The 54103-nt window shown below is 68.9% G+C and carries 59 protein-coding genes, 1 other RNA gene and 1 riboswitch (2 of these 61 cut by a window edge); of the genes, 37 read left to right on the top strand and 23 right to left on the bottom strand.

The genetic code is table 11. The features are described from left to right. From HPF_RS09980 to HPF_RS10005, 6 genes are all read left to right on the top strand, one after another. A protein-coding gene (locus HPF_RS09980) for a molybdopterin molybdotransferase MoeA (protein WP_133156506.1) crosses the window boundary here: on the top strand, window positions 1-354 show its end. 936 nt of this gene lie to the left of the window's left edge; the window shows 354 of its 1290 coding nt (coding positions 937-1290); its start codon lies off the left edge, out of view; it ends in the stop codon at window positions 352-354. Next, complete coding sequence (gene moaD / locus HPF_RS09985) at window positions 351-602, top strand: molybdopterin converting factor subunit 1 (RefSeq protein WP_133156507.1); 252 nt, start codon at window positions 351-353, stop codon at window positions 600-602. The genes HPF_RS09980 and moaD overlap by 4 nt, the downstream gene beginning before the upstream one ends. A 2-nt stretch (window positions 603-604) precedes the next feature. Beyond that, complete coding sequence (moaE, locus tag HPF_RS09990; RefSeq protein ID WP_133156508.1) at window positions 605-1078, top strand: molybdopterin synthase catalytic subunit MoaE; 474 nt, start codon at window positions 605-607, stop codon at window positions 1076-1078. A gap of 13 nt (window positions 1079-1091) precedes the next feature. After that, on the top strand, window positions 1092-1847 hold the full coding sequence (locus tag HPF_RS09995; protein WP_133156509.1) for a GNAT family N-acetyltransferase: 756 nt from the start codon (window positions 1092-1094) through the stop codon (window positions 1845-1847). 142 nt (window positions 1848-1989) lie between these two features. Next, window positions 1990-4596, top strand: coding sequence for an ATP-dependent chaperone ClpB (gene clpB, locus HPF_RS10000; RefSeq protein ID WP_133156510.1), 2607 nt, complete (start codon window positions 1990-1992; stop codon window positions 4594-4596). Window positions 4597-4679: 83 nt separating this feature from the next. Next, on the top strand, window positions 4680-6092 hold the full coding sequence (locus tag HPF_RS10005) for an aldehyde dehydrogenase family protein (protein WP_133158075.1): 1413 nt from the start codon (window positions 4680-4682) through the stop codon (window positions 6090-6092). Between the two features lie 10 nt (window positions 6093-6102). Here HPF_RS10005 and HPF_RS10010 read toward each other — a convergent pair whose 3' ends face one another. After that, complete coding sequence (locus HPF_RS10010; protein ID WP_066154527.1) at window positions 6103-6339, bottom strand: hypothetical protein; 237 nt, start codon at window positions 6337-6339, stop codon at window positions 6103-6105. Between the two features lie 131 nt (window positions 6340-6470). Here HPF_RS10010 and arsC point away from each other — a divergent pair, with 131 nt between their 5' ends. Beyond that, a complete protein-coding gene (gene arsC, locus HPF_RS10015; RefSeq protein WP_066154524.1) occupies window positions 6471-6827 on the top strand; it encodes an arsenate reductase (glutaredoxin) in 357 nt (118 codons plus the stop codon). On the opposite strand, the gene HPF_RS10020 is transcribed toward arsC, so the two are convergent. Beyond that, on the bottom strand, window positions 6828-7676 hold the full coding sequence (locus tag HPF_RS10020; protein ID WP_066154521.1) for an AraC family transcriptional regulator: 849 nt from the start codon (window positions 7674-7676) through the stop codon (window positions 6828-6830). It lies immediately after the preceding gene. Window positions 7677-7762: 86 nt separating this feature from the next. Here HPF_RS10020 and HPF_RS10025 point away from each other — a divergent pair, with 86 nt between their 5' ends. The 4 genes from HPF_RS10025 (at window position 7763) to HPF_RS10040 (ending at window position 12199) form a co-directional block, all read left to right on the top strand. Then, a complete protein-coding gene (locus HPF_RS10025; protein ID WP_243721720.1) occupies window positions 7763-8989 on the top strand; it encodes an MFS transporter in 1227 nt (408 codons plus the stop codon). A gap of 19 nt (window positions 8990-9008) precedes the next feature. Beyond that, window positions 9009-10703, top strand: coding sequence for a thiamine pyrophosphate-binding protein (locus HPF_RS10030; protein ID WP_133156512.1), 1695 nt, complete (start codon window positions 9009-9011; stop codon window positions 10701-10703). 131 nt (window positions 10704-10834) lie between these two features. Next, window positions 10835-11548: a helix-turn-helix transcriptional regulator gene (locus HPF_RS10035; protein ID WP_165961676.1), complete on the top strand. Its 714-nt coding sequence runs from the start codon at window positions 10835-10837 to the stop codon at window positions 11546-11548. Window positions 11549-11554: 6 nt separating this feature from the next. Then, window positions 11555-12199 carry a Crp/Fnr family transcriptional regulator gene (locus HPF_RS10040; RefSeq protein WP_066154510.1) on the top strand — a complete coding sequence of 215 codons (645 nt, stop codon included), beginning with the start codon at window positions 11555-11557 and terminating at the stop codon, window positions 12197-12199. Between the two features lie 9 nt (window positions 12200-12208). On the opposite strand, the gene HPF_RS10045 is transcribed toward HPF_RS10040, so the two are convergent. The 4 genes from HPF_RS10045 to HPF_RS10060 form a co-directional block, all read right to left on the bottom strand. Continuing rightward, complete coding sequence (locus HPF_RS10045; protein WP_133156514.1) at window positions 12209-14206, bottom strand: S8/S53 family peptidase; 1998 nt, start codon at window positions 14204-14206, stop codon at window positions 12209-12211. Beyond that, window positions 14203-15183: a phosphatase PAP2 family protein gene (locus tag HPF_RS10050; protein WP_165961677.1), complete on the bottom strand. Its 981-nt coding sequence runs from the start codon at window positions 15181-15183 to the stop codon at window positions 14203-14205. Before HPF_RS10050 ends, HPF_RS10045 begins: the two co-directional genes overlap by 4 nt. A gap of 97 nt (window positions 15184-15280) precedes the next feature. Next, window positions 15281-17086, bottom strand: coding sequence for an adenylate/guanylate cyclase domain-containing protein (locus HPF_RS10055; protein WP_165961678.1), 1806 nt, complete (start codon window positions 17084-17086; stop codon window positions 15281-15283). A gap of 161 nt (window positions 17087-17247) precedes the next feature. Next, complete coding sequence (locus HPF_RS10060) at window positions 17248-17685, bottom strand: SWIB/MDM2 domain-containing protein (protein WP_066154489.1); 438 nt, start codon at window positions 17683-17685, stop codon at window positions 17248-17250. Window positions 17686-17940: 255 nt separating this feature from the next. Here HPF_RS10060 and rraA point away from each other — a divergent pair, with 255 nt between their 5' ends. Further along, window positions 17941-18453, top strand: coding sequence for a ribonuclease E activity regulator RraA (gene rraA, locus HPF_RS10065; protein WP_066154486.1), 513 nt, complete (start codon window positions 17941-17943; stop codon window positions 18451-18453). A gap of 6 nt (window positions 18454-18459) precedes the next feature. Here rraA and HPF_RS10070 read toward each other — a convergent pair whose 3' ends face one another. The 4 genes from HPF_RS10070 to HPF_RS10080 all read right to left on the bottom strand — a co-directional run bounded on the left by HPF_RS10070 (window position 18460) and on the right by HPF_RS10080 (window position 20200). Further along, complete coding sequence (locus tag HPF_RS10070) at window positions 18460-19275, bottom strand: sulfite exporter TauE/SafE family protein (protein ID WP_079366108.1); 816 nt, start codon at window positions 19273-19275, stop codon at window positions 18460-18462. A gap of 70 nt (window positions 19276-19345) precedes the next feature. Beyond that, a non-coding RNA gene (ssrS, locus tag HPF_RS24200) (6S RNA) lies at window positions 19346-19526 on the bottom strand. A 69-nt stretch (window positions 19527-19595) separates the two neighbouring features. Beyond that, window positions 19596-19973: a cell division protein ZapA gene (locus tag HPF_RS10075; protein ID WP_066154480.1), complete on the bottom strand. Its 378-nt coding sequence runs from the start codon at window positions 19971-19973 to the stop codon at window positions 19596-19598. Further along, window positions 19970-20200, bottom strand: coding sequence for a hypothetical protein (locus HPF_RS10080; protein ID WP_066154477.1), 231 nt, complete (start codon window positions 20198-20200; stop codon window positions 19970-19972). The genes HPF_RS10075 and HPF_RS10080 overlap by 4 nt, the downstream gene beginning before the upstream one ends. A gap of 50 nt (window positions 20201-20250) precedes the next feature. Further along, a riboswitch (cobalamin riboswitch) is annotated at window positions 20251-20502 on the top strand. A gap of 79 nt (window positions 20503-20581) precedes the next feature. Here HPF_RS10080 and HPF_RS10085 point away from each other — a divergent pair. The 16 genes from HPF_RS10085 to HPF_RS10160 are packed head-to-tail and all read left to right on the top strand — an operon-like array spanning window position 20582 to window position 36756. Next, entirely contained in the window at window positions 20582-22408 is a 1827-nt protein-coding gene (locus tag HPF_RS10085; protein WP_133156517.1) for a TonB-dependent receptor domain-containing protein, read from the top strand. A gap of 8 nt (window positions 22409-22416) precedes the next feature. Beyond that, complete coding sequence (locus HPF_RS10090) at window positions 22417-23769, top strand: cobyrinic acid a,c-diamide synthase CobB (protein WP_133156518.1); 1353 nt, start codon at window positions 22417-22419, stop codon at window positions 23767-23769. Continuing rightward, complete coding sequence (locus tag HPF_RS10095) at window positions 23766-24587, top strand: cobalamin-binding protein (RefSeq protein WP_133156519.1); 822 nt, start codon at window positions 23766-23768, stop codon at window positions 24585-24587. Before HPF_RS10090 ends, HPF_RS10095 begins: the two co-directional genes overlap by 4 nt. Next, complete coding sequence (cobU, locus tag HPF_RS10100) at window positions 24580-25155, top strand: bifunctional adenosylcobinamide kinase/adenosylcobinamide-phosphate guanylyltransferase (protein WP_066154468.1); 576 nt, start codon at window positions 24580-24582, stop codon at window positions 25153-25155. Before HPF_RS10095 ends, cobU begins: the two co-directional genes overlap by 8 nt. Next, entirely contained in the window at window positions 25152-26048 is an 897-nt protein-coding gene (locus tag HPF_RS10105; RefSeq protein WP_243721721.1) for an ABC transporter substrate-binding protein, read from the top strand. The genes cobU and HPF_RS10105 overlap by 4 nt, the downstream gene beginning before the upstream one ends. Then, window positions 26045-27124 (top strand): FecCD family ABC transporter permease, encoded by a 1080-nt coding sequence (locus HPF_RS10110; protein WP_133156520.1) that lies wholly within the window; start codon window positions 26045-26047, stop codon window positions 27122-27124. Before HPF_RS10105 ends, HPF_RS10110 begins: the two co-directional genes overlap by 4 nt. Continuing rightward, window positions 27121-27915 carry an ABC transporter ATP-binding protein gene (locus HPF_RS10115; RefSeq protein ID WP_133156521.1) on the top strand — a complete coding sequence of 265 codons (795 nt, stop codon included), beginning with the start codon at window positions 27121-27123 and terminating at the stop codon, window positions 27913-27915. The genes HPF_RS10110 and HPF_RS10115 overlap by 4 nt, the downstream gene beginning before the upstream one ends. Continuing rightward, window positions 27905-28474 carry a cob(I)yrinic acid a,c-diamide adenosyltransferase gene (gene cobO, locus HPF_RS10120; RefSeq protein ID WP_066260253.1) on the top strand — a complete coding sequence of 190 codons (570 nt, stop codon included), beginning with the start codon at window positions 27905-27907 and terminating at the stop codon, window positions 28472-28474. Before HPF_RS10115 ends, cobO begins: the two co-directional genes overlap by 11 nt. Before the next feature lie 24 nt (window positions 28475-28498). Beyond that, window positions 28499-29497: a biotin synthase BioB gene (bioB, locus tag HPF_RS10125; protein ID WP_424955197.1), complete on the top strand. Its 999-nt coding sequence runs from the start codon at window positions 28499-28501 to the stop codon at window positions 29495-29497. A 7-nt stretch (window positions 29498-29504) separates the two neighbouring features. Beyond that, entirely contained in the window at window positions 29505-30479 is a 975-nt protein-coding gene (gene cbiB, locus HPF_RS10130; RefSeq protein WP_133156523.1) for an adenosylcobinamide-phosphate synthase CbiB, read from the top strand. Then, window positions 30476-31474, top strand: coding sequence for an aminotransferase class I/II-fold pyridoxal phosphate-dependent enzyme (locus HPF_RS10135; RefSeq protein WP_133156524.1), 999 nt, complete (start codon window positions 30476-30478; stop codon window positions 31472-31474). The genes cbiB and HPF_RS10135 overlap by 4 nt, the downstream gene beginning before the upstream one ends. Further along, entirely contained in the window at window positions 31471-33018 is a 1548-nt protein-coding gene (locus HPF_RS10140) for a cobyric acid synthase (RefSeq protein WP_133156525.1), read from the top strand. Before HPF_RS10135 ends, HPF_RS10140 begins: the two co-directional genes overlap by 4 nt. Window positions 33019-33021: 3 nt before the next feature. Continuing rightward, window positions 33022-34080 (top strand): nicotinate-nucleotide--dimethylbenzimidazole phosphoribosyltransferase, encoded by a 1059-nt coding sequence (cobT, locus tag HPF_RS10145; RefSeq protein WP_133156526.1) that lies wholly within the window; start codon window positions 33022-33024, stop codon window positions 34078-34080. Between the two features lie 4 nt (window positions 34081-34084). Continuing rightward, a complete protein-coding gene (cobS, locus tag HPF_RS10150; RefSeq protein ID WP_133156527.1) occupies window positions 34085-34900 on the top strand; it encodes an adenosylcobinamide-GDP ribazoletransferase in 816 nt (271 codons plus the stop codon). After that, a complete protein-coding gene (locus HPF_RS10155; RefSeq protein ID WP_133156528.1) occupies window positions 34897-35457 on the top strand; it encodes a histidine phosphatase family protein in 561 nt (186 codons plus the stop codon). Before cobS ends, HPF_RS10155 begins: the two co-directional genes overlap by 4 nt. 36 nt (window positions 35458-35493) lie before the next feature. Further along, a complete protein-coding gene (locus HPF_RS10160; RefSeq protein WP_133156529.1) occupies window positions 35494-36756 on the top strand; it encodes a DUF445 domain-containing protein in 1263 nt (420 codons plus the stop codon). 25 nt (window positions 36757-36781) lie between these two features. Here HPF_RS10160 and nth read toward each other — a convergent pair whose 3' ends face one another. Further along, a complete protein-coding gene (nth, locus tag HPF_RS10165) occupies window positions 36782-37417 on the bottom strand; it encodes an endonuclease III (protein ID WP_133156530.1) in 636 nt (211 codons plus the stop codon). An 83-nt stretch (window positions 37418-37500) separates the two neighbouring features. Here nth and HPF_RS10170 point away from each other — a divergent pair, with 83 nt between their 5' ends. Continuing rightward, entirely contained in the window at window positions 37501-38691 is a 1191-nt protein-coding gene (locus HPF_RS10170) for an aminotransferase-like domain-containing protein (RefSeq protein ID WP_133158077.1), read from the top strand. A gap of 45 nt (window positions 38692-38736) precedes the next feature. Here the strand turns inward: HPF_RS10170 and HPF_RS10175 are convergent, their stop codons facing one another. Next, window positions 38737-39111 carry a hypothetical protein gene (locus tag HPF_RS10175; protein ID WP_133156531.1) on the bottom strand — a complete coding sequence of 125 codons (375 nt, stop codon included), beginning with the start codon at window positions 39109-39111 and terminating at the stop codon, window positions 38737-38739. An 80-nt stretch (window positions 39112-39191) separates the two neighbouring features. Then, window positions 39192-39782, bottom strand: a complete 591-nt coding sequence (locus tag HPF_RS10180) for a lysophospholipid acyltransferase family protein (RefSeq protein ID WP_133156532.1) — start codon at window positions 39780-39782, stop codon at window positions 39192-39194. A 92-nt stretch (window positions 39783-39874) separates the two neighbouring features. On the opposite strand from HPF_RS10180, the gene HPF_RS10185 reads away from it, so the two are divergent. Then, entirely contained in the window at window positions 39875-40699 is an 825-nt protein-coding gene (locus HPF_RS10185; RefSeq protein ID WP_133156533.1) for an alpha/beta fold hydrolase, read from the top strand. Then, on the top strand, window positions 40696-40932 hold the full coding sequence (locus tag HPF_RS10190; RefSeq protein WP_066154429.1) for a DUF3820 family protein: 237 nt from the start codon (window positions 40696-40698) through the stop codon (window positions 40930-40932). Before HPF_RS10185 ends, HPF_RS10190 begins: the two co-directional genes overlap by 4 nt. On the opposite strand, the gene HPF_RS10195 is transcribed toward HPF_RS10190, so the two are convergent. Further along, window positions 40913-41515, bottom strand: a complete 603-nt coding sequence (locus HPF_RS10195; protein ID WP_066154427.1) for a 3'-5' exonuclease — start codon at window positions 41513-41515, stop codon at window positions 40913-40915. The two genes, HPF_RS10190 and HPF_RS10195, sit on opposite strands and share 20 nt — an antisense overlap. Window positions 41516-41570: 55 nt before the next feature. Between HPF_RS10195 and HPF_RS10200 the strand changes: the two genes are divergently transcribed. Beyond that, window positions 41571-41879, top strand: a complete 309-nt coding sequence (locus tag HPF_RS10200) for a hypothetical protein (RefSeq protein ID WP_066154424.1) — start codon at window positions 41571-41573, stop codon at window positions 41877-41879. A gap of 54 nt (window positions 41880-41933) precedes the next feature. Continuing rightward, window positions 41934-42269, top strand: a complete 336-nt coding sequence (locus HPF_RS10205; RefSeq protein ID WP_066154419.1) for a DUF6172 family protein — start codon at window positions 41934-41936, stop codon at window positions 42267-42269. An 81-nt stretch (window positions 42270-42350) separates the two neighbouring features. Here the strand turns inward: HPF_RS10205 and HPF_RS10210 are convergent, their stop codons facing one another. Next, a complete protein-coding gene (locus HPF_RS10210; RefSeq protein WP_133156534.1) occupies window positions 42351-43589 on the bottom strand; it encodes a DEAD/DEAH box helicase in 1239 nt (412 codons plus the stop codon). Between the two features lie 36 nt (window positions 43590-43625). Between HPF_RS10210 and HPF_RS10215 the strand changes: the two genes are divergently transcribed. Beyond that, a complete protein-coding gene (locus HPF_RS10215; protein WP_066154413.1) occupies window positions 43626-43985 on the top strand; it encodes a translation initiation factor Sui1 in 360 nt (119 codons plus the stop codon). Between the two features lie 7 nt (window positions 43986-43992). On the opposite strand, the gene HPF_RS10220 is transcribed toward HPF_RS10215, so the two are convergent. Genes HPF_RS10220 through HPF_RS10230 form a run of 3 tightly spaced genes read right to left on the bottom strand, consistent with a single transcriptional unit; the run spans window position 43993 to window position 45325 of the window. Then, window positions 43993-44334: a hypothetical protein gene (locus tag HPF_RS10220; RefSeq protein WP_133156535.1), complete on the bottom strand. Its 342-nt coding sequence runs from the start codon at window positions 44332-44334 to the stop codon at window positions 43993-43995. Continuing rightward, on the bottom strand, window positions 44331-44879 hold the full coding sequence (locus tag HPF_RS10225; RefSeq protein ID WP_133156536.1) for an RNA polymerase sigma factor: 549 nt from the start codon (window positions 44877-44879) through the stop codon (window positions 44331-44333). Before HPF_RS10225 ends, HPF_RS10220 begins: the two co-directional genes overlap by 4 nt. After that, window positions 44876-45325, bottom strand: coding sequence for a DUF3106 domain-containing protein (locus HPF_RS10230; RefSeq protein WP_133156537.1), 450 nt, complete (start codon window positions 45323-45325; stop codon window positions 44876-44878). Before HPF_RS10230 ends, HPF_RS10225 begins: the two co-directional genes overlap by 4 nt. Window positions 45326-45500: 175 nt before the next feature. Here HPF_RS10230 and HPF_RS10235 point away from each other — a divergent pair, with 175 nt between their 5' ends. Beyond that, the gene (locus tag HPF_RS10235; protein ID WP_133156538.1) at window positions 45501-45833 is read left to right on the top strand and encodes a hypothetical protein; all 333 of its coding nucleotides are present in this window, start codon (window positions 45501-45503) and stop codon (window positions 45831-45833) included. A gap of 18 nt (window positions 45834-45851) precedes the next feature. On the opposite strand, the gene HPF_RS10240 is transcribed toward HPF_RS10235, so the two are convergent. Beyond that, the gene (locus tag HPF_RS10240) at window positions 45852-46886 is read right to left on the bottom strand and encodes an AraC family transcriptional regulator (protein WP_165961679.1); all 1035 of its coding nucleotides are present in this window, start codon (window positions 46884-46886) and stop codon (window positions 45852-45854) included. 140 nt (window positions 46887-47026) lie between these two features. On the opposite strand from HPF_RS10240, the gene HPF_RS10245 reads away from it, so the two are divergent. Beyond that, on the top strand, window positions 47027-48397 hold the full coding sequence (locus HPF_RS10245; protein WP_207959356.1) for a TrpB-like pyridoxal phosphate-dependent enzyme: 1371 nt from the start codon (window positions 47027-47029) through the stop codon (window positions 48395-48397). 24 nt (window positions 48398-48421) lie between these two features. On the opposite strand, the gene HPF_RS10250 is transcribed toward HPF_RS10245, so the two are convergent. The 4 genes from HPF_RS10250 to mfd form a co-directional block, all read right to left on the bottom strand. Next, entirely contained in the window at window positions 48422-48994 is a 573-nt protein-coding gene (locus tag HPF_RS10250) for a thioredoxin domain-containing protein (protein WP_133156540.1), read from the bottom strand. Then, window positions 48991-49707, bottom strand: coding sequence for a phosphoserine phosphatase SerB (serB, locus tag HPF_RS10255; protein ID WP_066154405.1), 717 nt, complete (start codon window positions 49705-49707; stop codon window positions 48991-48993). Before serB ends, HPF_RS10250 begins: the two co-directional genes overlap by 4 nt. A 36-nt stretch (window positions 49708-49743) precedes the next feature. Continuing rightward, window positions 49744-50250, bottom strand: coding sequence for a DUF4405 domain-containing protein (locus HPF_RS10260; protein ID WP_133156541.1), 507 nt, complete (start codon window positions 50248-50250; stop codon window positions 49744-49746). Window positions 50251-50367: 117 nt separating this feature from the next. Further along, window positions 50368-53859 (bottom strand): transcription-repair coupling factor, encoded by a 3492-nt coding sequence (gene mfd, locus HPF_RS10265; RefSeq protein WP_133156542.1) that lies wholly within the window; start codon window positions 53857-53859, stop codon window positions 50368-50370. A gap of 83 nt (window positions 53860-53942) precedes the next feature. Between mfd and ispD the strand changes: the two genes are divergently transcribed. Beyond that, window positions 53943-54103: the beginning of a 2-C-methyl-D-erythritol 4-phosphate cytidylyltransferase gene (gene ispD / locus HPF_RS10270; protein WP_066154396.1), read on the top strand. It continues 553 nt past the right edge of the window; 161 of the gene's 714 nt are visible here — the first part of the coding sequence; its start codon is at window positions 53943-53945; its stop codon lies beyond the right edge, outside the window.

A 54103-nucleotide genomic window follows, 5' to 3' on the forward strand; every position in this document is an offset into this window, starting at 1 on the left:
CACTGCCACTTCATCGGCCTGCCCGGCAACCCGGTGTCGAGTTACGTCACCTTCCTGCTGCTGGTGCGGCCCTTCCTGCTCAAGTTGCAGGGGGCCGCAGAATCCGAATACCAGCCTCCCTTCAAGACCATGCAGCTGCGCGCCGATTTCGACCTGCCGCGCGCCGACAAGCGCCGCGAGTTCCTGCGCGTGCGCCGCAATGCCCACGGCGGCCTGGACCTGTTCCCCAACCAGAGCTCGGGCGTGCTGACCTCCACAGTGTGGGGCGACGGCCTGGTGGACAACCCGGCCGGCAGCACCATCGCGCGCGGCGACCTCGTGAACTACATCTCTCTTTCGGACCTGCTCGCATGAAGATCCAGCTGCGTTATTTCGCCTCCATCCGCGAGGCCATTGGCTCCGGCAGCGAATCTGTCGAGACCGCTGCGACCACGCTGTCCGCGCTGCGCGACGAACTGATCGCACGTGGTGGCGCCCACGCCGAGGCGCTGGCGCGCGGCCGCGCGGTGCGCGTGTCGGTCAACCAGACCATGGCCGACGAGTCGATCGCCTTGACCGACGGCGCCGAGGTGGCCTTCTTCCCACCCGTCACCGGAGGGTGAGCATGAACACCCGCGTCAGCATCCAGACCGAAGACTTCGACCTGTCCGCCGAGGTCGCCCGGCTTCGGGCCGACCAGAAGGGCGTCGGTGCGGTCTGCACGTTTGTGGGCACCGTCAGGGACCGCAACGACGGCCAGAGCGTCAGCACCCTGGAGCTGGAGCATTACCCGGGCATGACGGAGAAGTCCATCGAGCAGATGATCGACGAGGCGTTCCGGCGCTTCGACATCCTCGGCGCCCGGGTCATCCACCGCGTCGGCCTGCTGCAGCCGCTGGACCAGATTGTGCTGGTGGCCGTGACATCGGCCCACCGTGGCGAGAGCTTCCAGGCCTGTGAGTTCCTGATGGACTACCTCAAGACCCAGGCGCCGTTCTGGAAGAAGGAACAGACGCCCGAAGGGGCGCGCTGGGTGGATGCGCGGGTCAGCGACGATGCGGCGCTGGCGAAGTGGGGCATCGCCTCGAACAACGCCTGACGCCGTGGTGTTGATGGCCACTTCGCCGACCGCCGCCGACATCGAATCCATCGAACGCGCCACGCTCACGGCGGTGGCGCCCGAGCAGATCGACGCCATCGACGGCTGGCTGCTGCCCATGGACCCCGGCACGGTCGGCCGCGCCCACAGTGCGGTGCCTCTGCACCATGGGCCCCACGACCCGGCGCTCATCGGCACCATCGCGCAGCGTTACCGGAAGGCCGGTCTGCGACCGGTGTTGCGCCTGCCCGATGTGCCGGCGTTTGAGCCCTGGTGGCCCGAGCTCAGGGCCCAGGGCTTCCGGCGCGAGCAACCCACCCTGACCCAGACCGGTGCGCTGGACGGCCTGCTGGCGCTGGCGCCGAACGCCGACGGGGTGTCGCTGGACCCGCGACCTGATGCGGCCTGGATGGCCATGTTTCTGGGCGAGGGCATGGACCCGGTGGACGGCGCGAGCCGCTCGAAGGCGCTGTCCCGCGCCGAGGGCACGCTGTTCGCCAGCCTGCGACAGGGCGGCGAGACCCTGGCCTGCGGCGCCGCCTGTTATGCCCAGGGCTGGCTGAGCATGCACGGCCTGCGCACGGCCGCCCGCCAGAGGGGCCGGGGGCTGGCGGGGCGGATGATCCACGCGATGGCGCTGGAGGCACAGCGGCGGGGCATCACACGGGTCTTTCTGCAGGTGGACGCTTCCAACGAGCCCGCCTTGGCGCTCTACCGCCGCGCCGGCATGGCCACCGCCTGGTCCTACGCCTACTGGAGAGCAGGGTAAGCCCCCCTCGCGCGCCCGCTGCACGGGGCGCAGCGGCTTTGATGCGGGTCAAGGCCGCTTGACCCCGACCGGCGCAAGGTCTTGAAATGAGGGCGGTCAGCGCCACATGCCCGTCAGTTCAAGCATTTCGGAGCGTCACAACATGCGTCTCGACAAACTCACCACCAAGTTCCAGGAAGCCCTGGGCGAAGCCCAGAGCCTGGCCCTGGGCAAGGACCACGCCTACATCGAACCGGCCCACCTGCTGCTGGCCATGCTGCGCCAGGCCGATGGGCCGAAGTCGCTGCTGCAGCGTGCGGGGGTCAATGTGCCGGGCCTGACCAAGGCCACCGAGGAGGCGGTCAACCGCCTGCCCGAGGTGCAGGGCCAGGAGCAGGTGCAGCCCGGCCCGGACCTGATCAAGCTGCTGCAGGCGACCGAGAAGGAAGCCATCAAGCGCGGCGACGCCTTCATCGCCAGCGAGCTGTTCCTGCTCGCCGTGGCTGACCAGAAGGGTGAGATCGGCCGCATCGCCAACGAGAACGGCCTCTCGCGCAAGAGCCTGGAGGCGGCCATCGAGGCCGTGCGCGGCGGCCAGAAGATGGATTCGCCCGAAGGTGAGAGCCAGCGCGAGGCGCTGAAGAAATACACCCTGGACCTGACCGAGCGCGCCCGCGCGGGCAAGCTGGATCCGGTGATCGGCCGTGATGACGAAATCCGCCGCGCCATCCAGGTGCTGCAGCGCCGCAGCAAGAACAACCCGGTGCTGATCGGCGAACCCGGCGTGGGCAAGACGGCCATCGTCGAAGGCCTGGCGCAGCGCATCGTCAACGGCGAGGTGCCCGAGACCCTGCGCGAGAAGCGCGTGCTGGTGCTGGACATGGCGGGCCTGCTGGCCGGTGCCAAGTACCGCGGCGAGTTCGAGGAGCGCCTGAAGTCGGTGCTCAAGGAAGTGGCGCAGGACGAAGGCCGCATCATCCTGTTCATTGACGAGATCCACACCATGGTGGGCGCCGGCAAGGCCGAGGGCGCCATCGACGCCGGCAACATGCTCAAGCCCGCGCTGGCGCGCGGCGAGCTGCACTGCATCGGCGCCACCACGCTGGACGAGTACCGCAAGTACATCGAGAAGGACGCCGCGCTGGAGCGCCGCTTCCAGAAGGTGCTGGTCGATGAGCCGACCGTGGAGCAGACGATTGCCATCCTGCGCGGCCTGCAGGAAAAGTACGAGGTGCACCACGGCGTGGACATCACCGACCCGGCCATCGTGGCCGCGGCCGAGCTGAGCCACCGCTACATCACCGATCGCTTCCTGCCGGACAAGGCCATCGACCTGATCGACGAGGCGGCGGCCAAGATCAAGATCGAGATCGACTCCAAGCCCGAGGTGATGGACAAGCTGGACCGCCGGCTGATCCAGCTCAAGATCGAGCGCGAGGCGATGAAGAAAGAGACCGACGAGGCTTCGCAGAAGCGCCTGGCGCTGATCGACGAGGAAATCGTCGAACTGCAGAAGGAAGCCGCCGACCTGGAAGAGATCTGGAAGGCCGAAAAGGCCCAGGCGCAGGGCAGCGCGCATGTGCGCGAAGAGATCGAGCGCGTCAAGCTGCAGATCGAGGAGCTCAAGCGCAAGGGTGACTTCAACAAGGTCGCCGAGCTGCAGTACGGCAAGCTGCCGGAGCTGGAGAAGCAGCTCAAGGAAGCCCAGGCCCAGGAGGCCGGCAAAGGCGAAAACCAGGTGCGCCAGCTGCTGCGCACCCAGGTGGGTGCCGAGGAGATCGCCGAGGTGGTCAGCCGCGCCACCGGCATCCCGGTGTCCAAGATGATGCAGGGCGAGCGCGACAAGCTGCTGCAGATGGAGACCAAGCTGCATGAGCGGGTGGTGGGCCAGGACGAAGCGATCAGCGCGGTGGCCAATGCCATCCGCCGCTCGCGCTCGGGCCTGTCCGACCCGAACCGCCCGACCGGTTCCTTCCTGTTCCTGGGCCCCACCGGCGTGGGCAAGACCGAGCTGTGCAAGGCGCTGGCGGGCTTCCTGTTCGACAGCGAGGAGCACCTGGTGCGCATCGACATGAGCGAATTCATGGAGAAGCACTCGGTGGCCCGCCTGATCGGCGCGCCACCCGGCTACGTGGGCTACGAGGAGGGCGGCTACCTGACCGAAGCCGTGCGCCGCAAACCGTACAGCGTGCTGCTGCTCGACGAGGTGGAAAAGGCCCACCCGGACGTGTTCAACGTGCTGCTGCAGGTGCTGGACGACGGTCGCCTGACCGACGGCCAGGGCCGCACCGTGGACTTCAAGAACACGGTCATCGTGATGACCAGCAACATCGGCTCGCACCTCATCCAGGCCATGGTGGGCGACAGCTACGAGGACGTGAAGGACGCGGTCTGGGGCGAGCTCAAGAACCACTTCCGGCCCGAGTTCCTCAACCGCATCGACGAGACGGTGGTGTTCCACGGGCTCGACGCCAAGCACATCGAGGCCATCGCGGGCATCCAGCTCAAGGCTCTGCAGGCCCGCCTGCAGAAGATGGACCTGCGGCTGGACGTGTCAGCGGCGGCGCTGGGCGAACTGGCCAAGGTCGGCTTCGACCCGGTGTTCGGTGCGCGGCCGCTCAAGCGTGCGATCCAGCAGCGCATCGAAAATCCGCTTTCCAAGCTGCTTCTGGAAGGCAGGTACCCGCCCAAGTCGGTGATTCCGGTGGGGGTGGACCCGGTGCGCAACCCCGGGGTGTTCGAGTTCTCGGACGCAATCGCCTACGACTGAGCCCCAGGCGACAGGCGGTGCCCCGGCATGGGGCGCCGCCTCTACCGCCGCCCGGGGCGCGCTCCTATGATGATCCGATGACCCTGACGCCCCCCGACCTTCCGTTGCGTGCGCTGTTCGACGCGCAGTTCCAGGCCAGCCGCGCGCAGATCGACGTGCCGCTGGCGCTTCGCCTGGACCGCCTGCGCCGCATGCGGGCCCTGATCGACACGTACGGCGCGGCGCTGGCCGAGGCGGTGCAGGCCGATTTCGGCGTGCGCTCGATCCGGCTCACCGAAGTCGCGGACTTCTTCGTGCTGCGCTCGCTGCTGGGCGATCTGGATCGCCACACCGGCGCCTGGATGAAAACGCGCCGCGTGCGCACACCGATCTACCTGCAACCCGCCAGCGGCCAGATTCAGCGCCAGCCGCTGGGTGTGGTCGGTGTCATCGGTCCCTGGAACTACCCGCTACAGCTGACGCTCGGGCCGACCGCCACTGCGCTGGCCGCGGGCAACCGCGTGATGCTCAAGCCCAGCGAGCTCACACCGCACACCTCGGCGCTGCTCGCGACCCTGCTGCACCAGGCGTTTTCCGCCGACGAGGTGTGTGTGGCGCTGGGCGGGCCGGACGTGGCGCACGAGTTCGCCAGCCTGCCGTTCGACCACCTGTTCTTCACCGGCTCCACCGCCGTGGGGCGCAAGGTGGCCGCCGCCGCCGCGGCCAACCTGACGCCGACCACGCTGGAGCTGGGCGGCAAGTCGCCCTGCATCGTGGACGCCTCGGCCGATCTGGACGCGGTGGCCATCAAGATCGCGCACGGCAAGCTGCTCAACGGCGGCCAGACCTGCATCGCGCCCGACTACGTGCTGCTGCCCCAGGGGCGCGAGGCCGAGTTCGAGCGGGCCTTCGTCGCCGCGGTGGCGCGGCTGTTTCCTTGCGGGGCCGCGCACCCGGACTACGCCAGCATCATCAGCGAGCGGCACCACGCGCGGCTGCTGGCGATGGTCAAGGAGGCGCAGTCCCAGGGCGCCCGTGTGGTCGAGGTGGCCCAGCGCAGCGGTTCGCGCCATGAGCGCCAGATGGCACCGGTGCTGGTGTTTCAGCCACCCGCCGAGGCCCGCCTGATGCGCGAGGAAATCTTCGGCCCGGTGCTGCCGGTGCTCAGCTATACGGATCTGGGCCAGGCGATCGCCACGGTCAACGCCGGTCCCAGGCCTCTGGCGCTGTACTGGTTCGGCCAGGACGGTGCCGCGCGCGACCGGGTGCTGCGCGGCACGGTCAGCGGCGGCGTCACGGTGAACGACACGCTGCTGCACATTGCCCACGAAAACCTGCCGTTTGGCGGGGTGGGGGAGAGCGGCTGGGGTGCCTACCACGGCGAGACGGGCTTCCTGCGGTTCACGCAGCAGAAGCCGGTGCTGGTGCAGTCGCGCTGGGCGGCGGCCAGCCTGTTCTACCCACCCTACGGCGCCACGTTCGATCGCGTGATGGGGCTGCTCAAACGCTGGCTTTGAGTGGCGCCGCTCAGGCGCTGTCGTTGTCTCCGTAGAGCATCAGCGGCACTGGCTGCAGGTAGCCCTGCTGCAGCAGACCCGCGGCCAGATCGCTGACATCGCCACCCAGCAGTGCCGACAGCTCGCGTTCGCTGCGGCGGCCGTTGGCCATGAGCAGCAGGCTGTGGGCGCGGCGGCCGACCAGGTCGGGGCGTGACAGCGCCTCCCAGGCCTTCGGTGTCTTGGCAATGCGTTGTGGTGCGTTCATCGTCTTCCCCTGCTGGCGCGTTTTGTGTGTGCGTCGAGCAAGATACGGGCCCGAGATGACAGGGGTGTGACGCCCGCCGCTGCACCGCCACCGGGCGTTATGCTCGGCCGCGAAACGCACGGAGCACCGCGATGAAGCCTTCTTCCATCACCATCTTCCACAACCCCCAGTGCAGCACCTCGCGCAACGTGCTGGCCGCGATCCGCGAGACCGGGGTCGAGCCAGAGGTGATCGACTACCTCAAGCAGCCCTACACCCGGGAGCAGCTGACCGCGCTGCTCAAGGCCATGGGCATGAGCGCTGGCGAACTGCTGCGCCGCAAGGGCGACCTCTATGCCGGGCTGGCCGAAGCCAACCCCGAACGCAGCGACGCCGAATGGCTGGACCTGATGGTGCAGCACCCCGTGCTGGTCGAGCGGCCCATCGTCGTGACGCCGCGCGGCACCGTGCTCTGCCGCCCGAAGGAACGGCTGCAAGAGGTGCTCTGATCAGGCGGGTCCCGCCGTCATCGGGCCAAAGCGCGACGGCGGCTGGCCCAGTGCGGCGCGGAACATGGCGCTGAAGGCGCTGTCGCTGGCGTAGCCAGCGGCGGCGGCCACCTGGCTCACCGGCGTGCCCCTGGCCAGCATCGGCAGCGCGTGCGCCAGCAGCACCTGCTGCCGCCAGCGCTGAAAGCCCATGCCCAGCTCGTCCCGGAACAGGCGCGCCAGAGTGCGCTCGCTGGCGCCGCTGTGGGCGGCCCAGCCGGCCAGCGTCGCGTGTTGCGCCGGCGCGTTGAGCACCGCCTCGCACACGGCGCGCAGGCGCCGGTCACCGCGCTGCGGGTCGGGCATCGGAACGCCCAGCGGCTGAGTCGGCGCGTGCGCCAGTTCGGCCAGCACCAGGGTGGACAACGCGCGCTGCCGCAGCTCGTCTCCGGCGTGGTGCGGCAGCTCCATGCCCAGCACCAGTTCGCGCAGCAGGGCTGAAACCACCAGCACCCGGGAGCGGCGCCACTCGGCGGTCACCACCGACGGATCGATGTAGAGCGTGTAGAGCTGCGACGACTCCAGCATGCTGACCGCGTGGCGGGCGCCCGGCGGAATCCAGACAGCGCGCGACGGCGGGACGATGGTGGTGGTCTCCAGCCCGCTGGTCTGGTTCGGCGCGGCGTCGGCCACCGTGACCTGCAACAGGCCGCTTGCGCAATACGCCAGCTGACCCCAGGGGTGGTGGTGCGGTTCGAACTGGGTGTCGTGGCCCATGGCCCGAGCCCGGCAGCGCACCGGCCGCTCCGGCGAGGGACGGAACGGATCGGTGTCGCCGACGGGCACGGCGCGGCGCTCGCGTCTGTTCATGGGGGCTCCCGGATTTGGCTTAAATTCGACGATGGTTGTCTTTCTATCGCATATCGGCCGCTGCGTCAGCCCGTACCATGCCCCGCATGAACACCGCCACTCTCGACGCCGTGCCCCCACCGGCCAACCCCGTTCCCTTGAAGCAGGACGCCGCCGTCATCGGCCTGGTCGGTCTGGCGCACGGCACCTCCCACTTCTCGCACCTGCTGCTGGCGCCGCTGTTCCCGATCTTCATGCGCGACTTCGGCCTGAGCTACTCCGACGTCGGCTTGCTGATGAGCATCTTCTTCGTGATCTCGGGTTCCGGCCAGGCGATGTCCGGCTTCGTGGTCGACCGCATCGGCGCGCGCCCAGTGCTGTTTGCCGCCATCGGCTGCTTCCTGCTGGCCTCGCTGGCAGCGTCCATGGCCACCGGCTACGCCGGTCTGGTGATGGTGGCGGTGCTGGCGGGCCTGGGCAACGCGCCATTCCACCCGGCCGACTTCACCATCCTGAACCAGCGCGTCTCGGCGCCGCGGCTGGGCTACGCCTTCAGCGCCCATGGCCTGACCGGCAACCTGGGCTGGGCGCTCGCCCCCGCTTTTCTGGTCGGCATCACGGCGCTGGCCGACTGGCGCACCGCCTACCACGCCGCCGCGCTGCTGTATGTGGCGGTGCTGTCGCTGCTGTTCTGGCAGCGCGAGAAGCTGCGCACCGAGGTGCATGTGCGCCACGCCGATGCCCCCAAGGGCTCGGACCTGGCGTTCATGAAGCTGCCGGTGGTCTGGTGGTGCTTCGCCTTCTTCCTGCTGTCCACTATGACGCTGGCGGTGGTGCAGAGCTATGCACCGTCCATCCTCAAGCAGTTGCACGGGGTCAGCGTCGAGGCGGCCACGCTCACTGTCAGCGCCTACATGCTGTGCGGCGCCGTAGGGATGTTCGTCGGCGGCTTTGTGGCCGCCACCTCCAAACACAGCGACCGCGTCGTGGCCTGGGCGATGACGGCCGGCGCCCTGCTGCTGCTGGTCTGCGCCACCGGGTGGCTCAGCGGCACCGGCACCATGGTCGTGCTGGCGGCCACCGGCTTCGCCGTGGGCGTGGGCGGCCCCAGCCGCGACATGATGATCAAGAAGGCGACGCCCAAGGGCGCGACCGGCCGCGTCTATGGCACGGTGTATTCCGGTCTGGACGTGGGCTTCGCGGTTTCGCCGATGGTTTTTGGCGTGTTCATGGACCGGGGCTGGTACGCGCTGACGCTGGCCGGCGCGGCGCTGGTGCTGCTGGTGTCCGTCTATGCCGCCATCGGCGTGGGCCGCCGGACAACAAGCCGCTGAGTCTGTGCACAATTCCGGCATGACCACACAACTTGCCGGACACCTGCTCGTCGACTGCCTCATCGCCCAGGGCGTGACCCACGCCTTCGGCGTGCCGGGCGAGAGCTACCTCGCCGTGCTCGACGGTTTCCACGACCGCGCCGACCGCATCCGCTTCGTGACCAACCGCCAGGAGGGCGGGGCGGCCTTTATGGCCGAGGCCCAGGGCAAGCTGACCGGCCGGCCCGGCGTGTGTTTCGTGACCCGCGGGCCGGGCGCGACCAACGCCTCCATCGGCCTGCACACCGCGTTCCAGGACTCCACGCCGATGGTGCTGTTCGTGGGCGATGTGGCCAGCGACGCGCGCGACCGCGAAGCCTTCCAGGAGGTGGACTACAACGCCTTCTTCGGCCCGAGCACGAAAGGCATGGCCAAGCGCGTCGAGCGCATCGACGATCCGCGACGCATCCCCGAATACGTGGCGCGCGCCTTCGCCACCGCCATGAACGGCCGGCCCGGCCCGGTGGTGCTGGTGCTGCCCGAGGACATGCTGACGCAGACGGTGGACGCTAACCCGCTGCCGCGCGTGGAGCCGGTGCAGGCCTGGGCCGACCCGGGCGCACTGCGCGAGCTGCGCACACTGCTGCTGGCGGCGCAGCGGCCGCTGGTGATCGCCGGCGGCGGAGGCTGGACGCCGCAGTCCGCTGCTGCGCTGCAGCGCTTTGCCGAGAACTGGCAGCTGCCGGTGGCCAACGCCTTCCGCTTCCAGGACTGCTTCGACAACCACCACCCGCTGTACGCGGGCGATGTCGGCCTGGGCATCAACCCGGCACTGGCCCGGCGCATCCGCGAGAGCGACCTGGTCCTGGCCATCGGTCCGCGACTGGGCGAGGCGACCACCGGCGGCTACACGCTGCTGGAAGCGCCGGTGCCAACGCAGAAGCTGGTGCACATCCACGCCAGCGGCGAGGAGCTGGGCCGGGTCTACCAGCCCACGCTCGCGATCCAGGCCACGATGAACGCTGCGGCGCGTTCGCTGGAGGTGCTGACCGCACCGCCCAGCCTGCCATGGTCGACGTGGACGGCCGCTTGCCACGCCGACTACGAGGCCAACGTGGAGGTGAGCAATGGCGGTATCGTGCTGCCCGGCAGCATCGACATGCCGGCCCTCATCCACACGCTGCAGAAACACCTGCCGGCCGACGCGGTGCTGACCAATGGCGCGGGCAATTTCGCCAGCTGGCTGCACCGCTTCTACCGCTACCACGGCCTGGCCAAGGGGCACAAGACGCAGCTGGCACCGACCAACGGCGCCATGGGCTATGGTGTGCCCGCGGGCATCGGGGCTGCCATCCTCACCGGCCGCACCGCCTTCACCATCGCAGGCGACGGCGACTTCCTCATGAACGGGCAGGAGCTGGCCACGGCGGTGCAGCACGGCGCGAAGTCGGTCGTCCTGCTGCTCAACAACGGCACTTACGGCACCATCCGCATGCACCAGGAGCGCGAATACCCGGCGCGCGTGAGTGGCTCGGACCTGAGGAACCCCGACTTCTGCGCGCTCGCGCGGGCCTACGGCTACGCGGCCGAACGCATCACCCACACCCTGGAGTTCGAGCCGGCCTTGCAGCGGGCGCTGGCCGCCGACAGCGGTTCGCTGATCGAGGTCATGCTCGATCCGGAGGTCATCACCACCCGCGGAACCCTCTCGGCGATCCGGAACAAATCCCGCTGAGCGGGGTGTGTTTGTTGCCTTCTGGCAACAAAGTTTGTGAATAGGTCACAGGCCGGTGGGCAATGGCACACGCCTCAAGATCCTGCCCGGTTTCTAAGCTTTCCCCATCCGCAACACACGAGGAAAGCGCCATGGAAACCACCGCCCAACGCCACCTGACGGACCGCACCACCAGCGACCTGTACTTCCACGCCGAGCGCACGCAGCCGGTGCCGGACAGCCTGGGGCAGGACCTGCTGTTGCGGGTGCTGGACGAAGTCGACTACGGCCTGCTGGTGATCGACGCCCAGGGCCACATCCGCCATGCCAACCACCTGGCGCGGCACGAAATGTCGACCGGTCGGGTGATCGTCACCCATGCGCGCTCCCTGCTGGGGCGCAACACCGAGCTCACCACCCAGATCCAGAGCGCCCTGGAACACGCGCTGCGCGGCCAGCGCCGCCTGCTGCAACTCAAGCAGGGCGAACACGAGCTGTCGCTGGCCTTCGTGCCGCTGAGCCACCCGCTGGAATTCGACGCGCCCACCGTTCTGGTGCTGCTCTCTCGCAAGAACGCCTGCGACAACCTGGCGCTGCGCATGTTCGCCCGCTCGCAGAATCTGAGCCCCAGCGAAGAGGCGGTGCTGCTGGCCCTGTGCCGCGGCGCCTCGATTCCCGAGATCGCTTCCGACCACAAGGTGGCCGAATCCACCGTGCGCAGCCAGATCAAGGCGCTGCGCGAAAAAACCGGCTGTGGCAGCATCCGGGCCCTGATGCAGAAGGTGCACAGCCTGCCGCCCATGGTCCCCGCCTTGCGGGTGATCTCCGCGATGCCGCACAATGCCATGGAGTTTGCCCAACCATGAGCCCGGATGTCCGCCTTCCTTCCCGCCAGCACAGAGCCTTCCTCCCACATCCAGGCACTGGCGGCATTGGGCGTGCAGCGGCGCTACCGCAACGGCGCGCTGCTGATCCAGGAAGGTGAGTCCGGGGACACGATCTACATCGTCCTGCAGGGGCGTCTGCGGGCCTTCCTCGGTGATGGCAACGGCAAGGAACTGACCCTGGGCTTCTACGGCCCTCTGGAATATGTGGGCGAAATGTCGCTCGACGGTGGCCCGCGCTCGGCCAACGTGGAGGCGGTCGATGCAACCACCTGTTCCGTGATCTCCCGCGCCGTGTTGCTGAACTACATTGCCCAGCACCCCGAGTTCGCACTGGAACTCATGGCCCGGCTGATCCGCCGCGCTCGGCTGGCCACCGAGAGCGCCGGCAATGTGGCCCTCATCGACGTGTACGGGCGCTTGGTGCGACTGCTCAACCAGCTGGCGCAGGAGCCCGAAGCCTCTGGCGAGCGCCGGCTTTCAGAGCGCCTCACCCACCAGGAGCTGGCCCAACACCTCGCGTGTTCGCGCGAAATGGTGTCCCGCCTGCTCAAGGACCTGGAAACTGGCGGCTACATCGCCGTGCGCGAGCGCTGGATCTGGCTGCTCAAGGCGCTGCCAGCGCGCTGGTGACGGCCAGACTCAGAGCCGCTCTCTGGCGATCTGAGGCGCCGCACAGCTGGTGCCATACATGCGCACCGATGAGCCGCTGCGGCTGCCAGCACCCAGCACCCCCCACAGCGCCGTGCTCTCGTCGCTCACAGCCAGTTCGTCCGGCACCTTTTTGACACCATCGCGCTGGGGCAGGCGAGAGGCGTCCGGGTCCGGCAGCCTGGGGCTGTAGCGGGCGGCCGGGTCGAAGGCGCTGCTGGCGAAGCGGATGCCGCCAACAGAGACCGATCGCTGTCCCGTCCCGATGCTGTTGAACACCCCGCCGCGCCGGATCGGCGTCGGGTTGTCGGGGTGGTCGATGAAGCTGTCGATGTTGCCGCTGGTGTCGTAGAACCTGTCCAGCATGGCGGACTGGCGGGCGCCCGTGTAGGTCCCCTGCGCCACATCGTCCCGCTCCACGTAGGCGTCCAGCACCACCGGGTTGAGCCCGCCGTTGTGAACCTTCACCTGCCAGACACCGGCTGGGGCCAGCCGGTCCTCGGGGTGGAGCGAGGCCGTCGGGCACAGGGCGAGCAGGGCACAGGTGCCGTGCCTGCCCAGCGCGGTCTTTCTCGGGAACACCAGCGCCAGCTGGGGGGCGGTGGTCGAGGGCCAGCAACCCGCGTTGCCGACAGTCATGGGCTCGAGCACCTGCCCGCCGGGCAGCGTGACCTCGATGCGGATGTCCTGCAGCGCTTCTTCGGGCAGGTCCGGGTCTCCCAGCCACAGTTCGAGAAAACTCTGGGTCCGGTCGTCGGGCTGGATGTGCCAGTGCAGCTCGGCGGCGTTCCCCCCGGGCAGCAGCGTCCGGTTCACATGGGTGCGGTCCTGGTAACCGTTGCCCGCCGGAATGAAGACCTGCAGCCGCTCTGGCGTGCACAGCGCAATCAGATGATCGATGGCCGCTTCCAGCACCGAGGTGCCGTCGTGGGGGCCGGCCAGCGTGCCCCAGCTGATGTTGACCACCAGCTTGGCGTCGGCGGTCACCCGGTTCAGGATGAACATCAGAGCGTCCAGCACGCTGACGTTCATCGCCCCACCCGAGGTGTCGATGACGTTGGACCAGTCCAGTTGCACCGCGATCAGGGGCGCACGGCTGGCCTCGTCGTGGGAAGGTGTCATGTCCGGGGTGTGGGCCGCACTGCTCATGCGGGCGGTGGCCAGCCAGGGGCCGGCGGCCAGGCTGGCCACCACCGTGCCGTGATTGACCGGATGCTTCAGGTCCCAGCACTGCAGGTAGTCGTACAGGTCGTCCTCGTCCACTGCACCATTGCGCGTGAACCGGTCCATGGCGGCGCGGATGTCGGCCGCCGTCAGCTCATGGCCGTAGCCCATGACGGATGGCGTCGGGCCGGCACGCCGCGGGTCCAGGCGGCTGCGCAGGTGGCGGCCCATGCCCGGTCCGTGCGGGCCGTCGAATTCGTCCTGGCGCCAGAAGTGGCGCACCCTCGGCTGTCCGTCGGGTTTCAGAAAGGCGGCGTTGGCCATTGCAAGACCGCCGTCGATGATGCCGATCACCTTGCCGCCCACACGATCCGGACATGGGGGCACTGCGTCGCCTGGCAAGGCCGGGTCGGTCAGCGGCCCGGTGTGCTCCTCTACGGGAAGGCCGAGCTCGTAGCGTCGGACGATGCCGGCCAGGTCTGAGCGCTTGCGCATCTCTTTGAAAAAGCCTTTGCGTGCGCGTGCCGTGCAGAAACGAAGCCCGGGCAGCAGCAGGTAGGCCTTGGGCACCTGCAGCCACTTGATGTCGGACGCCTGCAGCAGGTCCTGGATGCCGAAACCGGGATGGAGTTCGATGATGATCGGCAACCACCTGGGCTGGGCCGCCAGGCCTTCGCCCAGCCGGTAGCCTTCAAAATGGTCAGCTTCCGCCCACGCGAGGTAGGGGTCGGCGCCCTCGATGCTGCCGGGCAGAGACCAGTCTGTGCCGGTGACCTCGCCTTTGGGCAGCGGCTGCCAGGGCTGGGGAGCGCGCGCCCCGCTCATGACCACTCCTTCAGGGCCTCCTGCCACAGCCAGCCCAGGGCATCGGCCTGGGGCAGCGGGATCGCCGGACCACCCACGCTGTAGGCGCCCGCGTCCATGGGATCGCTGAGCTTGAAGTCCTTGGGAGCGCCATCCACCTCGACGAACTTGTCGCTGTCGAAGCCTCGCAGTCGAACGCTGCCACCGGTGGCGCGGGCGACGAAGAACTCGCCGAGGCTGGTGCCCAACAGACGGCCGACGGCGCTGTCCACCGGGTAGTGCACCCCGGCCACCGTGCGGTTGACCGCGATGCGCGCCGCCAGGCGCTGCAGTTGCGTCCGGCTGTTCTGACCATCGTTCTTGCCCGGGCGGGTCTGGTCCATGAACGACTCCAGCAGGGTGGCCACCGCGAACGCTTCTGTCGAATGGCCGCTGGGCCAGCTGCCGTGCCCCGGGGTGGGGATCATGGGCTGGATCTGTGGGGACAACTCCACCGGCCTCAGGGTTGCAAAGATGTGCTTGAGGCGCATCTCGACATGCACGCACAGTCCGAGCGCGATCTCGATCAGCTGCAGCGTCTTCTTGTGCCGGTGGGCCGTCAGCCCCAGCACGGCGGACCAGTAGCCGACCGGGGCGGTGAGCTGGTCCAGCACCTCGGCGGCCCGGTCACCGCGCAGGTCTGCGTAGGCCGCAACCAGATCCAGCTGCTGCTTGAGCAGGTTCTTGGAGGGCCCCTGCAGCTGCACCAGCGTCCGGTTCTTGATCGTGGTCGCGCCGAGGTTGGCGAACTTCAGGTCGGCCTGCTTCGTGCTCGCCGAGGCGGCGATGGAAAGACCTTCGACCAGTTCTTCGAAGCAGGCGGTCATCCGCGGACCATCGGCCCAGAGACGCAGGTTCTGGTCCTGGTTGAAGCCGGGAGTGGTGGGGTGTAGCACCGCGCCGGCGAATGGGCCAGCGATGGCGGCGCGGCTGATGGTCAATGCATCGGCAGAGACCAAGCCTACCCCGGAGACTCCTGCACTGACTCCTGCACTGACCCCGGCACTTACTCCTGCACTCACTCCTGCACTCATGTCATCTCCTCGTTGGTTCGATTCAGTTTTTGGGTAGGCCCAGCGACTCGAGAACGCGCGCCGTGCGTTGTCGCAGCGGGCTGAGGCTTCCGGAAGACAGATACTGGGTCACCGTAAGGTCCGGTTGCTGTGATCGAAGCAGAGCAAACGTCTCTTTTGCTTCCTCAGTCTGCCCGGACTCGAACTGCGCGGTCAGCAGGATCCGCAGGTTGGGCAGGTGATACCGGTTCTTGTTGAGTGATGACCTGCTGTAATGAATGGCCTGGTTGAGGTCATTTGTGGACAGGTAGCTGCCTGCCAGCATCATCTCGAAGTAGTACTTCTGCGGATCAAGCGGCGAAAGTCGCAGTGCGTTCTCCGCCTGCATGATCGACTCCGCGGCGGTGCCCCACATGGTGGACCAGACGCTTCGGTAGAGCCAAGCCATCGGGTCGTTGGGGTTGGCGTTCGTAGCCTCCAGCAGAAGATGGTTCGACCCATCAACGTCTTTGCCCAAGTGGCACATGGCGTGCCCCTTGACGGCCAGTGCCAAGGCGCTTTCAGGGACCATGTCCAGCGCGCGGTCGGCTATACCAATCGCGTGCTGGAACGATGCGTGAGGGTCCGCAGCCATGCCCTGCACCACCTGCATGATGTGCCACTTGGCCAGCCATGCCCAGGGTGCCACCGAGCGCTTGTGCCGGTCCACCAGGGCCTCCAGCAGCTGCTGGCTGCGCTCCAGATCCCGGCGGGTGGATCGGTGCATCAGGTTGATGGCACCCAGCATCAGAGCGCTGCTGTCCAGTCGGGGCAGGGCCTGTGTGAGGGTTCGTTGCACCTCCGAGTGCAGCAGCTGGTCGGCGCAGGTCGACGCCAGTGCGTTGATCAGCTCGCTCTCTTGCTGGACCACGTCCATCACGTCACCCGTGAGTCGGTCGGCCCAGATCACCTCGTTGTGCCGGGTGTCGCTCAACTGAGCCGTCACCAGCACGCGGTCGCCCAGCGAGACGTAGCTGCCGGACAGCACGAAGTGGGCGTCCAGTTGCTCGCTCGCGGTCTGGTTGACGTCGTCCCGGCCTCTGAGCACGGCGGTTGACAGCCGCGAGATGACGCGCAGGTGCTGGCTGCGGGAAAGCTGGACGATGACGCCGTCCGCCAGCAGGTCTCCGATCACAAAGTGCTCGGGCGCATTGCTCCGCGACACAAAAGGCAGTACGGCGATGGTGGCCCTGAAGTCCTCCGGCCTGGCGGCAGGGGCGGGCGGTTTGAGGGTGACACCTGTTCCTGAGGGCGGGGAGAGCGTCCAGGTCCTGACGGGCTCCGGCCAGTGCTTGAGGTAGCACTCGCCCATGTCCTCCATGTCACCGTCGACACCGTCCACCAGGGTGTCGTGCACATTGGCCGTGATGACAGTTTCCCCGGGGCCTGCGAGCCCCGCCACGCGGGCGGCCAGGTTGACTCCATGGCCGAACACGTCGTGGTCGTCGATGTACAGGTGGGTGGCGTTCAGCCCTGCGCGGAGCCAGAACTTGTTTTCGTCATCGCGCCGGCGATTGGCGTCGTCGAAATAGCGGTGCAGGCGCAGGGTGGCCTTGACAGCCTGGGACGGTTCGTCGAACTCCACCAGGATGCCATCGCCCAGGCTTTTGACCAGGCGACCGCCATGTCTTGGCAGAACCTCTTCGCGGGCGTGCTGGAGAAACCCGTGCCACTGGTGGACCACGGACGCTTCGTTCGATGCCATCAGCCTCACGGATTCCACCAGGTCCATCACCAGCACCACCTTGTTCTGCATCAGCGGCAGAGGCGGCACCTCATGAGACGGAGCCGAATCGCCGTGAGAGCCCATGGTGCTGGGGTGCGGCTGGCTTGTCATACCTCGAAAAGGGGAAGTGCTGTTTCAGTTTCTCACATCTGAAAGAGCCGGGTACGGACCGGCCAGGGTCAAAAAAAAGAGCCGGCAGCGCCGGCTCTCCGTGCAAGGAGCACCTGGGCCCCTTTGCGTCCTGATCACTTCAGGTGTTCGTTGATCATCTTGGTCATTTCGAACATCGAGGCCTGGGCCTTCTTGAAGATCTCCTTCAGCTTGGCGTCAGCGTTGATCATGCGCTTGTTGACAGCGTCCTGCAGCTTGTTCTTTTTGATGTATTCCCAGACCTTCTTGGTCACTTCCGTGCGGGGCAGCGGGCTGTTGCCGACGATGGCGGCCAGTGCGGCGCTGGGGGTCATGGCCTTCATGAAGGCTGCGTTGGGGGTGCGCTTCTTGGCTGGTGCGGCCTTCTTTGCAGGAGCGGCGGCCTTCTTCGCGGGTGCAGCCTTCTTTGCAGGAGCGGCGGCCTTCTTCGCAGGAGCGGCGGCCTTCTTCGCGGGTGCAGCCTTCTTTGCAGGAGCGGCGGCCTTCTTGGCCGGAGCGGCCTTCTTCGCAGGAGCTTTCTTTGCAGTTGCCATGTTGAGGATTCCTTCTAGAAGTGGTTTGACGCCAGAGGAGAACGCGCTCTCTCACTGGTGACTCGCATGCTAATGGAGATGCATGGTCCTTCCAAGGTGGAGGTGCGGTATTTTTGTGCTGCGCAAGAGGGAAAATGGGGTTTTTTGGCCCCGAAAACAACACTGCGCCCGGTATTGCATGCCGCACCCCAACCAGCGACAAAGAGCGTGCTCCAATTTCGGCTCCGAAAAACCTGTTTTCGAGAGTGGCTCACCATGACTTCTTCCATCGATTTTTCGACCTGCGATCTGTGCGACGAACACAAGGGCGACGTCAGCGGCGCCTTCCGTGTGCTGCCGCCGGTGTTCCGTGACTTTGGTGCCCATCGCCGCTTCGCCGGACCGGTCGTGACCGTGCAGTGCCTGGATGACAACAGCCAGGTGAAGGCCCTCGTCGAAGGACCGGGAGATGGGCGTGTGCTGGTGGTCGACGGCGGGGCTTCGCTGCGGCGCGCCTTGCTGGGCGGCAACCTGGGTGCCGCCGCCGCGCGCAACGGGTGGACCGGCGTGGTGGTGGACGGGTGCGTCCGCGACGTGGCCGAACTGGCGGTGTGCGAGACCGGCATTCGCGCGCTGGCCTCGATGCCGCTGCCGACCGAGCGGCGCAACCAGGGGCTGCGCGACGTGGCGGTGAAGATTCAGGGCGTCACCGTGCGTCCGGGTGAATGGCTGTACGCCGACGAGGATGGCACCGTGATTGCCGACCGGCCATTGCACCGTGGCGTCTGACGGGCTTCAGGCCGTCAGACCCTTGTAGAGCATGTACGCCGAGAGCACGTAGAGAATCAGCGCGAAGGCCCGCTTGAGCGACTTCACCGGCAGCGCGTGTGCGGCCTTCACACCGAGCGGCGCCATCAGCACGCTGGTCATGGCGATCACCGTTAGTGCCGGCAGGTACACGTAGCCCAGCGAACCCGCCGGAAGGTCGGCCACACCCTGGCCCGAGATGACGTACCCGGCGGCGTTCGCCAGTGCGATGGGAAAACCGAGCGCTGCGCTGGTGGCAACGGCATTGTGGATGGCAACGTTGCACCAGGTCATGAACGGGACGCTGACGAAGCCGCCCCCGGCACCCACCAGTCCCGACAGAAAACCGATCACCCCCCCGGCACCCAGCTGGCCGGCCGTTCCCGGCAAGGTGCGCGAGGCCTGCGGCTTCTTGTCCAGCAGCATCTGGGTGGCGGAGAAGCCCACAAACAGCGCGAACAGCAAGGCCAGAGCCCCGCCCTTGAGGACCGCAAAGACCCCGAGGCTCGCGACCGCGGCACCGATAACGATGCCCGGTGCGAGACGCCGCACGATGTCCCACCGCACGGCGCCGCGCTTGTGGTGCGCGCGAACGCTGGAGATCGAGGTGAAGATGATGGTGGCCATGGAGGTGGCGATGGCCATCTTCACCGCCAGGCCGGGCGCGACGCCACGGTGGGCGAGGATGGCGCTGATGAACGGCACCATGATCATGCCGCCGCCGATGCCCAGCAGGCCGGCCAGAAACCCGGTGAACACCCCCAGAAGGGCCAGTTCGACGATCAGCAGGGGTTCAAGGCTCATGGGCGGAAATCCGGAGGGCAGAAAAGAGTGCGGCCCCAGGAAACATCCGTGGGGCCGCAGCGAAGGGAATTAGGTGTCTGCAAGTGCCACCGGACCGTCATCCTGAACCGGGGGTTCAGGTGGGCGAGGGCAACGGGGCTTCGGGTTCATCTGACGCGAGACGCTCACACCAGCCACGTTATGTACCAAGCCCGGGCTCATGGAGCATTGGTTCAAGGAAATATAAAGCCCGGCACGCACTGCAGACAGGGCAAATTGTAGAGGCTGGCGGCCCTATGGATGGGCTCGCCCGTCGGAAAAGTTGAGGGCCGGTTCCTGATTCAGATCAACTGGCCGTCACTGCCCAGCGCCTGGTCGAGGCGCCGCACCAGTTCCTCCGCGCGCGCCAGCGCAGCAGCGTCGGGCAACTCGCCCTGGGGAGTGGAGCCCGGCAAGGGTGTCGGCTCTGGAGGGAGAAAGGACGAGGAAGAAAACCCCTCGGCTTCCTTCTGGGACAGTTCGAACGCCAGGTTGAGGGATGCGAGCACGGCGATGCGGTCGCGGGCCTTGACCTTGCCGGCGTCCCGGATGCGGCACATGGCGGTGTCCACACGCTCCACGGCGTCCAGCAGAGATTGCTCGCCCCCCGCCGGACAGGCCAGCAGATAGCTCTGGCCCATGATCTGAACCTCGATCTGCTTGGAGGCCGGCTTGTTCATTCGGAGTCCTTGTGGGAGGGGGGCTCGATTCCAACCGGCAACCGGTCCAGCAGCGCGTCGATGCGGGAACGCGCAGCGTTCAGACGCGACTTGATGGAGTCACGTTCTGCCTTGAGCGAGGCCACCTGCTCCATCAGCAGGGCGTTGGTGCGCTGCAGTTCTTCATGGCGAAGGAGCAGGCGTTCCACGCGCTCGGCGATCAGGTCAATTTGCTTGGGATCGGCCATGGTGACAACTGGTAAGACACTCATTGTAGGGTTGCCGCAAGGAGCACGGGCTTACAATGGATTCCGTTGGTGCTCGCGGTGTGGTTCACATGCCGCAGTTCAACGGGAAGCAGGAGGGGAAGTCCACGCCGACCGACCTAACCTGCGCTGCCCCCGCAACGGTAAGCAGACGGGATGCGGGCTTTCGCCCGGTCCCTGCCTTCACCCCACAGCCACTGGACAACCGGTTTCGACCGGCGCTCCGGGAAGGCGGTGGAGGTCGTTCTGCCAGCCCGGATACCGGCCAACACGGTGGTGACGTGTCCTGAATCAGGTCCGTTGCCGTGACGCCCATGCGCTGTCGGGGAAGACGGCGAGGGCAACCATCGTTTGTTTTCATTCATGTCTTTCCTTTCTGCTCCGGTGCGCCTGGCCGCGCTGCCCCTGGCATGCGCCATCGCTTTCCCTGTTCTCGCACAGTCCTCCCTGCCTACCGTCGTGGTGTCTGCGACCCGGTCCGAGCTGCCCGTCACAGATGTGGTGGCGGATGTGACCCTGGTCGACCGCGGCGCCATTGACCGCCTGGGTGCCGCGTCGGTCTCCGACGTGCTGGAGCGTCTGCCGGGCATGACCGTCAACCGCAACGGCGGTCCCGCGTCCACCACGGGTGTGTATGTGCGAGGCGCCGAGGGCCGCTTCACGGCGGTGTTCGTCGACGGCGTGCGCATCGACTCCCAATCCACGGGCGGGGCCACCTGGAATGCGATCCCGTTGTCCCAGGTAGACCGCATCGAGGTGCTGCGCGGGCCGGCGGCTGCGGTGTATGGCTCGGATGCGATGGCTGGTGTCGTGCAGATCTTCACGCGGCACGGGGAGAAGGGTTTCTTCCCTTCGCTGCGCATCGGCGTGGGGTCGAACAGCACCTACGAACTGAACGCCGCGCTGCGCGGTGGCGATGGTGTGGTCGACTACGCCTTCGGTCTGGGCACCGAACGCAGCGATGGTTTCAACGCCAAGCCCTCCGGCAACCCCGACCGCGACGGGTACCGCAACGAGTCGTTCTCAGGTCGACTGGGATGGAAGCTTTCCGAGGGGCAGAAGCTGGAGGCCACGCTGCTGGACAACCGCCAGAAGGCCGGCTACGACGGTTTCATGCCGGGGCAGGACGACCAGGCCAGGCAGCGGCTGCAGACTGTGGGCATGAACTGGAACAGCCGCTGGAGCGAGGTGTGGAGCACCCGCGTGGGGGTCAGCCGCGGAACCGACCGCTACGAGACTGCCCCCTCGACCTACCTGACGGACACCACGGTGGACAGCTGGCTGCTGCGCAACGAGATGCGCGTGGGGCCGGGCCAGCTCACGGTGGACCTGGAGCGGCGGGAGGACCAGCTGGAGAACGTCAGCACCACGCCGGTCGACACCCAGCGGCATCAGAACGCCCTTGCGCTGGGTTACGGCCTGCGTGCCGGTGAACACACGCTGCAGCTCAACGCCCGCCGCGACGACGACAGCGAATTCGGTGCCCACACCACCGGCTCGCTGGCCTATGGCTACGCGTTGTCCAGAACCTTGCAGCTCACCGGCTCGGTGGGCACGGCCTTCCGCGCCCCCACGCTGTTCCAGCGCTTCAGCATCTACGGCACGCCCGACCTCAAGGCCGAAACCGCGCGCAACATGGAAGCGGGGCTGCGCTGGCAGGAGGCTGCGAGCCGCGCCTCCGTGGTGGTCTACCGCAATCGCGTCAAAGACCTGATCGACTACCTGGCCGGCCCGGGCAGCTGTGTCAACGGCGTGGGCGACTACGCCGGCTGTTACGGCAACACCGGCCGTGCCACCTACACCGGCGTGACGCTGGCCGGCGGCACGACACTGGGCGAGGTGGCCCTGGGCGCTTCGCTGGACCTGATGCGCCCGAAGAACGCCGAAACCGGCAAGCTGCTGGCGCGCCGCGCCGAAACGCAGGCCACGCTGACGGCGGACGTGCCGGTGGGGGGCTGGCGCCTGGGCAGTGAGGTCCAGCACCTGGGCAAGCGCTACGACGACGAAGCCAACACGAAACCTTTGCCTGCCCACACGCTGCTGAACCTGACGGCCAGCACCGACATCGCGCGTGACTGGCGGCTGCTGGCGCGTGTGGACAACGTCACCGACAAGGACTACGAGTCGGTGCTGGGCTACGCAACGGCCGGTCGCAGCTTCTACCTGGGTCTGAGCTGGTCGCCCCGCTGAGGTTCACGATGGATCGCGCCGCCGTCTGTCCCGCCTTGCTGATCGCTGCGCCGGCCTCCGGCCAGGGCAAGACCACGGTCACCGCGGCGCTGGCGCGGTTGCACGCGCGGGCCGGGCGGCGCGTGCGGGTGTTCAAGTGTGGGCCGGACTTTCTGGACCCGCACTGGCACCAGTTGGCCAGCGGCCACCCGGTGCACAACCTGGACCTCTGGCTCAACGGCGAGCACGACCTGCGCGCGCGGCTGCACGAGGCCGCAGCGAGCAGCGACCTGATCCTGATCGAAGGAGTGATGGGCTTGTTCGATGGTGAGCCGAGTGCGGCCGATCTGGCGGTGAAGCTGGGCATTCCGGTGCTGGCGGTGATCGACGCCGGCTCCATGGCCGGCACCTTCGGCGCGCTGGTGCACGGCCTGCGCCACTACCGCCTGGGCCTGCCCTGGGCCGGTGTGCTGGCCAACCGCGTGGCCAGCGAAGGGCACGAGAAGATGCTGCGGGCCTCGGTGCGCGGCGACGATCTGGGCCGCGAGCCGGCGGGTATCGACGCGGGCTGGCTGGGCGGTCTGCGGCGCGACACCGGTTTTGCGCTGCCCGAGCGCCACCTGGGCCTGACGGTGGCGTCCGAACTGCCCGATGCGATGGCACGGCTGGACGCGCTGGCCGACGCGATGGCGGCCACGCCGCTGGGCCAGCTCGATGTGACCGGCTGGCAGCGCTGGGCCGTTCATTTTGAAGCGCAAGCCGAGCGTCCGGTGGCGCCGCTGCTGCGCGGGTGCACCGTGGCGGTGGCGCGCGACGCGGCCTTCTGCTTCACCTACCCGGCCAACCTCGATACGCTGCGCGCGCTGGGAGCCAGGCTGGTGTTTTTCTCGCCGGTGGCCGACGAGGCGGTGCCCGACTGCGACGCGGTCTGGCTGCCCGGCGGCTACCCCGAACTGCACGCCGACGCGCTGGGGAAGGGCACGCGTTGCCGCGCCGCGCTGGCCGCGCATGTCGCCGCCGGCAAGCCGGTCTGGGCCGAGTGCGGCGGCATGATGCCGCTGTTCGAGGGGCTGACGCTGGCCGATGGCTCGCGGGTGCCGATGTGGGGCCTTCTGCCTGGCGAGGTGGCGATGCAGCCGCGCCTGGCCGCCCTCGGCCCGCAGCGCTGGGACACGGCGCTCGGCGAGCTGCGGGGGCACACCTTCCACTACTCGCTGACCACGTCGCCGCTGGCGCCCGTGGCCCACACCGTGCCGGGCGGCAGGTTCGGTCGACCCGAGGCCGTGTACGGCCAGGGCCCGGTGCGTGCGAGCTATTTCCACGCATGGTTTGCTTCCAACCCCGAGGCCACGGCACAACTGTTTCTGGCGGAGACCGCATGAAGACCGTGCTGCCCGGACCGCAACGCATCGTCTGCCTGACCGAAGAGACGACCGAGTGGCTGTACCTGCTGGGGCAGGAGGCGCGCGTCGTCGGCATCAGCGGCTACACCGTGCGGCCGCGCCGGGCGCGCGACGAGAAGCCCAAGGTCAGTGCCTTCCTCAACGCCAAGATCGACAAGATCCTCGAACTGCGGCCCGACTGCGTGTTCGGTTTTTCCGACCTGCAGGCCGACATCGCCGCCGCGCTGATCCGCGCTGGCGTGCAGGTGACGGTGTTCAACCAGCGCAGCGTGGACGAAATTTTTTCCATGCTGTTCCAGGTCGCGGCCATGGTCGGTTGCGCCGACGAAGGTCTGGCGCGCATCGCGGCCATGCGCCAGCGCCTGGACGCCATCCGCGCCGAGGTGGCCGCGCTGGAGGCAACGGGCAAGCGCCGGCCGAAAGTGTTCTTCGAAGAGTGGGACGAGCCGCACATCAGCGGCATCCGCTGGGTGTCGGAGCTGCTGGGCATTGCTGGTGGCGACGACGTGTTCCCCGAACTGGCGGTGCAGTCGCTGGGCAAGCACCGCATCATCGCGGACGGCATGGAGATCGTGGCGCGCGCGCCGGACATCGTGATCGGCTCCTGGTGCGGCAAGAAGTTCCGCGCCGAGAAGGTGGCCGCACGCCCCGGCTGGCAGAACGTGCCCGCGGTGAAGAACGGCCAGCTGTTCGAGATCAAGTCGGCCGACATCCTGCAGCCCGGCCCGGCGGCGCTGACCGACGGGGTGGAGCAGATGCACCGCATCGTCAAGGCCTGGATGGTGGCCCATGGTTGACGTGGCGCGCAGCACGTTCATCCTCGGTGGCCAGCGCAGCGGCAAGTCGCGCCGCGCCGAGACGCTCGCGCGGCAGTGGCTGGACGTGTCGCCCGCGCACCGCGCGGTGATGATCGCCACCGGCCAGGCTTGGGACGATGAGATGCGCGAGCGCATCGAACGCCACAAGGCCGACCGAGCGCTGCGCGTGCCGGGCATGGCGACGGTGGAGGAGCCGCTGGCGCTGGCCGAGGCGTTGACGCGGCACAGCGACGCGAACACGCTCATTGTGGTCGACTGCCTGACGCTGTGGCTGACGAACCTGACGATGCCGGCCGACCCGGCGCAGGCGCTCCCCGAAGCGGCCGTGATCGCGGCGGGCGAAGACCTGTGTGCGGCCATTGCCGCGGCGCCCGGGCCGCTGGTGCTGGTGGGCAACGAGATCGGGCTGGGAGTCATTCCGATGGGGCGCGAGGTGCGCGCATTTGTGGACGCGCTGGGCCGGCTGAACCAGCAGGTGGCCGCGGCCTGCGAGCGCGTGACGCTCATGGCGGCGGGGCTGCCGCTGACTTTGAAGGACAGGACATGAACCGGATGCGCAACGCCTGGCTCGTGCTGGTGGGGGCCTTGATGGTCCTGATCGGCGGCACTGCACAGGCGGCCCTGCAGATTACCGACGACAACGGCGTGGTGGTGAACTTCGAGCGCTCGCCCCAGCGCATCGTGAGCCTGCTGCCCTCGCTGGCCGAGACGGTGTGCGAGCTGGGCCAGTGCCCGCGGCTGGTGGGTGTGGACCGCTATTCCACGTTCCCCGCCAGCCTGACGAAGCTGCCCCAGGTGGGCGGCGGGCTGGACCCGAACATCGAGATGATCGTGGCGCTGCGGCCCGATGTGGTGCTGATGGCCACCTCGTCCCGCGCGGGGGACCGCCTGCGCGCGCTGGGCATCAAGGTGTTGGCGCTGGAGCCCAAGACCCACGCCGACGTGCAGCGGGTGATGCTCAAGATCGGCCAGTTGCTGGAGGTGCCGGACGCGCAGCGCATCTGGCGCGCCATCGACGCCGCGGTGATGGCGGCGGCCCAGTCGCTGCCGGCCGGTGCGCGCGGCATGCGGGTGTATTTCGAGGTCAACCCCGGGCCGTACGCGGCGGGCGAGGGCTCGTTCATCGGCGAGACACTCACCCGTTTGGGCGCCAGGAACATCGTGCCGGCCTCGCTGGGGCCGTTTCCCAAACTCAACCCCGAGTACATCGTGCGCGCCGACCCGGACCTGATCATGATCGGCCAGCGCAGCGTGGACGGCATGGCCCAGCGCCCGGGCTGGATGGGCATGCGCGCGATGCGCGAGCAGCGCCTGTGCGTGTTCAGCACCGACGAGTCCGACACCCTGGTGCGCCCCGGGCCGCGCATGGCCGAAGGCGCCCGCCTGATGGCGCGTTGCCTGGCCGACAAGGCGGCGAAGAAAGCGGGGGCGCGTTCGTGAACGCTCGCCGGGCGTCCTGGCTGGTGGCGGCCCTTCTGCTGGCGGCCGCGGTGCTGGCCGTGCTCGGCGTGTGTGTGGGCAGCGCCGGCTTCGAGAACCTGGTCGGCCCGCTGCTGGACCCGCAGGCCGACCCGGCCGCCACCGCCATGGCGCAGCAGATCGTGTGGGAGATCCGCCTGCCGCGCACCCTGGGGGCCTGGGCCGCAGGCGCATTGCTGGGCCTTGCCGGTGCGGTGGCGCAGGGCCTGTTCCGCAACCCGCTGGCTGACCCTTTCCTGCTCGGCAGCGCCTCGGGCGCGTCCCTCGGTGTGGCGCTGGCACTCGCGGCCATGGGCGGCGGCGCCGGCATGCTGGGCGGCAGCATGATGAACGGCGGCGTCGCGGTCAGCGTGTTCTCCAGCAGCGCGCTGGTGCGCCTGGGCCTGACCGGCGCGGCCTTCTGTGGCGCGGTGCTGGCGGTGCTGATCACCTTGGTGCTTTCGCGCGGTGTGCAGCACACGCTGCGGCTGCTGCTGGCTGGTGTGGTGGTGGGCGTGGTGCTGGGCGCCATGACGCACCTGGTGCTGCTGTTCTCGCCCGAATCGCTGCAGGCCATGCAGGCCTTCATGCTCGGATCGACCAGCTTCGTGGGCTGGACCGCCTGTGTGCTGATGGCTGGTGTATGGGTGCTGTGCACGCTGTCGGCCTGGCTGCTGGCGCGCGTGCTCGATGGCCTGAGCCTGGGCGACGCCACCGCGCGCAGCCTGGGCCTGCCGCTGGGACCCATGCGCGCCGCGCTGGTGGCCGTGCTGGCGCTGGCCACCGGCACCGCGGTGGCGCAGACCGGGCTGATTGCGTTTGTGGGCCTGGCCGCGCCGCACCTGGTGCGCTCGCTGGTCAAGACCACCAGTGCCTACCTGATGCTGCTGGCCAGCTGCATGGGCGGCGCGCTGCTGATGGCGGCCGACACGCTGGCGCGCTGGCTGATCGCGCCGCAGGAGCTGCCGGTGGGCGTGCTCACCGCGGTGCTGGGTGGCGGTTACCTGCTGTGGCTGATGCAGCGCAACACGCGCATCTCGCGCGGAGGTGGCCTGTGAGCCTCGCCATCCAGACCTGCGACCTGAGCGCCCGCCTGGGCGACGAGCCGATCCTGCACCGCATCTCGCTGAACCTGCCCCAAGGGCGCTGGACCAGCATCGTCGGCCCCAACGGCGCGGGCAAATCCACGCTGCTGCGGTGTCTGGCAGGCCTGCTGCCGCACAGCGGTGCGGTGGCCCTGCTGGGCCGGCCGCTGGCCGACTGGCCGCACCGCCAGCGCGCCCGCCAGCTGTCGTGGCTGGGGCAGAACGAGGCCAGTGCCGACGACCTGACGGTGTGGGACGTGGCCATGCTCGGCCGCCTGCCGCACCAGGCCTGGCTCAGCCCGCCCAGCGCACAAGACCGCGCCGCGGTGGAGCGCGCGCTGCGCGCCACCCAGGCCTGGGACTGGCGCGCCCGAGCGCTGGGCCAGCTCTCGGGCGGCGAGCGCCAGCGCGTGCTGCTGGCCCGCGCCCTGGCCGTGGAAGCCCAGGTGCTGCTGATGGATGAACCCCTGGCCAACCTGGACCCGCCGCACCAGGCCGACTGGCTGGAACTGGTGCAGGCGCTGGTGCAGGGTGGCAAGACAGTGGTCAGCGTGCTGCACGAGGTGGGCATGGCCCTGCACGCCGACGAACTGGTGGTGATGGCGCAAGGCCGCGTCACACACCAGGGGCCGTGTGCCGACGCCGCCACGCACCGCGCGCTGGAGGCCGTTTTTGACCACCGCATCGAGGTGCACGCGCTGCAAGGGCAGTGGGTGGCGCTGCCGCGGATCAACCCCTTGAAGACTTCACACCATGCAGATTGAAACCCCGCCGAGCGAAAAACCCTACGAGAAAGCCGAGGGCGAACGCCGCGGCATCGTGATCGTCAACACCGGCGACGGCAAGGGCAAGAGCACCGCCGCCTTCGGCCTGGCGCTGCGCGCCCATGGCCGCGGCAAGGCCGTCAAGATCTACCAGTTCATGAAGGTGCCGAGCGCGCGCTTCGGCGAGCACCGCATGTTCGAACAGATTGGCATCCCGATTGAAGGGCTGGGGGATGGCTTCAGCTGGAAGAGCCAGGACCTGGAGCACTCGGCCCAGCTGGCGCGCGACGGCTGGGAGAAGGCGCGCGCCACCATCCTGGGAGGCGAGCACTTCCTGGTCGTGCTGGACGAGATCACCTACCCGCTGATCTATGGCTGGCTGCCGCTGGACGGTGTGCTGCAGACCCTGCGCGAACGGCCCAGCCATGTGCACGTCTGCCTGACGGGCCGCCGCTGCCCGCCCGAGATCATCGAGCTGGCCGACACCGTGACCGAAATGACCAAAATCAAGCACGCGTTCAACGCCGGCATCCCGGCGCAGCGCGGCATTGAGGATTGACCCCTGGAGACCCCCATGAATCACATCGCTGAAGCCCCCGTGACCCTGCACCGCCCCGCCAAGCCGGCCTCCGTGACCGCGGAGCGCTGGTCCGTCGCCGACGTGCAGGCCCTGCTGGACCTGCCGCTGCCTGAACTGATGCACCGTGCGCAGACCGTGCACCGCGAGCACCACGACCCGACCCACATGGAGCTGGCGACGCTGCTGTCGATCAAGACCGGTGGCTGCCCCGAGGACTGCGGCTACTGCCCGCAGTCGGTGCATTACGAAACCGGTGTGGCGGCCAGCAAGATGATGACCGCCGAGGACGTGCGCGAAGCCGTGTTGGGCGCCAAGGCGGCCGGTGCGTCGCGCTTCTGCATGGGCGCGGCCTGGCGCGCGCCGAATGACCGCGACCTGGAGAAGGTCGAGGAGCTGGTGCGCGTGGTCAAGGACGAAGGCCTGGAGGCCTGCTGCACCCTCGGCATGTTGACTGGCGACCAGGCACAGCGCCTGAAGGACGCGGGCCTGGACTACTACAACCACAACCTGGACACCGCGCCCGAGCTGTACGGCGACGTCATCAGCACGCGCGACTACCAGGACCGCCTGGACACCCTGGGCCATGTGCGCGAGGCCGGCATCCATGTCTGCAGCGGCGGCATCGTGGGCATGGGCGAATCGCGCGCCGGCCGCGCGGGCCTGATCGCGCAGCTGGCCAACCTGGCGCCGTACCCCGAGTCGGTGCCGATCAACCACCTGGTCAAGGTGCCGGGCACGCCGCTGGCGGACGAGCCCGATCTGGACCCGCTCGAATTCGTGCGCACTGTCGCCGTGGCCCGCATCACCATGCCCAAGGCCAAGGTGCGCCTGTCGGCCGGGCGCCGGCAGATGGCCGAATCGACCCAGGCGCTGTGCTTCCTGGCCGGTGCCAATTCCATCTTCTACGGCGACAAGCTGCTGGTGACCGGCAACGCCGACGTGGAGGCCGATCAAGACTTGCTTAAGCGCATGGGCATGCACACCACCCGCGCCCACGCCTGATCTTCTGATGGACTTCGCCGGCCTGCCCACCCCCGATGCCGCTGTGCTGGCTGGTGCGGTGCTGGTCGCGCTGGCGCTGGACCGGTTGTTCGGCGAACCACCGGTGCGGTTGCACCCGGTGGTGGCCATGGGGCACTTCCTGGGTGCGGTCGGGCGGCGGGTGTCGCGTGCGGCTGGCGCGGTGCCGCGGCCGGGGGCCGAGTTCTGGCTCGGCGCGCTCGGCTGGTGTGTCGGTGCGGCGCTGGTGGCGGCTCTGGCGTTCGCCGCCGGGTGGGCGATGGAAGAGCTGCATCCGCTGGCGCAGGTGGCCCTGCTGGGTGTGCTGCTCAAACCCATGTTGTCCTGGCGCATGCTGCGCGACGAGGTGCGGGCGGTGGAAGCGGCCCTGGCCGAATCGCTGGCCTCCGGGCGCCAGCGCGTGGGCTGGCTCGTCAGCCGCGACGTCACCGCCCTGAGCGAATCGCAGGTGCGCGAGGCGGCGGTGTCCACGCTGGCCGAAAACCTCAACGACTCGGTGGTCGCACCCATCTTCTGGTTCGCCGTGGCCGGTCTGCCCGGCGCGGCGCTCTACCGCTTTGCCAACACCGCCGACGCCATGTGGGGCTACCGGGGCGAACGCGGAGGCCGCGACTGGACCTGGGCGGGCAAGTGGGCCGCGCGGGTGGACGACGCACTGTCCTGGCTGCCGGCGCGCCTCACCGCGCTGCTGATCGCGCTGCCAGCCATGGGCCGCGGATGGTCGGCCGTGGCCGCCAACGCCGGCCTCACGCCGTCGCCCAACGGCGGCTGGCCCATGGGCGCGCTGGCCGTGGGTCTGGGCATTCGTCTGGGCAAGCCCGGCGTGTATCAACTCAACGGCCAGGGCAGGGCGCCGCGGGCCACCGACACGGCGCGCGCCCTGCGGCGCTGTGGCCAGGTGGTGGCGGTGCTGGCGCTGCTGGCGGGCGGTGTGTTGGCTTTGTCGCTGGGGGGCCAGCTATGACGGCGCGCTTCCACGGTGGGCCGGACGCCCAGGGCGTCGCGCGCTGGGACTTTTCCAGCAACGCCAACGCCTGCGGGCCGTGCCCGATGGCGCTGCAGGCGGTGCAACGCGCGGATGCCGTGCACTACCCCGACCCGGCCTACACCCGGCTGCGCGCCGCGCTGGCGGACCTGCACGGTGTGGCGCCGTGGCGCGTGCTGCTGGCCGCCAGCGCCAGCGAATGCGTTCAGCGCCTGACAGCCTGGCGCTGGCGCCTGGGCGACCGCCGTTTCTGGACGCCGCAGCATGCCTACGGCGACTACGCCCACGCGGCGTCGGCCTGGGGGCTGGAACGGGTGAACGATCCCGGGCAGGCACCGCTGGTCTGGCTCTGCGACCCCGGCAGCCCGCTGGGGCAGGGCGAATCGGCCGAGGTGGTTCGAGCGGCGCTGAACCACACGCCGCGCACCGTGGTGCTGGACCGTGCCTACGCACCGCTGCGGCTGCGTGGCCACAGTGTGCTGGATGCTGCGCAACTGGACCGCGTCTGGCAGCTCTGGTCGCCCAACAAGGCACTTGGCCTGACGGGGGTGCGCGCGGCCTACGCCATTGCGCCGCTGGGTGCGCACGCCGACGTCGCCGAACTGGACGCGCTCGCTGCGTCCTGGCCCATCGGTGCGCACGGTGAGGCCATGCTGCTGGCCTGGACCACGTCCGAGGTGCAAGACTGGGTGGCCGCGAGCCGCCACACGCTGGCCGACTGGGCGGGTGCCCTGCGCGCCATGCTGGCGGCACACGGTTGGACCTGCGCGCCCAGCGACACCGCCTACGGCTGTGCCAGGCCGCCACGAACCATAGAGGCCGCCGCCCTCCGTGAGCAGGGCATCAAGCTGCGCGACGCCACCTCGTTCGGCCTGCCGGGCTGGTGGCGCCTGAGCGCGCAGCGCCCTGAGACGTTGGCCGCTTTGGACGCAGCCTTGTGTGCGCTCGAAACGAACGTGGAGACATCGGAATGACTGCGGTGTGTGTGATGGTGCTGGGCACGACCAGCGGCGCCGGCAAGAGCTGGCTGACGACGGCGCTGTGCCGCCACTACGCCCGCCAGGGCCTCAAGGTGGCGCCCTTCAAGGCGCAGAACATGAGCAACAACGCTCGGGTGGTGGCCAAGGGGCCGGAGGGCGAAGGGCGTTTCACCGCCGGGCCGCCCCAAGGTGAAACAGCCCCCTTGGGGGGCAGCGACCCGCGTGAGCGGCGGAGCGTGGGGGCGGAAATCGGAAGTGCCCAGTACTTCCAGTCGCTCGCCGCGAAAGCCGACCCAGACGTCCGCATGAACCCGCTGCTGCTCAAGCCAGAGGCCGACACGCGCAGCCAGGTGGTGCTGATGGGCGAGGTGCACCGCGCACTCAGCGACATGCCCTGGCGCGGCCGCAGCGAGACCGTCTGGCCGCACATCGCGGCGGCGCTGGACGCGCTGCGCGAAGAAAGCGACGTGGTAGTGATCGAAGGCGCGGGATCGCCGGCCGAGATCAACCTGCACGCCAGCGACATCGTGAACATGCGCGTCGCGCGCCACGCCGACGCACGCTGCCTGCTGGTGACCGACATCGACCGTGGCGGAGCATTCGCCCACTTGTATGGCACCTGGGCGCTGCTGCCCGAGGACGAGCGCGCACTCATCAAAGGCTTCGTGCTCAACAAGTTCCGGGGCGACGCCAGCCTGCTGGCGCCCGCGCCGCAGATGCTGCAAGACCTGACCGGCGTGCCGGTGGTGGCAACGCTGCCCATGTGGTGGCAGCACGGCCTGCCCGAGGAAGATGGCGTCTTCGATGACAAGACACGCGCGGCGGGTGCGGTGCAGACCACCATCGCTGTGATTGCCTGGCCGCGCATCAGCAACCTCGACGAGTTCCAGCCGCTCAAGAACGTGCCGGGCGTGCGCCTGGTCTGGGCGCGTACGCCGGCCGACTGCGCGGGCGCGGACTGGATCGTGCTGCCCGGCTCCAAGTCGACCGCGGCCGACCTGGCCTGGCTGCGCGCGCAGGGGCTGGACCAGGCCGTGGCCCATCACGCGGCACAGGGCCGGGCGGTGCTGGGCATCTGCGGCGGGCTGCAGGTGCTGGGCGAGGCGCTGATCGACACCCATGGCATCGACGGCAACGCACCCGGCCTGGGCCTGCTGCCACTTGTGACGGCCTTCGACGCCGAGAAAACCGTGCGCCGGACGACGGCGGCGTTCGGAGACCTGACCGGTGCATGGCAGGCGCTCTCGGGCGTCACCACCGCCGGCTACGAGATTCACCACGGGCAGACCGCGCAGCACCCGGCCATGGCCGCCAAGGGCGACATCGCCCGCGAGGTGATGCCCGGTCTGGCCTGGCAGAACGCGGCGGGCAACGTGCTGGGCTGCTACCTGCACGGTCTGTTCGAAGACCCGGCGGTGCTGCGCGCGCTGTTCGGCGCCCGTGTGCCCACGCTGGACACCGTATTCGACGGGCTGGCTGATTTTCTTGAACAACATGTCGAGCCCGGTGTGCTCGATGCCCTCATTCACAAGGACTGAACCATGCATTTCCCAATCCCCGTCCTCGACGACGTCACCCAGACCGAGCTGGCCGCGCGCCTGCAGCACCTGCTGGACAACAAGACCAAGCCGGTCGGCTCCCTGGGCCAGATCGAGCGCCTGGCGCAGCGCATCGGCCTCATCCTGGGCAGCGAGGCGCCCGAGCTGCGGGACCCGCAGCTGGTGGTGTTCGCGGGTGACCACGGCCTGGCCGCACGCGGCGTCTCGGCCTACCCGAGCGACGTGACCTGGCAGATGGTCGAGAACTTCCTGGCCGGCGGCGCGGCCGTGAGCGTGCTGGCCCGGCAGAACGGCATCGGTCTGACAGTGGTCGACTGCGGCGTGCGGCACGACTTTGCGCCGCGCCCCGGCCTGGTCATCAACAAGGTGGCGCCCGGCACCGCCGACGCACTGGAAGGCCTGGCGATGAGCGCCGCACAGTGCAATGTCGCGATCGCCAGCGGCGCCGCACTGGTGAAGGACCTGCCGGGCAACGCGCTGCTGCTGGGCGAGATGGGCATCGGCAACACCTCGGCGGCCTCGCTGCTGATGAGCCGCCTGGCCGGGCTCGACATCGTGGACTGCACGGGCGCGGGCACCGGGCTCGACGCCCCCGCGGTGCAGCGCAAGATCGGCATCCTGCGCCAGGTGCTGGCGCGCCACCCGGACGCGAAGGCCCCGCTGGACGCGCTCGCGGCCTTCGGCGGTTTCGAGATCGCCACCATGGTCGGCTCGGTGCTGCAGGCCGCGGCCGAGCGGCGTGTGATCGTGGTCGACGGCTTCATTGCCAGTTCGGCCGTGCTGGTGGCCAGCGCGCTGCAACCTGCCGTGCTGCAGCGCTGCGTGTTCGCCCACCAGTCGGGCGAGCGCGGTCACGCGCTGATGCTGGCACACCTGAAAGCCGAGCCGCTGCTGGACCTTGGCCTGCGCCTGGGCGAAGGTTCCGGCGCCGCGCTGGCCTGGCCGCTGCTGATGAGCGCCTGCGCCATCCTGCGCGAGATGGCCAGCTTCGATTCGGCCGGTGTGTCGCGACAGGACAGCGCCGAAACGGCGGTACGCTGAGGGCATGGCCTTCGTCCGTCACTTTTTGATCGCTGTCCAGTTCTTCACCCGCATCCCGGTCACCGGGCGGCTGGCGGACTGGGTGGGTTTTTCTCCGGCCATGCTGCGCGCCAGCGCGGCGCATTTCCCCGGCGTGGGCTGGGTGGTGGGGTTGCCGACTGCGGCGGTGTTTGCCGCGGTGTGGTGGTGGCTGCCGGCGCAGCCCGCAGCGCCCTGGGTGGCGGCGCTGCTGAGCACCGTGTTCAGCGTGCTGCTGACCGGTGCGTTCCACGAGGACGGGCTGGCCGACCTCGCCGATGGCCTGGGCGGTTCGTCGAACCGCGAGCGCGCGCTGGAAATCATGAAGGACTCGCGCATCGGCAGCTTCGGCGCCATCGCGCTGGTGCTGGCGCTGTTCTCGAAGGTGGCGGTGCTGGCGCTGATCGCGCAGTCGGGCGGGGCGCTGGTGGCCGCGGTGGCGCTGTTCGCCGGCCACGTCACCTCGCGCCTGATGCCGCTGTTCGTCATCCACACGATGCAGCACGTTGGCGACACGCCCAGCTCCAAGTCCAAGCCGCTGGCCGAGAGCATCGGGCGCGGCGCGCTGGCGGTGGGCGTGCTCTGGTGGGCGCTGGCCATGGGCCTGGTGGTGGCGCTGCTGCCCTCGGTGCGCTGGGCGCAGGCGGTGCTGGGTGCGCTGCTGGGGCTGCTGTGGATGGGCCGGCTGCTGCGCCGGCGCTTGCAGGGCTTCACGGGTGACGGCCTGGGCGCCACGCAGCAGGTGAGCGAGATCGCGTTCCTGTTCGCGCTGTCGCTGTCCCTGCCCGCCGCGGCGCCATGAAGCTCTGGCTGCTGCGCCATGCGCGGGTGGTGCTGCCGCAGGGCCTGTGCTACGGCGCCAGCGACGTGCCGGCAGACGAAGCCCTGACTGCCGAGGCGGCGCAGGCCATCGCGCCGCTGCTGCCGGCCGGCCTGCCGGTACGGGTGTCGGACCTGGGGCGGGCGCAGCAGCTGCACCAGGCCTTGCGGGCGCACCGCCCCGACCTGGGCGCGACCCAGACCGACCCGCGCATCCGCGAGATGGACTTCGGCACCTGGGAGCAGACGGCCTGGGACGCGGTGCCGCGCGCCGCATTCGACACCTGGATGGCCGACTTCGCGCTGCACCGCTTCGGCGGCGCCGAGAGCGTGCACGAGCTGATGGCCCGGGTGGCCGACGCGCTGGACGACACCCGCGCGACTGTTGGCGAGGGCGGCGAGGCGCTGTGGATCACCCACGCGGGCGTGATCCGCTCGGCGATGCATCTCGCGCAGCACGAGCGCCGCCCCATCGCATCCGCCAGGGAATGGCCGCGTGACGCACCCCAGACGGGCGAGTGGATGGTGCTCGAGGTCTGAGGCGCAGGTCGGCCGCGAGAGGGCACACTCGGGTCTATGGATGGTTCCCGTTCCGCGTCGTTCAGCCCGGTTGACCGCATGAAGGCCCTGGCGCTGGGTTTGCTGCTGCTGGCGGCCGGGGTGTACGTGGGCGCCACGCTGATGGAGCCGCGCCATGTCGCATGGGGCTATGTCGCGGCAGCGGCCGAGGCCGCGATGGTGGGGGCGCTGGCCGACTGGTTTGCGGTTGTCGCGCTGTTCCGCCATCCACTGGGACTGCCCATTCCGCACACGGCGATCATCGTGTCCAACAAGGACCGTCTGGGCGCGCAGCTGGCGCGGTTTCTCGGCACGCACTTCCTCACCGCCGAGCATGTGCAGCCCATGCTGGCGCGCTGGGACCTCGCGCGAGAGCTGGGACAGTGGCTGGAACAGCCCGAATCGGCCCAGCGGGTGGGGCGCTGGGTGCAGCAGGCCACCCCCGCCGTGCTCGGCGCCCTGGACCAGAGCGATGTCCGGCAATGGATCGCCGGCCTGGCGCAGCGTCTGTTGCGGCAGGTGGATGTGGCCACACTGGGCGGTCAGGCGCTGGCCGCGCTCACCCGCGACGGGCATCACCAGCAGTGGTTGGACGGTCTGCTGCAGCAGATGGCGCGATGGGCGGAGCAGGCGTCGGTGCAGGAGCAGCTCACCGATCGCATCGCGCGGGAACTCAAGGAGCTCAAGTACGTCGGACTCGACCAGATGGCTGCCCGCCTGGCCACGCGCAAGCTGGTGGCCGCGCTCACGCACACGCTCTCCGACGTGGCGGCCGACCCGGCGCACGAGTTGCGCCGCCGTTTCGACGACTGGATGGCCGACGCCATCGAGCGCCTGCAGACCGATGCCGACTGGCAACAGCGGGTGGCGGTCTGGCGCGATGCCTGGCTGGACCAGCCGCAGTGGAGTCAGCCGATCGAGGCCTGGTGGCACGAGGTGTTGAAGCGCCTGCGCGAGGAAGCGGCCCGGCCCGAGTCCGACCTGGGAGCCCGCTGCGCGCAGGTGGCGCAGGCGGCGGGCCGGCAACTGCTGGCCGATGATTCCTTGCGCGACTGGCTCAACACGCAGGCGCACCAGGTGCTGCTGCGCGTGCTGGAGGCCAGCCGCGAAGCCATCGTCGGCTTCGTGGCGCAGCGCGTGCAGGTCTGGGATGCGCAGGACATGAGCCGCGTGCTGGAAGAGCACATCGGGCGCGACCTGCAGTTCATCCGCATCAACGGCACCCTGGTGGGCGCGCTGGTGGGGCTGCTGCTGCACGCGCTCACGCAGGCACTGCTGTGAGCGCCGGTACCTGGGCAGGCGGGCCTCAGCCCGTCGTCTTGGGTCTGAAGTCGCAGCAGGCCGACACGGCGCACTGGTGGCACAGCGGCTTGCGCGCCTGGCAGACATAGCGCCCGTGCAGGATCAGCCAGTGGTGGGCGTCCACCAGGTACCTGGCCGGGATGCGTCTGAGCAGCTGCTGCTCCACCGCCAGCGGCGTCTTGCCTGGCGCCAGGCCGGTGCGGTTGCCGACGCGGAAGATGTGTGTGTCCACCGCCATGGTCGGTTCGCCGAAGGCCACGTTGAGCACCACGTTCGCCGTCTTGCGGCCCACGCCGGGCAGGGCTTCGAGTGCCTCGCGCGTGCGCGGCACCTGGCCGCCGTGGCGTTCCACCAGGATGCGGCAGGTCTCCATCAGGTGTTTCGCTTTGCTGCGGTACAGGCCGATGGTCTTGATATACGACTCCAGCCCTTCAAGGCCCAGGTCCAGGATCTGCTGCGGCGTGTGCGCCACCGGGAAGAGCCGGCGCGTGGCCTTGTTGACGCCCACGTCCGTGGCCTGCGCCGAGAGCAACACGGCGGCCAGCAGCTCGAACACGCTGGTGTATTCGAGTTCGGTGACGGGTTGCGGGTTGGCGGCCTGGAGGGTGGCGAAGAATGTCTCGATCTGCGCGGGTGTCATGTTGCGCAGTGTAGTTCCGGGCAGGGCGCTACCATTTCGCCACCTTTCCATTCCTCTTCAGAGACATCCGCATGAGCTTTGCCATTCCGTTTGCCGACCGCCTGAACAACGTCGAAACCTCCGCCATCCGCGAACTCTTCAAGCTGCTGGGCAGGCCCGGCATCATCAGCTTTGCCGGGGGCTTTCCCGACAGCGCCATGTTCGATGTGGACGGCATCCGCGAAGCCGTCAATGCTGCGCTGACCGAAGAAGCCGGGGGCGCCCTGCAGTACGGCGCCACCGAGGGCTACAACCCGCTGCGCGAACAGCTCGCCGCCTTCATGACCAGCAAGGGCAGCCAGGGCGTGGCGCCCGAGAACCTGATCGTCACCACCGGCAGCCAGCAGGCGCTGGATCTGCTGGGCAAGACCCTGGTCAGCCCCGGCGACAAGGTGATCGTCGAAGGCCCGACCTTCCTGGCCACCATCCAGTGCTTCCGCCTGTACGGCGCCCAACTCGTGACGGCACCGGTGGACGGGCAGGGCGTGGACACCGACCGACTCGAACAGCTCATCGTGGAGCACAAGCCCAAATTCATCTACCTGATTCCCACCTTCGGCAACCCCAGCGGCGCCATGCTGAGCCTGGAGCGCCGCAAGCGCGTGCTGGAACTGGCGGTGCAGCACAACGTGCTGGTGGTGGAAGACGACCCCTACGGCGACCTGTACTTCGGCGACGCGCCACCGCCCAGCCTGCTGGCCCTGAGCGCCAGCGTGCCCGGCAGCCGCGAGCGCCTGGTGCACTGCGGCTCGCTGTCCAAGGTGCTGAGCCCCGGCCTGCGCGTGGGCTGGATGGTCGGCCCGGCCGAACTGCTGGCCAAGGCCACCATGTGCAAGCAGTTCAGCGACGCCCACACCAGCACCTTCGCCCAGGCCACGGCGGCGCAGTACCTCAAGGCCGGCCGCATGCCCGCCACCCTGGCCAAGGTGCGCGCGGTCTACGCCGAGCGCGCCGCCACCATGGGCAACGCCCTGCGCCGCGAACTGGGCGACGCGATTGAGTTCGTGCAGCCACAGGGTGGTCTGTTTGTCTGGGCCCGCCTCACGGGCGCGGGCGGCAAGGTGGCCGATGGCGGTGAGCTGGCCAAACGCGCCATCGAAAAGGGCGTGGCCTTTGTGCCGGGTGCGCCCTTCTACGCGAACAACCCCGACCACGCGACCCTGCGCCTGTCGTTTGCGACGGTGGGGCTGGACAAGATCGAAGAAGGCGTGGGCCGGCTGGGCGCTGCCGTCTGACCCCGATTGCCGGCGGGTTGGCCGCAGGGTCGGCTCCCGGCGGGCTCAGGCCCCGGGCATCCGGGACCGCAGCAGGCTGTCGGGCAGGGTGCCCCGGAACATGGGGCGCAGCGATTCCAGCGCGCGGATCGCGTGCGGTTCGTTGTGGCGCTGGCAGAGATCGGCGTACAGCTCGGCCCGTGCATACCAAAGGCTTTCCGCATCGCGGGTGTGTTGCAGCCGCTGGTGCAGCCGGGGGTTGTTCAGGCGCCCGTCCTCACCATGCAGGCGCAGCATGGCAAGGCGGATGCGCGCCACGTCGGCGTCGTTGTGGCGGACCTTCTCGACGCCCAGCAGCGACCCCAGGCCTTCACGCAAGGTGCTGGACAGGGTCGAGAGGGTGGATAGAGGCCCTTGGAAGACGGAATGCTGGCGGCTCACCCGGCCAGATTACCCAATTTGCGGGAAGGTTTCGCCTATTCTCATGAAACCTTTTGTAGTCGTGTTACAGGTCGTGCGGCTCAGTCGCCGGTGAACTGGGTGGCGTTTTTGCCCTGGAACGGCTGGTAGAACGCCTTGATGCGCACCATGTCGGCGTCGATGTCGCCCGTCAGCTCGAACACCGGGCCCAGGCCGCTGCGTTTGGTCGCGTAGTCCATGTAGGCCAGGATGATGGGCACCCGGGCGGTGGTGGCGATGTAGTAGAAGCCGGTCTTCCAGTAGCGCGTCTTGCTGCGCGTGCCCTCGGGGGGCACGATCAGCTGCAGCGGCCCGTCGGCCTCGGTGATGGCCTGGGCCGAGGCGGCGACGAGGTTGTTGGACTTCGAGCGGTCGACCGCGATGCCGCCGAGCCAGCGCATCAGACCACCGAACGGGAAACGGAAGATGCTGGCCTTGCCCATCCAGTAGGGGTTCAGGCGCAGCGCGAACGCGACCATCAGGGTGTAGGGCAGGTCCCAGTTGCTGGTGTGCGGGGCGGCGATGAAGACGCTCTTGGCGGCACTGGGCGGCAGGTGGCCTTCGACGGTCCAGCCGGTGAGCCGCAGGAAGCCGGTCGACATCGCTCGCAGCAGGGGAGCGACCACCGGGGTGGTGAAGATGGTGCGGTGCATGGCGGGCGCTATTGTCGGTGACGCGGGCGCGACCGCCCTTGATCTGCGCCAAGCTACCATCGCCCGCTCGAATCACCCGAGGAGACCGCGACATGACGCAGACGCTGACCGTGCAGGATATCGAGGTCCTGATCGACGGCGAAGGACCGACCGTGGTCATGCTGCACGGCTGGCCCGATTCGCCCGCGCTGTGGGACGAGTCGGTGGCAGCGCTCCGGGACGGCTACCGCTGCGTGCGCTTCGCGCTGCCGGGCTACGACCTGGGCCGGCCGCCGCGCCCGGTGTCGGTGGATCAGATGTGCCAACTGGTGGCGGCCATCGTCGATGAGGTCAGCCCCGACCAGAAGGTGACGCTGATGCTGCACGACTGGGGTTGCTTCTTCGGCTACGAGTACGCCGCGCGGAACACGGACCGGGTGGCGCGCGTGGTGGCGGCCGACATCGGCGACACCAACACCGGCGCTTACCTGAAGTCGCTGACCGCCAAAGAAAAGGCCATGATCGCGGGTTACCAGCTCTGGCTGGCCGTGGCCTGGAAGATCGGGCCGCTGCTGCCGGGACTGGCCAACCGAATGACGCGCTGGATGGCGCGCACCATCGGCTGCCGCACCCCCGCGACACAGATCTCCTGGCAGATGAACTACCCCTACGCGATGCAGTGGTTCGGCACCCTGGGTGGCCTGCGCGGCGTGGCGCGGGTCGACAAGGTGTTCGGCCCGACGCTGCCCACGCTGTTCTTCTTCGGCAAGCGCAAGCCGTTCATGTTCCATTCCGCGCGCTGGCTGGCGCAACTCGCCACCACGCCGGGCAGCGCGGCCCATGGCCTGGACGCCGGGCACTGGCTCATGAAGCAGAAGCCCGAACAGTTCAACCGCACGGTGCGCGACTGGCTGGACCGTGCGCACGCCGCGACATGAACCCGACCGAGCTGGAGCGCTTGCTGACCGTAGAGATGCCCTATGGCAAGTACAAGGGCCGGGCGATTGCCGACCTGCCGGGGCACTACCTCAACTGGTTCGCGCGCGAGGGTTTCCCGAAGGGCGAGCTGGGGCGCTTGATCGCCCTGATGCACGAAATCGACCACAACGGCCTGGATGAGCTGCTCACGCCGCTGCGCCACAGCCGGCCGCCTAAGGCGCGCGGGTCCTGAGCGCCTCGTGCACCACGGCCGCGGCCCAGGCGTCGTTGGCCGCGTAGATGAGCTGGCCCTCGGTCAGGCGCGGGTTGGCCCAGTTGGAGGTGGCGGCTTTCTTTGACTTGATGAAGCGCTGCCCGAACAGCACCGCCACCGCGCCCTTGACGCCCATGTCCTTGCGGTAGCCGCTCGCGCGGAACAGGTGGTTGAGCTCGATCACCCCGACCGGCTCGACGCCCAGCTTGGCGCGGATGCGCTTGGTGTCGTCGCCCAGACCGAAGCCGGCCTTGCTGTGTCCGGCCTCGGCCATCACCTGCGCGGCCAGGTCGCGGCTGGCGGGGTCGTGCAGCTGGAACACCCAGGCCCGCTCCGTCGTGGCCAGCTGCAGGATGTGCGGCCCGTCAGACACCTCGCCCTGCACGAAGGTGGGCTTGCTCTCGGTGTCGAAGCCCCAGTGGGCGTGGTCGCGCAGCGCCGCCACCGCCTCGCGCGCGGCCACCGCGGAGTTCACCAGCGCGATGCGGTCCAGGCCCAGGCGGGGGAATTCGGGCAGGAGGGCGATGTCGTCCTTGCTCGGTGTGGTGCGGGTGGTGTTCATGGGCAGGAGGTCGGGACGGCGCGGGATAATCGGGCATTGTGCCTGCCGCCCCGCCATGACCTACACCCTCAAGCTCTACGTGCCCGACGACACGCCGCCGGGCCAGCGCCAGGCCGCTGAACGCCTGTTCCGCGATGCGCTGGAGGATGCGCTGGGCGATGCGGCGCTGGTGGCGCCGGTCTACCGCGCCTATCTGGGCATCGTGGCGCAGCACGGCGAGACGCCCGACCCCGAGGCGCTGACGGTCGAAGAGCGCACGGTGCTGGAGCACTGGCAGATGGCCGAAGCCGCGGCTCTGGAGGCTGTGTTCGGCCCGCACCGCCACCTGGACGAAGGCGGCTACGACATCGTGCTGCCCGCATAATCCGGGTCCGTTTCACGTCCTGCCGGGGCGAACGCACCCAACCCAAGGACATCCATGAGAAAAACCTATCCGCTGCGCCCCGAGGGCAAGCACCCCGACCGCGTGCTCGACGCCGTCAAGCACGACATCCGCAAATACCAGAAGCGCGAACGCCGCCGCGATCTGCCCGAGGGTGCGGACTTCTGGGACTTCGACTGCCGCTTCGGCGCCGACAAGGACAGCGCGCAGGTGGTGCATCCGGGCGAGCTGATGAACCTGCTGGACGCGCTGGCCAAGGACGGCGCCACGCAGTGTTATGTGGAGCTGCTGGCCAAGCCCGGCGTGCGCAAGCCGCGCCCGGCGGGTACGGCGCCCGAAGCTGCCGGTGAACAGACCAGCGACGAAGAGTAAGCGGTTTCGCCGCCGGGCCGCCCCAAGGCGAAACGCACCCCCTCAAGGGGCAGCGACCCGCGCAGCGGCGGAGCGTGGGGGCTACGGTTTCGCTGCCTGTGCGCGCAGCTTGTCTTTTTTGCTCGGCCGCTTGCCCTTGACTCCGCCGTTGCCTGGCGCGGGCGGTGGCGGCGTTTCGGTCGGCTCGAAGCCTTCCACCGTTTCCAGCGGCAGGCTCAGGCCCTGGCGCTTCTCGATCAGGTGCCAGTGCGCCAGTTGCGCAGCGGTCACGAAGCTGACCGCCAGGCCGGCCTGACCCGCTCGGGCGGTGCGCCCGATGCGGTGCACATGGTCCACAGCCGAGCGCGGCAGGTCGAAGTTCACCACCACCGGCAGACCGTCGATGTGGATGCCGCGCGCGGCCAGGTCGGTCGTCACCAGCACGTCCCAGCGCCCTGCCTTGAACTCGCCCAGCGTGGTCTGGCGTGCGCCCTGGCTCAGGCCACCGTGGAAGGCCGTGGCGTAGACCTCGCCGTGGTGCAGCTTGTTGGCCAGGCGTTCGGCCGCGTACTGCGTGGCCACAAACACCAGCACCGGCTTCCAGCCCTCGGTTTTCATCAGCTGCCGCAGCAGCTGGGTGCGCCGCTTCTCGTCGACCGCAAAGGCGCGCTGCTGCACCAGCGGCGCGGCCGCGTCGTCGTCCGGCGTCGGCACGTCCACCCGCACCGGGTCGTGCAGCAGCTGCAGCGCCATGGTTTCGACCGCCGGTGGCACGGTGGCGGAGAACAGCAGGTTCTGGCGCTGCGCCGGCAGCAGGCCCAGCACACGCGCCAGTTCTTCGGCGAAACCCAGGTCGAGCAGGCGGTCGGCTTCGTCGAGCACCAGGAGGTCTACCGCGTCCAGCCGCAGGCCGTTGTGGTCCACCAGGTCGAGCAGACGGCCAGGGGTGGCGACCACCACGTCGGCGCCACCGCGCAGCGCCATCAGCTGCGGGTTGATCGAGACGCCGCCGAAGGCGACGACCAGCTTCGGGCGCCGGGGCAGCGCCTGCGCCAGCGAGCGCAGCACCTCGCCGACCTGCGCGGCCAGTTCGCGCGTGGTCACCAGCACGAGTGCCCGCGTGCGGCGCGGCCCGGTGTCCGCCCGGTCCAGCCAGCGCTGCAGCAGGGGCAGGGCGTAGGCGGCGGTCTTGCCCGAGCCGGTGCGGGCGCTGGCGAGCAGGTCGCGACCGGCGAGCACCGGCGGGATGGCCTCGGCCTGGATCGGGGTGGGGGCGGCAAAACCCAGGTTGGCAGCGGCCTGGGCGAGAGCGGGCTCAAGGCCCAGAGAGAAAAACGGCATGGGGCGATTGTCGGCGACGCGCTACGATCCCGGCCCATGAAATCACGAGCTTCTTCCGGTGGCCTGGTCTATTCGACCGAATCGGGCCGCATGTGCCCCGGCTGCCGCCAGCCGGTGGCGGCCTGCCGCTGCGGCGAACCCGCTGTACCCAAGGGCGATGGCGTGCTGCGCGTCTCGCGCGAGACCAAGGGCCGGGGCGGCAAGGCCGTGACCGTGGTCAAGGGGGCGCTGCTCGATGCGGCGGGTCTGGCGGCGCTCGGCAAGCAGCTGCGCACGCTCTGCGGCACCGGCGGCACGGTGAAAGATGGCGTGATCGAGGTGCAGGGTGACCACGTCGAACGCGTGATCGAGGCGCTCAAGGCCCAGGGCCACACGGTCAAGCGCGCGGGCGGCTGAGGGCCCGCTACAGCTCTCCATTGGAAATCAGCATCAGCACATCGGGCTGCATCAGTTCTTCCAGCACCGGGTCCTGCGCCGGGCGCAGCATCCACAGCGCCATCGCCAGCGCCACCAGCGCGCCTGTCCAGAGCACCGGGTGCTGGCGCCATGCCGCCTGCAGCGAGGCCAGCGGGCCGGTCGAGGTCACCACTACGGTTTGAGGCCTGGCCTGGCGCCATTGCGCCAGCACGCGCACCTGCAAGGCGTCGGAGCCTTCGTCGGGGCTGTGCTCCAGGGCGTTCTTCAGACGCCCCTTGAGCGCCTCGTCGCGCGCGGCGTCGTGGTCGTGGGAGGAGGGCGTGTTCATGACGGGTTCTCCTGAAGGCAGCGGTGCAGGGCCGCCTTGGCCCGGTGCAGCAGTTGGTGGGCGGCGTTGGTGTCGAGTTCGAGCGAGCGCGCGATGCCGGCCGCGTCGGCGTCCGCGTAGGCCCACATGGCCAGGGCCATGCGCTGTCGGGCTGGCAGCCGGTGCATGGCCGCCTGCAGGCGCGGGGCATCCAGCGCGTCACTGCCGGGATCGCTGGCGTCGTCGCCCGAAGGTCCGGCGTCGATCCATTCGGTGAGCTGTTCGGGGTCGGTGCTCAGTTCGCGGCGCTGCACCAGCCAGGTCTTGCAGCGGTTGATCACGATGGTGTTGAAGTAGGTTGCCAGCGCCGCACCGCGGGTGTCGGACGGCTGCGCGCCCCACAGGCGCAGGAACGACTCCTGCACCACGTCCTCTGCGTCCTCCTGGCGCCGCAGCAGCTGCCGGGCCAGGCCCATGGCCTGCGGCGTGAGCCGGCGCACCAGCTGGACGGCGCTGGCTTCATGACCCTGGCAGGCGGCGCGCCACATGGCCCAGTCGCTGCTCATTCCGTGCGCAGCTTCTCGCGCAGCGCGCGGCGTTCGGCCGGGGTCATGCGTTCCAGCGTCTCGCGCCGTTCGCGCAGCAGGGCACGGCGTTCGGCGGGTGTCATCTCGCGCAGCTTGTCGCGGCGCTCGTCGGCCAGGCGCTGTTTCTCCTGCGGGGTCATGGCCTGCCAGCGCTCGCGCGCGTCGTCGATCAAGGCCTGCCGTTCGTGCGGCGGCAGGCTGACCAGCAGCTCGCGCAGCCGCTCGCGGAACTCCTGCCGCTCCTGCGGCGTGGCGCGCTTTAGCCGCTCGCGGATGTCGGCCTGGCGCTGCAGCCGCTGCGCGGGTGTGAGCCGCTGCCATGCCTGTGCGTCGGGCACTGGCACGGGCGCTGCCTGCGCGGGCAGACCGAACGTGGCCAGGGCCAGCAGGCAGCAGGACAGAAAGTGGCGGAACCGGAGCGGCATGGGGCAAGGAAAACAGTGGGGCGGCACCGGTTCAACCCGCGAGGCCCACGGCTCTTACGCCATTCCGATCAATTTCCTCGGGCAAAGGCGGCGGGACGTAAGGGACCGCTGCGCGGGGGGTTCAACAGGCACACGGGCCAGGGTGGTCCGTGAGCCACCACGGAGGAACATCACCATGTCATTCTGGCTCAAACCCCTCACCGCAGCCGTCCTGGCGCTGGGCGCCGTCACCGCTGCGCAGGCTGTCACGCCGGCCGAACGCCAGGCCCAGCGCGTCGAGAACCGCCAGGCCCGACAGGCCGAACGCATCGACCAGGGCGTCGCCTCTGGGCAGCTGACGCGGCGCGAAGAAAAGCGCCTGGAGCACCAGCAGCAGTACATTGCCAACATGGAGAACCGCATGGAAAGCGACGGCAAGGTCACCGGGCGGGAAGCGGTGCGCATGGAGCACGCGCAGGACCGCGCGAGCCGGAACATTCACCGCAAGAAACACAATGCCCGGCACTGATGCCGGCTCGCGCCTACCTCAGCGGCTGCGCGCGAGCGTGGCGCTGGGGCTCTCGCCGTAGGCCTGCTGGTAGGCCGCGGCGAAGCGGCCGGGGTGTTCGAAGCCCCAGTGCTCGGCGGTCTGCAGCACGCGGGTGTCCGGGCCGGGGTGCAGCAGGTCGTGGCGCACGCGTTCCAGCCGCAGCCGGCGGATGTGGGCCATCGGTGTGGTGCCGCGCTCGCGGGCGAACAGCTGCTGCACCAGGCGCACGCTGCTGTTCACCGCCCGCGCCAGGTCGGCCACGGTCAGCGGCTGGTCGAGGTGCGCTTCGATGTGGTCCTCCAGTTGCCGCAGCCGGGGCACGGTTGCGCTGGCGGGCGCCCGGCTCACTGTGGCCGGCGCCCAGGCCACCCGCAGCAGCATGGCCAGCACATGGTCTTCCAGCATCGCCGTGTGCAGACCCGTCGACGGGTGCTCGCCGCCCGGCTGCAGCAGCGCGGCAAGGTAGTGCATCAGCTGCCACCAGTGCGCGCCCGAACCCTGGCGCAGGTCCAGCCGCGGCGCCAGCCGCAAGGTGGCGGCCGGTTCGCTGCCGCTGATGGCCGCCGCCACGTGCAGCAGCCGCTGGCGGTCGATGCGCAGCATGAACTGGTCGCAATGGCACGACCACTCCATGCGCACCGCGTCCTGCGGCGAGATCACCGTCGCTTCGCCCACGGCGCTGAGGTGCCGCGCGTTCTGGTGCCACACCGCCGCCTCGCCGGCCAGCGGCATCTGCACCAGGAAGAAGTCGTCCAGCCGGTCCGGGTCGATGCGCACCGCGGCGCCGTGGGCCAGCCGGTTGAGCGACACCGAAGGGCCGAGCGCGCGGTGGTGCATGCGGGCGCGCACGCGCTGCCGAGGGCCGATCACCGCCAGATCGTGCGGCTTGTAGATGCGCGCGATCTGGTCGCGCGTTTCGTCGAGGTCGTCGGAGGCCAGCACCGACAGCGGCGCCCAGGCCGCGCCCGCGGGCGCACTGCGGTCCAGCCAGGCGGGCGCGTGGGTCGGGGGCGGGGCAGGGCTCGGAGCCATGCGCCGCATGCTAGTGATTACCCGGGGTTTTGCACTTATCGGATACCCGCGTTCGTTTCGCGGATGGTTGTGGCGGCGGGCTGATTCCAGAATGGTCCGGTTCGCTGTCCACCCCTGTTCCACCTTTCAGGAGCCCCGCCATGAGCCTGCAAACCAAGTACCTGCTCGACGAGAACCAGATGCCCAAGTTTTGGTACAACATCCAGGCCGACCTGCCCAAGGCGCTGCCGGCCGTGCTGCACCCCGGCACGCTGCAGCCCATCGGCCCCGACGACCTGGCGCCGCTGTTCCCGATGGAACTGATCATGCAGGAGGTCAGCACCGAGCGCGAGATCGAGATTCCCGAACCGGTGCGCGACATCTACCGGCTCTGGCGCCCGGCCCCGCTGTACCGCGCCCACCGGCTGGAGAAGGCGCTGGGCACACCGGCCAAGATCTTTTACAAGTACGAAGGCGTCAGCCCCGCCGGCAGCCACAAGCCCAACACCGCGATCCCGCAGGCCTTCTACAACAAGCAGGCCGGCGTCAAGCGCCTGACCACCGAGACCGGTGCTGGCCAGTGGGGTACCTCGCTGTCGTTCGCGGGCTCGCTGTTCGACCTGGAGGTGCTGGTGTTCCAGGTGCGCGTGTCCTACGACCAGAAGCCCTACCGCCGCGCGGTGATGGAGACCTACGGCGCGCGCTGCCTGCCGTCGCCGTCGAACCAGACCGAGTACGGCCGAAGCGTGCTGGCCCAGCGGCCCGACCATCCGGGCAGCCTGGGTATCGCCATTTCCGAAGCGGTGGAACTGGCGGTGCAGCGCGAGGACACCAAGTACGCGCTGGGCTCGGTGCTCAACCACGTGCTGATGCACCAGACCATCATTGGTCTGGAAGCCATGGAGCAGCTGCAGATGGCCGACGCCTGGCCGGACGTGGTGGTCGGCTGCACCGGCGGCGGCTCGAACTTCGCCGGCATCGCCTTCCCCTTCATCGGCCACGCGCTGCGCGGTGGCAAGAAGTCGCGCATCGTCGCGGTCGAGCCGGCGGCCTGCCCGTCGCTCACGCGCGGCAAGTACGCCTACGACTTTGGCGACACCGGCCACATGACGCCGCTGACCAAGATGCACACGCTGGGCAGCACTTTCACGCCGCCGGGTTTCCACGCGGGCGGCCTGCGCTACCACGGCATGGCGCCGCTGGTGAGCCACTGCAAGGAACTGGGCCTGCTCGAAGCCACCGCCTACACCCAAGGCCAGTGCTTCGAGGCCGGCGTGACTTTTGCGCGCGCCGAAGGCATCGTGCCCGCACCCGAGGCCAACCACGCGGTCAAGGGCGCCATCGAGGAGGCCCTACGCTGCAAGCGCGAGGGCAAGAGCGAGACCATTCTGTTCAACCTCTGCGGCCACGGCCATTTCGACATGGCGGCCTACCAGAAGTACTTCGCGGGCGAGCTCAAGGACGAGCAGTACGACGAGAAGGAGCTGGCGATGGCGCTGTCCGGTCTGCCCAGCGTGCCGGAACCGGCCTGATGAACTGAAAGGGGGCGGAGGGCCTCAGCGCGCCAGCCAGAGGCGCGCCCGCAGCCCCCAGCCGCTGGTCAGGCCCACGGTCGGCCAGCGCAGCTCGCCTGTTGGCGTGACCACGGCAAAGGCGGGCACGGCGCCGAAGCCTAGGGCGCCCGGGATGGCCGACTGCGGATCGACCACGGTGTGCCAGGCCAGGCCGCGCGAGGCCATATAGCGGGACACCTTCTCGGGCGGCCCGGACTGCATGGCGACGGTGATCACCGGGTGGTCCTGCGTCAGGCCGTTCACCGTGCCCTGGATGGTCTTGCAGATCGGGCACCAGTCGGCCCAGACGTAGAGGCCGATGTTCCGGCCGGGGTGAGCCGCTTGCAGCGCGGCGATCTCGGCGCGAAGGCTGCTCTGGCGAACGCCGCCGCCCGCCAGCACCGCCAGCGGGGCGTCCAACGCCGCACCGGGCAGCGGGCCACCGGCCACATCGCGCGTCTGCCAGAGCTGCACCGCCAGCAGCACACCCGCGAACAGCGCGAGGGAGCGGATGTGGCGCTTCCAGTCGCGCCGCAGGCCCGCCGCCCACGCACGCAGGCGGCTGGACAAGCTCATGCGTGGAACAGTTCGAGCAGGCGATCCAGCCCGCCCATGTCGATGGCCACCTTGGCCTGGGCGCGCACCTTGGGCTTCGCGCGGTAGGCCACCGACAGGCCTGCCACGCCCATCATCTCCAGGTCGTTGGCGCCGTCGCCCATGGCGATGGCCTGCGCCGGCGAGCAGCCGATCAGGCTGCAGGTGCGCAGCAGGGTTTCCTTCTTCATCGCGCCGTCGCAGATGTCGCCCCAGCTCTGGTCCAGCATGCGGCCGGTGAGTTGGCCGTTCACGATCTCCAACTGATTGCTGCGCGCGAAATCGAGCGCCAGGCGGTCGCGCAGGCGCTCGGCGAAGTAGGTGAAGCCGCCGCTGACCAGCAGCACCTTCAGCCCGGCGGCCTTGCAGGCCAGCACCAGCTCGGCCGCACCGGGGTTCAGGCGCAGGCGCGAGCGGTAGACGTGTGCCAGGTGTTCCTCGGTCACGCCTTTGAGCAGGGCGACGCGCTGGCGCAGGCTCTCCTTGTAGTCGGTGATCTCGCCGCGCATCGCGGCCTCGGTGATCGCCGCCACTTCGGCCTTGCGGCCCGCGGCGTCGGCGATCTCGTCCACGCATTCGATGTTGATCAGCGTGGAGTCCATGTCGAACGCGATCAGTTTGAAGTCGCGCAGGTTCAGGGGCGGCTGGACGCCCTGCACGGTCAGGCCGGGGGCGAATTCGATGGAGGAAGTCATCCCGGAATTATCGCGGGAGCCGGGATGACGCCCCGATCAGGACTTGGCCGCCGGCAGCACCTTGGAGATGGTGCCGATCTGCTTGCGCAGGTCCGGCCCCACCAGGTCGGCCACCGACTGCTGGTCGCTGGTGACGGTCAGGCCCTGGGCCTGGAGCTTTGCCCTGACGTCGTCGGTGCTGGTGCCGGCGACCTGGGCCAGCACGCTGATCGGGGCTTGGGCGAGCGCGCGGACGGGTGGCGCGAAGCCGGGCTCGCTGCCGCTGCTGCCCCCCGCCGGAATGAAGCTCAGGGCCAGGACCAGGGCGAACGCACCGATCACCACCCGGCCGGTGGTCTGTTTCAGGTAGCGCTTGAACGCGGGCATGTTCAGCAGCACGTGCAGGCCGACCCCGATCACCATGGCCCAGCTCAGCCATTCGTGGGCGGTCTTGTTCAGGCCCGAGTCGAGGTGGAAGAACATCAGCACGCCGGTGACGGCGGACAGCAAAAAGGCGCCCATGACGACGGGCGTGATCCAGGGGCGTTGGGCGGACAGGTTCATTGTTTTCTTCCTTCAAGTTGAAAGCTCCGATGCTGGAGCCTCTGTGTTGAAGTCTGGTCGCCGCTGTGTGAACGGCTGGTGAACGTCGGCCGGTGCTGCTCCTGTTTTTGATGCAGATCAAGCCGCGCCGGCAGTGGCTTCCGTCTTCAGCGGCTGGCCCAGCGAGCGCAGCACGTCGCGCACCATCTGCACCCGGTCCTTGACCTCGGGCAGGGCGCGCTCGATGCGCAGCTTCTCGTTGCCGGCCAGCTTGATGTGCCGGTTCTTCTGGATGAGCTCGATGATGCGCATCGGCTCGATCGGCGGGTTGGGGCGGAACGTGATGTTGATGACACCCGGCGCGGCATCGACCTTGACCACGCCGTAAGGAGCTGAAAGCACGCGCAGGCGGTGCACATCGATCAGGGTCTGCGTCTGCGGTGGCAGCTTGCCGAAGCGGTCCACGATTTCTTCGAGCAGGCCGTCGACCTGGTCGGCCGTCTTGGCGGTGGCCAGCTTCTTGTAGAAGGAGAGGCGCAGGTGCACGTCGCCGCAGTAGTCGTTGGGCAGCAGGGCGGGGGCGTGCAGGTTGATGTCGGTGGTCACGCTCAGCGGGCTCAGCAGGTCCGGCTCGCGCCCGGCCTTGAGCGCCTTCACGGCCTCGCTCAGCATCTCGTTGTAGAGCTGGAAGCCGACCTCGAGCATGTTGCCGCTCTGGTTTTCGCCCAGCACCTCGCCGGCGCCGCGGATCTCCAGGTCGTGCATGGCCAGGTAGAAGCCGCTGCCGAGTTCCTCCATCTGCTGGATCGCGTCCAGCCGCTGCGCGGCCTGCTTGGTCAGGCCCTCGATGTCCGGGACCAGCAGGTAGGCGTAGGCCTGGTGGTGGCTGCGGCCCACGCGGCCGCGCAGCTGGTGCAGCTGGGCCAGGCCGAACTTGTCGGCGCGGCTCATCACGATGGTGTTGGCCGTGGGCACGTCGATGCCGGTCTCGATGATGGTCGAGCACAGCAGCAGGTTGTAGCGCTGCGCCACGAAGTCGCGCATCACGCGCTCCAGGTCGCGCTCGGGCATCTGGCCGTGCGCGATGGCGATGCGCGCTTCGGGCAGGATTTCTTCCAGCTTCTGCTTGCGGTTCTCGATGGTCTCGACCTCGTTGTGCAGGAAGTAGACCTGACCACCGCGCTTCAACTCGCGCAGCACGGCCTCGCGGATCACGCCCGTGCCTTCGTTGCGCACGAAGGTCTTGATGGCCAGCCGGCGCTGCGGCGCGGTGGCGATGACCGACAGGTCGCGCAGACCTTCGAGCGCCATGCCCAGCGTGCGCGGGATCGGCGTGGCGGTGAGCGTCAGCACGTCCACCTCGGCACGCAGCTGCTTCATCGCCTCCTTGTGGCGCACGCCGAAGCGGTGTTCCTCGTCGATGATGAGCAGACCAAGGTTCTTGAACTGGGTCTTCTCGCTCAGCAGCTTGTGTGTGCCCACGACGATATCGACAGAGCCGTCGGTGATGCCCTTCATCGCCGCGATGATTTCTTTCTGCGAGCGGAAGCGGCTCATCTCCGCCACCTTCACCGGCCACTTGGCAAAACGGTCCACCAGGGTCTGGTAGTGCTGCTCGGCCAGCAGCGTGGTCGGCGCCAGAAACGCCACCTGCTTGCCGCCGGTGACGGCCACAAACGCAGCGCGCAAGGCGACCTCGGTCTTGCCGAAGCCCACGTCGCCGCAGACCAGGCGGTCCATGGGCTGCGGGCTGATCATGTCCTGGATCACGGCGTGGATCGCGGCCTTCTGGTCGGCCGTCTCTTCGAAGCCGAAGTCGTTGGCGAAGATCTCGTAGTCCTGCGCCGAGAAGCGGAACGCATGGCCCTGGCGGGCGGCGCGGCGGGCGTAGATGTTCAGCAGCTCGGCGGCGGCGTCGCGCACCTGCTCGGCCGCCTTGCGTTTGGCTTTTTCCCACTGGCCACTGCCCAGCTTGTGCAGCGGCGCCTCGTCGGCGCTCACGCCGGTGTAGCGGCCGATCAGGCTGAGCTGGCTCACCGGCACGTAGAGCACGGCCTTGTCGGCGTATTCGAGGTGCAGGAACTCCTGCAGCGCGGGCGTGCCGTCGGGGTTCTTGTCCCCCATGTCCATGTTAATGAGGCCGCGGTAGCGCCCGATGCCGTGAGCGCTGTGCACCACCGGGTCGCCCACGTTGAGCTCGCTCAGATCCTTGATCAGCGCATCGACGTCGCTGACCTGTTCCTGCTTCTTGCGTCGGCGCGTGGTCGGGCCGGCGGCGAACAGTTCGGTCTCGGTGACGAAGTCGATGCCGGCTTCCAGCCAGGAGAAGCCCACTGTCAGGCCCGCGGTGGCGATGCCGACCTTTTCGTCGCTGGTCTGGAACTCGGCCAGCGAATCGAAGGCCGGCGGGTTCAGGCCACTGGCGCGCAGGAAATCCAGCAGGCTCTCGCGCCGTCCGTCGCTCTCGGCCAGCAGCAGCACCCGGTGGGCGGTGTTGCGGATGTGGCCGTGCAGGCGCGACAGCGGGTCTTCGGCACCACGCACCGCGGCCAGCTCGCCCAGCTTCTGCGCGAACGCGTTGTCGGCGATGTCTTCCACCGCGGGCCGGATCGCCAGTTGGGCATGCGCATTGGCCTCGCCGTAGAACTGCTCTATCGACAGGAACAGGCTCTCGGGCGGCAGGGCGGGGCGGTCGGGGTCGCCCTTGACCAGGCGGTACCGGTCCTGCGTGTCCCGCCAGAAGCGCTGGAAGGCGGGCTCCAGGTCGCCGTGCAGCACCACCGTGGCTTGCACGCCGAGGTAGTCGAAGACCGTGGCGGTCTCTTCAAAGAACAGGGGCAGGTAGTACTCGATGCCGGCGGTGGCCACGCCGTTGCCCATGTCCTTGTAGATGCGGCTCTTGGTCGGATCGCCTTCAAGCAATTCGCGCCAGCGGCTGCGGAAGCGCGCGCGCGCCGTCTCGTCCATCGGGAACTCGCGGCCGGGCAGCAGACGAACCTCGGGCACGGGGTAGAGGCTGCGCTGGCTGTCGGGGTCGAAGGTGCGGATCGAGTCGATCTCGTCATCGAACAGGTCGACGCGGTAGGGCACCTGCGAGCCCATGGGGAAGAGGTCGATCAGGCCGCCGCGCACCGCGTATTCGCCGGGACTCACCACCTGCGTCACATGGCTGTAGCCGGCGAGCGTGAGCTGGCCCTTGAGCTTCGCTTCATCGAGCTTCTGCTTGACCTTGAACTGGAAGGTGTAGCCCGCCAGAAACGAGGGTGGCGCCAGCCGGTACAGCGCCGTGGTGGCGGGCACCAGCACCACGTCGGCACCGGTGTCCTTGTCACGCTGCTGGATGCGCCAGAGCGTGGCCAGGCGTTCGGAGATCAGGTCCTGGTGCGGCGAGAAGGCGTCGTAGGGCAGGGTCTCCCAGTCGGGGAAGAGGGCGCAGCGCAGTTCGGGCGAGAAGAACGTCATTTCGTCCATCAGGCGCTGCGCATCGGTCGCGTCGGCGGTCACGATGGCTACGGGCCTGCCAGCGGCTTTCTCGCGCGCCGCCAGTTGCGCGAGCAGCAGGGCATCGGCCGCGCCGACGGGACGGGGCAGGTGGAAACGTTGGCCGGGTTTGAGCTTGGGCAGGTCCATGGATTCAGTCGCAAATGACGAAAACCCCCCGGTCGTTGGGACAGGGGGGTGAAGTGGGGGATTCTAGAATGCCCGGACCGATCATGAGTGCTTTCCAAAACACCCCGACCTCTGTGCGCTGCCACGCGCTGCTGCCTTGTGCCGGCACCGGCTCGCGCGCGGGCACCGCTGGCCCCAAGCAGTACCAGACCGTCGCCGGCCTGCCCATGGTGCTGCACACCCTGGCAGCGTTCAGCGCGGCTCC

The organism is Hydrogenophaga pseudoflava, from assembly GCF_004353865.1.
Lineage (GTDB): Bacteria > Pseudomonadota > Gammaproteobacteria > Burkholderiales > Burkholderiaceae_C > Hydrogenophaga > Hydrogenophaga pseudoflava.

Coding starts and splice junctions, on each gene's coding strand:
- cobO (WP_066260253.1), top strand. CDS start 27,905: ATGCAGATTGAAACCCCGCCGAGCGAAAAACCCTACGAGAAAGCCGAG.
- HPF_RS10105 (WP_243721721.1), top strand. CDS start 25,152: ATGAACCGGATGCGCAACGCCTGGCTCGTGCTGGTGGGGGCCTTGATG.
- HPF_RS10140 (WP_133156525.1), top strand. CDS start 31,471: ATGACTGCGGTGTGTGTGATGGTGCTGGGCACGACCAGCGGCGCCGGC.
- HPF_RS10045 (WP_133156514.1), bottom strand. CDS start 14,206: ATGAGCGGGGCGCGCGCTCCCCAGCCCTGGCAGCCGCTGCCCAAAGGC.
- HPF_RS10010 (WP_066154527.1), bottom strand. CDS start 6,339: ATGAACGCACCACAACGCATTGCCAAGACACCGAAGGCCTGGGAGGCG.
- rraA (WP_066154486.1), top strand. CDS start 17,941: ATGACTTCTTCCATCGATTTTTCGACCTGCGATCTGTGCGACGAACAC.
- HPF_RS10075 (WP_066154480.1), bottom strand. CDS start 19,973: ATGAACAAGCCGGCCTCCAAGCAGATCGAGGTTCAGATCATGGGCCAG.
- moaE (WP_133156508.1), top strand. CDS start 605: ATGAACACCCGCGTCAGCATCCAGACCGAAGACTTCGACCTGTCCGCC.
- HPF_RS10135 (WP_133156524.1), top strand. CDS start 30,476: ATGACGGCGCGCTTCCACGGTGGGCCGGACGCCCAGGGCGTCGCGCGC.
- mfd (WP_133156542.1), bottom strand. CDS start 53,859: ATGGACCTGCCCAAGCTCAAACCCGGCCAACGTTTCCACCTGCCCCGT.
- HPF_RS10095 (WP_133156519.1), top strand. CDS start 23,766: ATGAAGACCGTGCTGCCCGGACCGCAACGCATCGTCTGCCTGACCGAA.
- HPF_RS10035 (WP_165961676.1), top strand. CDS start 10,835: ATGGAAACCACCGCCCAACGCCACCTGACGGACCGCACCACCAGCGAC.
- clpB (WP_133156510.1), top strand. CDS start 1,990: ATGCGTCTCGACAAACTCACCACCAAGTTCCAGGAAGCCCTGGGCGAA.
- cobU (WP_066154468.1), top strand. CDS start 24,580: ATGGTTGACGTGGCGCGCAGCACGTTCATCCTCGGTGGCCAGCGCAGC.
- HPF_RS10260 (WP_133156541.1), bottom strand. CDS start 50,250: ATGAACCTGTCCGCCCAACGCCCCTGGATCACGCCCGTCGTCATGGGC.
- HPF_RS10210 (WP_133156534.1), bottom strand. CDS start 43,589: ATGCCGTTTTTCTCTCTGGGCCTTGAGCCCGCTCTCGCCCAGGCCGCT.
- HPF_RS10080 (WP_066154477.1), bottom strand. CDS start 20,200: ATGGCCGATCCCAAGCAAATTGACCTGATCGCCGAGCGCGTGGAACGC.
- HPF_RS10200 (WP_066154424.1), top strand. CDS start 41,571: ATGACCTACACCCTCAAGCTCTACGTGCCCGACGACACGCCGCCGGGC.
- HPF_RS10240 (WP_165961679.1), bottom strand. CDS start 46,886: ATGGCTCCGAGCCCTGCCCCGCCCCCGACCCACGCGCCCGCCTGGCTG.
- HPF_RS10020 (WP_066154521.1), bottom strand. CDS start 7,676: ATGAACAGACGCGAGCGCCGCGCCGTGCCCGTCGGCGACACCGATCCG.
- arsC (WP_066154524.1), top strand. CDS start 6,471: ATGAAGCCTTCTTCCATCACCATCTTCCACAACCCCCAGTGCAGCACC.
- HPF_RS10060 (WP_066154489.1), bottom strand. CDS start 17,685: ATGGCAACTGCAAAGAAAGCTCCTGCGAAGAAGGCCGCTCCGGCCAAG.
- HPF_RS10180 (WP_133156532.1), bottom strand. CDS start 39,782: ATGCACCGCACCATCTTCACCACCCCGGTGGTCGCTCCCCTGCTGCGA.
- HPF_RS10215 (WP_066154413.1), top strand. CDS start 43,626: ATGAAATCACGAGCTTCTTCCGGTGGCCTGGTCTATTCGACCGAATCG.
- HPF_RS10055 (WP_165961678.1), bottom strand. CDS start 17,086: ATGGGCTCTCACGGCGATTCGGCTCCGTCTCATGAGGTGCCGCCTCTG.
- HPF_RS10030 (WP_133156512.1), top strand. CDS start 9,009: ATGACCACACAACTTGCCGGACACCTGCTCGTCGACTGCCTCATCGCC.
- cbiB (WP_133156523.1), top strand. CDS start 29,505: ATGGACTTCGCCGGCCTGCCCACCCCCGATGCCGCTGTGCTGGCTGGT.
- cobT (WP_133156526.1), top strand. CDS start 33,022: ATGCATTTCCCAATCCCCGTCCTCGACGACGTCACCCAGACCGAGCTG.
- HPF_RS10025 (WP_243721720.1), top strand. CDS start 7,763: ATGAACACCGCCACTCTCGACGCCGTGCCCCCACCGGCCAACCCCGTT.
- HPF_RS10185 (WP_133156533.1), top strand. CDS start 39,875: ATGACGCAGACGCTGACCGTGCAGGATATCGAGGTCCTGATCGACGGC.
- HPF_RS10250 (WP_133156540.1), bottom strand. CDS start 48,994: ATGAGCTTGTCCAGCCGCCTGCGTGCGTGGGCGGCGGGCCTGCGGCGC.
- moaD (WP_133156507.1), top strand. CDS start 351: ATGAAGATCCAGCTGCGTTATTTCGCCTCCATCCGCGAGGCCATTGGC.
- HPF_RS10245 (WP_207959356.1), top strand. CDS start 47,027: ATGAGCCTGCAAACCAAGTACCTGCTCGACGAGAACCAGATGCCCAAG.
- HPF_RS10205 (WP_066154419.1), top strand. CDS start 41,934: ATGAGAAAAACCTATCCGCTGCGCCCCGAGGGCAAGCACCCCGACCGC.
- HPF_RS09995 (WP_133156509.1), top strand. CDS start 1,092: ATGGCCACTTCGCCGACCGCCGCCGACATCGAATCCATCGAACGCGCC.
- HPF_RS10070 (WP_079366108.1), bottom strand. CDS start 19,275: ATGAGCCTTGAACCCCTGCTGATCGTCGAACTGGCCCTTCTGGGGGTG.
- HPF_RS10090 (WP_133156518.1), top strand. CDS start 22,417: ATGGATCGCGCCGCCGTCTGTCCCGCCTTGCTGATCGCTGCGCCGGCC.
- HPF_RS10195 (WP_066154427.1), bottom strand. CDS start 41,515: ATGAACACCACCCGCACCACACCGAGCAAGGACGACATCGCCCTCCTG.
- HPF_RS10190 (WP_066154429.1), top strand. CDS start 40,696: ATGAACCCGACCGAGCTGGAGCGCTTGCTGACCGTAGAGATGCCCTAT.
- serB (WP_066154405.1), bottom strand. CDS start 49,707: ATGACTTCCTCCATCGAATTCGCCCCCGGCCTGACCGTGCAGGGCGTC.
- HPF_RS10220 (WP_133156535.1), bottom strand. CDS start 44,334: ATGAACACGCCCTCCTCCCACGACCACGACGCCGCGCGCGACGAGGCG.
- HPF_RS10160 (WP_133156529.1), top strand. CDS start 35,494: ATGGATGGTTCCCGTTCCGCGTCGTTCAGCCCGGTTGACCGCATGAAG.
- HPF_RS10040 (WP_066154510.1), top strand. CDS start 11,555: ATGTCCGCCTTCCTTCCCGCCAGCACAGAGCCTTCCTCCCACATCCAG.
- HPF_RS10085 (WP_133156517.1), top strand. CDS start 20,582: ATGTCTTTCCTTTCTGCTCCGGTGCGCCTGGCCGCGCTGCCCCTGGCA.
- HPF_RS10225 (WP_133156536.1), bottom strand. CDS start 44,879: ATGAGCAGCGACTGGGCCATGTGGCGCGCCGCCTGCCAGGGTCATGAA.
- cobS (WP_133156527.1), top strand. CDS start 34,085: ATGGCCTTCGTCCGTCACTTTTTGATCGCTGTCCAGTTCTTCACCCGC.
- HPF_RS10155 (WP_133156528.1), top strand. CDS start 34,897: ATGAAGCTCTGGCTGCTGCGCCATGCGCGGGTGGTGCTGCCGCAGGGC.
- nth (WP_133156530.1), bottom strand. CDS start 37,417: ATGACACCCGCGCAGATCGAGACATTCTTCGCCACCCTCCAGGCCGCC.
- HPF_RS10230 (WP_133156537.1), bottom strand. CDS start 45,325: ATGCCGCTCCGGTTCCGCCACTTTCTGTCCTGCTGCCTGCTGGCCCTG.
- HPF_RS10235 (WP_133156538.1), top strand. CDS start 45,501: ATGTCATTCTGGCTCAAACCCCTCACCGCAGCCGTCCTGGCGCTGGGC.